The organism is Bradyrhizobium sp. 1200_D9_N1_1 (assembly GCF_052075915.1).
Taxonomy (GTDB): domain Bacteria; phylum Pseudomonadota; class Alphaproteobacteria; order Rhizobiales; family Xanthobacteraceae; genus Bradyrhizobium; species Bradyrhizobium diazoefficiens.
In genome coordinates this window covers 5,746,408-5,801,586 of record NZ_CP197226.1, presented here as the reverse complement: position 1 = coordinate 5,801,586, position 55,179 = coordinate 5,746,408, and the positions used below count along the sequence as shown (strand labels likewise).

Below are 55,179 nucleotides of genomic sequence, written 5' to 3'. Positions count from 1 at the left end.
GCCGCCAATTTCTTCACCGGCGTGCCGGCGCCGGCCGGTGCGATCACGGTTCTGCTGCCGATCTATGTGGCGTTCCTCGATCTCGGCCGCGCGCCCGCGGCGGTGACGGCGGCCTACACGCTGCTGATCGCCTTCCTGATGGTGTCGCGCCTGCCGGTGTTCTCCGGCAAGACCAAGCGCATGCGCGTGCCGCCGGAACTGGTGCTGCCGGCCTTCGTCGCGGTGATCGTCTTCATTGCTATCCTGATCGCCTATCCCTGGCACGTGCTGTCGATCGGCACGGTGCTGTATCTTCTCGCTTTGCCGCTCGGCTACAAATCCTATCGCGACCAGGCGCGCGCGATGGATGCTGCCACGCCTGCGGGAGGCGAGATCTCGTCGCCGCCGTCGGCGCCGACGCTGGCGAACCTGTCGGAGCCGCCGCACGACGACGACCGGCCCGGACGGCTGCACTAAAGCGCGATGAGATTTGGCTGAAACCTCATCGCGCTTTAGGTCGTTGTTTGAGCGTGATCTTTTCGGAAAACCGCTGCGCACTTTTCCGGATCATGCGCTGAGCGTTTTTCGCGGATATCTGCCATGAAGGCGCGCTGAGTTGGGTTGAGGCCCGATCTCGGCTATATCGCCCTGTGCCGGCGGCATCGCGTCAATCAGCCGCCAATCTGGGAGAGAACGCCGTGACTGATACCGCGACCGGGCCGCTGCCCGCTTCCGTCCTCGAAGCGCTGGGCCGCTATGACACCCCGACGATCTGCAACGCCATGGAGATCGTGGCACCCGAGCGCCGGCTGATCGGCTACACCACCAAGCAACTGGTTTGTCCGTTCCCCGACCTGCCGCCGATCGTCGGCTATGCCCGCACGGTTGCGATCCGCTCGGTGCTGAAATCCTCGCTGCCTGCCGAAGAGCAGTCGAAGCGCCGCATCGAATATTACGAGTATGTCGGCACCGGCCACGGGCCGCGCATCTCGGTGATCCAGGACATCGACGGCCCCGACGTCGGCTACGGCGCGTTCTGGGGCGAGGTGCAGAGCAACGTGCACAAGGCGCTCGGCTGCCTCGGCGTCATCACCGACGGATCGATCCGCGACATCCCGCAATGGGCCCCTGGCTTCCAGGCGCTGGCCGGCTCGATCGGCCCGTCGCATGCCTGGGTGCATGCGGAGAGTTTTGGCGGCGAAGTGCGCGTCGCCGGCATGACCGTGAAGTCCGATGATCTCATCCACGCAGATCAGCACGGCGCCATCGTGATCCCGCTCGACGTCGCCGCAAAGCTGCCCGAGGCCGCCGAACTCTGCGGCCGCCGCGAGACGCCGATCCTGGAGATCGCCCGCAGCCCCGACTTCTCGCTGGAGAAGCTGAAGGCCGCGCTGAAGCGCTCGGCGGAGATCCACTGAGCTTGCAGCTTACGGCCCCGATGCCGGCCGCGGGTCGCCCTGTTCCGTCAGAAACAGGGCGGCCTGATCCGGCTCGGCGAACATTGCGGCGGCGCACCCGATCAGGGTGAAGCCGCCGGCGAGATCCCACAGGGTGATGTCGTCCGCCTTGTCAGGACCTTGAACCAGGCGCGCTGCGATCACTGCGAAAGCGGCTTCGACAAAGAGCAGGACGCTGAACGCCGGCAGGACGAGTTCCGGTTCGAGCAGATGAAGCGCCAGAACCGCAGGAAGCGCGGTGAGAAGGCCGAACAGCGTCAACATTGCAAAACGGCTCCTGTGATGGAGCATGCCGCACCGGCCATAGAATACTGTATGATTCCTGGTCACGGATGTGGCCTAGGGCCGCAGTCGGAGGGCCTGCGATGCAGATGAATGACAAGACGGTCCTGATTACTGGCTCGACCGACGGCGTCGGCCGCTACGTCGCGCGCCGGCTGGCGGCCGAGTGCGCGAAGGTCCTGATCCACGGCCGCGATGCGGCGCGCGCAAAGACGCTGATCGACGAGATCGTGAAAGCCGGTCATGCCGCGCCGATCTTCTATCAGGCGGACCTGTCGTCGATGTCGGGCACGCGCGCACTCGCGGAAGCCGTGAAACGTGATCACCAGCGTCTCGACGTCTTCGTCAGCAACGCCGGCATCGGCTCGCAGAGTGACGGGCCGCAGCGTCAGGTCAGCGCCGACGGTCATGAGCTGCGCTTCGCCGTCAATTATCTCTCCGGCTTCCTCCTCGCCCATCTCTTGCTGCCGCTGCTGAAGGCCGCGGCGCCGTCGCGCATCGTCAACGTCGCCTCGCTCGGCCAGCATCCGATCGACTTCGACGACGTCATGATCACCAAGGGCTATAGCGGCTCGCGCGCCTATGCGCAGAGCAAGCTCGCGCAGATCATGTTCACGATCGATTTCGCCGAGGAAGTGAAGGGCGCGGGTGTCACCGTGAACTCGCTGCATCCGGCGACCTACATGAACACCACCATGGTGCGGGCCGGCGGCATCACGCCGATCTCGACGGTGGAGCAGGGCGGCGCGGCGATCCTGCGCCTCGTCGAGGGCGACGACGTCGCAGGCAAGAGCGGATTGTTCTTCAACGGCATCAATGAGGCGCGCGCCAATCCGCAAGCCTACGATGCCGACGCACGCAAGCGTCTGCGCGCGCTCAGCCTGGAACTGGTGGGCATCTCGTCTTAGCCCCGCGCAAACATGGTTAGCGAAGTGTTGAGATTCCCGTCGGAGGTCGGCAAAGCCGGCTTTCTCCCGGCGCGCTGCGCCGGTCCGGCGCGCCGGCTCAACTTAACCTTTACGCGGCTTTAAGGGCGGCCCTCTAGGGTTTCCGATGCGGTTCGGGGTTGGGCCGCGCCAGCGGCCAGGACGGCCGTTGTTGCGTACGCGTTGGAGTCTCTCATGGATATCATGACCGGCGTTGGGCTCACGGCGGGCATCATCGTCATCGCAGCGATGATCTTCATGGGCGGCGACCTCCACATGTTCATCTCCGAACATGCGATGATCATCATCTTCGGCGGCTCGATCTCCGCCACCATGATCCGCTTTCCGCTCAGCGCGCTCCTGCACGGCCTTCCGCTCGGCGCCAAGTTCGCCTTCACCATGAGCCGGCTGTCGGCGCACGACCTCGTTGACGAACTCGCCCGCATCGCCGAGATCGCCCGCAAGCAGGGTCCGGTGGGTCTCGAAAAGGTCGAGACCGACGAGCCGTTCCTCGCCAAGGGCATCCGCTATGTCGCCGACGGTTACGACCTCGACTTCATCCGCGACAATCTCGAGCGCGACCGTGACAACTTCCTGATGCACCTCGACGAGGGCAGCAAGATCTATCGTGCCATCGGCGACTGCGCCCCGGCCTTCGGCATGATCGGCACCCTGATCGGCATGGTGCAGATGTTCGCGAACATGACCGACCCTTCCAAGCTCGGCCCGTTCATGGCGACCGCGCTGCTCGCAACGCTTTACGGCGCGCTCGTCGCGAACCTGTTCTGTCTGCCGATCGCCGACAAGCTGCACGGCAAGCTGCTGGATGAAGAGACCAACCGCACCCTGATCATCGACGGCATCCTGATGATCCGCGACTCCAAGAGCCCGACGCTGGTGCGCGAAATGCTGCTGGCCTATCTGCCGGAGAAGCATCGCCACGCCGAAGGCGAGCCGGTGCCGGCGTAACGCCGCCCGCCGGGACAGACAGCCATGGCCAAGAAGAAGCGCGGCGATGCTCACGGGGGCGGTCACGGCTGGTTCGTGACCTTCGCCGATTTGATGGGCCTGATGATGAGCTTCTTCGTGATGCTCGTCGCGTTCTCGACGCAGGACGCCAACAAGCTCAAGATCGTCGCCGGTTCGATGCGCGACGCCTTCGGCGTGCAGAGCGAAGCGCGCTACGCCGGCATCGTCGAGTCCGACGGCCTGCCGACGCGCCCGCGGCTGAAGAACGTCGATCATATCCAGCCCGAGGATGCCTCCAACACGCCGACCCCGGACCAGGAGGACCGCGACCGCACGTCGGGGGCGAAGATCAAGGTCGACCGCAATTTCGCGCTCGCCGCGGCCTCGCTGCGGCAGGCCTTGCAGGACATGCCGGAACTGACCGAGATGTCCAAGCACATCATGTTCGAGGAGACCAAGCAGGGTCTCAATCTCGAAATCGTCGACCAGGACGGCCGCTCGATGTTCGCCGACGGCTCCAAGGTGCCCTATGACCGCACCCGCCGCCTGGTCGAGAAGCTGGCGATTCCGCTCAAGGCCACGCCGCTCCGCGTCTCCATCGCCGGCCACACCGCGGCCGGCTTCGTGCCGACCCGTAGCGACTACGGTGCCTTCGATCTATCCGCCGACCGCGCCAATGCCGTGCGGCAGATCCTCGAGCGCGAGGGCCTGCCGGCCTCGCACATCTTCGCCGTCTCCGGCAAGGCGGACACCCAGCCGCTGTTTCCGGACGATCCCTCGCTGGCCGCCAACCGGCGCGTGACCATCACCCTGATGCGCGAGGATCCGCCGCTGCCGCCGAATTTGAAGCCGTAGGCATGATCCGGAGAAGTGGGCACCGGTTCTCCTTCGCGACAAACGCGACACGCGTTTGCGCGGGGATCATGTCCAAACGATAAGCCCCTTGCGCTACCATCTTACCTGAGGCATCTCGTCGCGCAGGCGACGAGCGTGGCTGCGCCGTCACAGCATTCGGCCCGGCGCCTGCTAAGGTGGGGTGCCGATTGACAGGCGCGCCGGAAGCGTCAAAAGGCGCCGGATCAAATTCAGGGACGAAGCGTTTTCCATCCACATGACGGCGAGCATCACATCGACCGAGACCCAGGAAGGGCCGGTCACATCGGGCTTTTGGGCGCTCACGCTCGGGAGCATCGGTGTCGTTTTCGGCGACATCGGCACCTCGCCGCTCTACGCATTCCACGAGGCGGTGCGGGGCGCGGCCCATGGCGAGCCGGTCACGCGGGTCATGGTGCTCGGCGTGCTCTCGCTGATCCTGTGGGCGCTGCTGATCGTCGTTACCGCCAAATACGTCCTGCTGCTCTTGCGCGCCGACAACAACGGGGAGGGCGGTACGCTCTCGCTGATGGCGCTCGGCCAGCGTGCGCTCGGGCGGCGAAGCTGGTTCCTGCTCGCGCTCGGCGTGGTCGGCGCCTCCATGTTCATCGGCGATTCCATGATCACGCCGGCGATCTCGGTGCTGTCGGCGGTCGAGGGCTTGAAGCTCGCGACGCCCGCCCTGGAGCACTACGTCGTGCCGCTCACCGTCCTCATCCTGGTGCTGCTGTTCGCGGTCCAAAGCAAGGGGACCGCGCTGGTGGCCTCGGCCTTCGGGCCGGTGATGGTGGTCTGGTTCACGTGTATTGCGGTGATGGGCGCCGTCCACATCGCCGACGATCCGTCGGTACTTGCCGCGATCAATCCCTATTACGCGCTGCAATTCCTGCTGTCGCACGGCACGATCGGCCTGGTGACGCTGGGCGCCGTGTTCCTGGCGGTGACCGGCGGAGAGGCGCTCTACGCCGATCTCGGTCATTTCGGCCGCAAGCCGATCCAGGCGGCCTGGATGTTCTTCGTGCTGCCCTCGCTCTTGATCAACTATTTCGGCCAGGGCGCGCTGGTGCTGTCCGATCCCAGCGCGATCGAGCATTCCTTCTATCGCATGGTGCCCGAGCATCTGGTGCTGCCGCTGGTCGGTCTTGCGACGGCGGCGACCGTGATCGCGAGCCAGGCGGTGATCACCGGCGCCTATTCGCTGGTCTATCAAGCCGTGCAGCTCGGCCTGCTGCCGCGCTTCGAGGTGCGCTACACCTCCGAAAGCCATGCCGGCCAGATCTATCTGCCGCGCGTCAACCGGCTGCTGCTGATCGGCGTGATGCTGCTGGTGCTGTTGTTCCACACCCCCAGCAATCTGGCTTCGGCCTATGGCATCGCGGTCTCCACCACCATGGTCGCCGACGGCATCATGGGCTTCGTCGTGATCTGGAAATTGTGGAACTGGCGCGCGGCTACGGCGGCTGCCGTGATCCTGCCCTTCGTCGTCGTGGACATGAGCTTCTTCAGCGCCAATCTGCTCAAGCTGCTGGAGGGCGCCTGGGTGCCGCTGCTGTTCGGCGCAGCCATGGCGGGGACGATCTGGACCTGGCGGCGGGGCTCGGGAATCCTGATCCAGAAGACGCGCCGGATCGAGGTGCCGCTGGACGATCTGATCCGGAGCCTGGAGAAGCGGCCGCCGCATATCGTCAAGGGCACGGCGGTGTTCCTGACCAGCGATCCATCCTTCGTGCCGACCGCGCTGCTGCACAACCTCAAGCACAACAAGGTGCTGCACGAGCACAACGTGGTCCTGACCATCGAGACCGCGCATACGCCGCGGGTCGATCTGTCGGAGCGGTTCCGCATGGAGAAGATCAGCGACAAGTTCTCCAAGGTCCGCCTGCGCTTCGGCTTCATGGAGCAGCCGAACGTCCCCAAGGCTCTCGCGATCGCGCGCAAGCAGGGCTGGCAGTTCGACATCATGTCGACGTCGTTCTTCGTGTCGCGGCGGTCGCTGAAGGCCTCGGCGCAGTCAGGCATGCCGCTCTGGCAGGACCACCTGTTCATCGCGCTAAGCCGGTCCGCCAACGACGCCACCGACTATTTCCAGATTCCCACGGGGCGGGTGGTTGAAGTCGGCACCCAAGTCACCATCTGAACGCAATTGGCGGATCCATGCAAAATTTGCATGGCGAGGGCCCAAAAACGGGCTAGGCTATGCCGACAGCGCAGGACTATAAGCCCGCGCTCTTCCGCCGTTGTGCAGTGAAGCATTTTTAGAGGCCACCGGGCTCTCCCATGACAAGCGACGTAGCAGTTCCCGCCCCGGAAACGGCGGCGGCCAATGGCCATGGCGAGGCCCACACCACGGCCGGTTTCGGCGCGCTGACGCTCGGCAGCATCGGCGTGGTCTATGGCGACATCGGCACCAGTCCGCTCTACGCGTTCCGCGAGGCCGTGACGGCGGCCTCCTCGGGCACCGACGGGCTCGCCACGCCGGCGGCCGTGCTCGGCGTGCTCTCCCTGATCCTGTGGGCGCTCATCGTCGTGGTGACGCTCAAATACGTCGTGATCCTGCTCCGCGCCGACAACAACGGCGAGGGCGGTACCCTCGCGCTGATGGCGCTGGCCCAGCGCGCGGTCGGCACCGGCGGGGCGACCATCGTCCTGCTCGGCATCATCTCCGGGGCCCTGTTCTACGGCGACGCCGTCATCACCCCCGCGCTTTCGGTGCTGTCGGCGATCGAAGGCATGAAGGACGTCACGCTGCGGTTCGAGCCCTACATCGTGCCGCTGACCGTAATCATCCTGGTCGGCCTGTTCGCCGTGCAGTCGCGCGGCACCGCCCGCGTCGCCGCCTTTTTTGGCCCGATCATGTGCGTCTGGTTCGCGGTCATTGCTGTGGCGGCGATCCATCCGATCATCGCGCAGCCGCAAGTGCTGTTCGCGCTGAACCCGCTCTATGCCGTATCCTTCATGCTCCACCACGGCATCATCGGCTTCGTGACGCTGGGCGCGGTGTTCCTGGCGGTCACCGGTGCCGAGGCGCTCTATGCCGACCTCGGCCATTTCGGCAAACGGCCGATCCAGACCGCCTGGCTGTTCATCGTGCTGCCATCGCTGGCGCTGAACTATCTGGGGCAGGGGGCGCTCGTGCTCGGTGATCCCGGGGCGATCGAGAGCCCGTTCTTCCAGTTGTTTCCGCAAGGCTGGATCCGTGGCGCCATGGTCGTGCTCGCCACCGCCGCCACCGTCATCGCAAGCCAGGCCGTCATCACCGGCGCCTATTCGCTGACACGCCAGGCGATCCAGCTCGGGCTGCTGCCGCGCTTTGAAATTCGCCATACGTCTGAAGCCCATTCCGGCCAGATCTTCATCCCGCGCATCAACCAGCTCCTGCTGGTCGCGGTGGTGCTCCTGGTGCTGCTGTTCCGCTCCTCGAGCGCGCTGGCGTCCGCCTACGGCATCTCCGTCACCGGCACCATGGTGGTCACGGCGATGATGGGCTTCGTCGTGATCTGGAAGGTCTGGCGGTGGTCGCCGCTCGCGGCGGCCGCGCTCATCGCGCCCTTCCTGTTCCTCGACCTGACCTTCCTGGCCGCCAACCTGCTCAAGGTGTTCGAGGGCGGCTGGGTGCCGCTCGCCCTCGGCGCGCTCATGATCATCCTGATGTATACGTGGCGGCGCGGCAGCCGGCTGCTGTTCGAGAAATCGCGCAAGCTCGAGTTCCCGCTCGCCGACCTCGTGGCCATGCTGGAGAAGCGGCCGCCGCAACGCGTGCCCGGAACCGCCGTGTTCCTGACCTCGGACCCGCTCAGTGCCCCGACCGCGCTGATGCATAGTCTGAAGCACTACAAAGTGCTGCACGAGAAGAATGTCATTCTCACCATCGAGACCGCGCAGACCCCGCGGATCGACCCGGCCGAGCGCGTCAGGCTGGAGCAGATCAGCCCGACCTTCTCCAAGGTGACGCTGAAGTTCGGGTTCATGGAATCGCCCAACGTGCCGAAGGCGCTGGCGATCGCCCGCAAGCTCGGCTGGCAGTTCGACATCATGTCGACCTCGTTCTTCCTGTCGCGCAGGGCGCTGAAGCCCGCCGCCCATTCCGGCATGCCGCGTTGGCAGGACCGGCTGTTCATCTCGCTCAGCCGCTCCGCCAACGACGCCACCGACTATTTCCAGATCCCTAGCGGCCGCGTGGTCGAGGTCGGAACGCAGGTGACGATCTAGGGTCCGGGCTGGCGCACGTCCGTTTCCACTGCTGTCATTGACCGGGCGATCCAGTATTCCAGAGACGGCAAGGGGATACGGCGAGGCCGCGGCGTATTGGATTCCCCGCCTTCGCGGGGAATGACACCGAATGCGTGGTGAGGGCATCCTGAACGCCGGACTTCAAGTCGCTGCGATTTAGCTTTAACTTGCGCCGCGCGGCTCAAGCCTTTGGAGCGCTTGATTTTCGTCTCCCGAGAGGCGAGGTTGCCGCCCGCCGGGATCGCCCCGGCATGCGGCTCGCGACGTTGGAGGATGATGTGGCAAATCAAGTACAGGATCTGACCCCGGACGAGGTCTCCAAGGGTGTCGCGGAGGGACGCTATCTGCTCGTCGACGTCCGCGAGCCGAACGAAGTCGACGCCGAGGCCTATCCCTACGGCGTCGTGGTTCCGCTCTCGACCTTCGACCCCAAGGCGATCCCCGATCCCCAAGGCAAGCAGGTCGTGTTCGCCTGCCGCTCCGGCAAGCGCTCGGTGACGGCCTCGCTCGCGGCGCAGGCGGCGGGCCTGCCTTACGACAAGCATCTGGCCGGCGGCATGCTGGGCTGGAAGGCGGCAGGTCTTCCCAGCAAGGTCGGTGGCTGATCCGGCCGATGTCCAAGAGCTCGTCCCTGAACAAGGTCTTCGCCGACCTTCCCGTCACTATCTTTGAGGCGATGTCGCAGGCCGCGCGCGACAACGCCGCCATCAATCTCGGCCAAGGCTTTCCTGACGATCCCGGCCCCGAGGACATCCGCCGCGCCGCGGCTGACGCCTCGCTGAACGGCTACAACCAGTACCCGTCGATGATGGGCCTGCCGGAGCTGCGCCAGGCGATCGCAACCCATTACGGCCACTGGCACGGCCTCAAGCTCGATCCGATGAGCGAGGTGATGGTCACCTCCGGCGGCACCGAGGCGCTGACCTCGGCCATCCTCGCGGTGGTGCAGCCCGGCGACGAGGTGGTCTGCTTCCAGCCGGTCTATGATTCCTACCTGCCGATCATCCGCCAGGCCGGCGGTATTCCGCGCCTCGTCCGGCTCGAGCCGCCGCACTGGCGGCTGAATGAGGACATGCTGAAAAGCGTCTTCAATTCAAAGACCAAGGCGGTGCTCTTCAACAATCCCTTAAATCCCTCCGCGGTGGTCTATCCGCGCGAGGACCTCGAGCTCTTGGCGCGCTACTGCCAGGAGTTCGACGTCATCGCGATCTGCGACGAGGTCTGGGAGCACGTCACCTTCGACGAGCACAAGCACATCCCGCTGATCACCATCCCGGGCATGCGCGAGCGCACCATCAAGGTCGGCTCGGCCGGCAAGATATTCTCGCTGACGGGGTGGAAGATCGGCTTCGTCTGCGCCGCGCCGCCGCTCTTGCGCGTCGCCGCCAAGGTGCACCAGTTCCTGACCTTCACCACCGCGCCGAACCTGCAGGCCGCCGTCGCCTATGGCCTCGGCAAGTCCGACGACTACTTCCTGTCGATGCGCAAGGACCTGACCCGGAGCAGGGACCGGCTGACCAAGGGTCTCGAAAGCCTCGGCTTCCCCGTGCTGAAGTCGCAAGGGACCTACTTCCTCACCGTCGACCTGTCGCCGCTCGGGCTCAACGAGAGCGATACCGAGTTCTGCTGGCGGATCGTGAAGGACTACAAGGTCGCGGCGATCCCGGTCTCGGCGTTCTACGAGCAGGACCCCGTGACCTCGGTGGTGCGCTTCTGCTTCGCCAAGAAGGACCAGACGCTTGACACCGCCTTGGAGCGGCTGTCGGACGCCGTGCGTGGACGCAAGAGGTAGACAGAGATGACGAACGTCGGCCGCTCCGGACTTCGCTTTGGCCTTGGCTTTGGCCTCGCGATCGCCGCTGCGCTGACGTTGCTCTCCGCCCCCGCAGGCGCCGAGGAGCGGGTCGTCAACTTCTACAACTGGTCCAACTACATGGCGCCTGATGTCCTTGAGGCCTTCACCAAGGAGACCGGCATCAAGGTGGTCTACGACACGTTCGACGCCAACGAGACGCTGGAGACGCGCCTGATGGCCGGCAAGTCCGGCTACGACGTCGTGGTGCCGACTGCCTATTTCCTCCAGCGCCAGATCAAGGCCAACATCTTCCAGAAGCTCGACAAGTCGAGGCTGCCGAACCTTAGCCATGCCTGGCCTGTCGTGACGCAGCGCCTCGGCATCTACGACCCCGGCAACGTCTACGCCGCCAACTACATGTGGGGCACCACGGGCATCGGCTACAACGTCGCCAAGGTGAAGCAGATCCTCGGACCCGACGCGAAGATCGACAGCTGGGACATCGTCTTCAAGCCGGAGAACCTCGCCAAGTTCAAAGACTGCGGCGTGCACATGCTCGACTCCGCCGACGACATCTTTCCGGCGGCGCTGAGCTATCTCGGGCTCGATCCGAACTCGACCAAGCAGGCGGACCTCGAGAAGGCCGCCGATGCCGTCGCCAAGGTTCGCCCGTCCGTGCGCAAGTTCCACTCGTCCGAATATCTGAGCGCGCTTGCCACCGGCGAGATCTGTTTCGTGGTCGGCTGGTCCGGCGACATCATGCAGGCCCGCGCCCGCGCTGCGGAAGCCAAGAGCGGCGTCGAGATCGGCTACACGATCCCGAAGGAGGGCGCGCAGATGTTCTTCGACAATCTCGCGATCCCCGCGGATGCCAAGAACGTCAGCGAAGCCTATGAGCTGATCAACTATCTCTACCGCCCGGACGTCGCCGCCAAGAACTCGGACTTCCTGTCCTATGCCAACGGCAACCTCGCCAGCCAGAAGCTGGTCGATCCGAAAATCCTGGGCGACAAGAACATCTATCCGGACGAAGCGACGCTCGCAAAACTGTTCGTCATCACGGCGCGTGAGCCGGCGACCCAGCGCATCATCAACCGGCTCTGGACCAAGGTGAAGACGGGGCGCTGACGTGCGGCACCCGTCATTGCGAGCGAAGCGAAGCAATCCAGAATCGATTCGCGGAGACGCTCTGGATTGCTTCGCCGCTTCGCTCCTCGCAATGACGGCGTAGCTAGCGCCACCTGCGGTGCAGCCACAACCACTGTTCGGGATGCTCGCGCACCCAGCCTTCCACCACGTTGGTGATCGCCTGCGTCGTGCCCTGGATGTCGATCTTGCCGTCGGCATCGCGGACCGGCGGGACTTCCTCCGTCAGCTCCGCGGCGAAGCGGCCGCCGGGCTTGCGGATGACGCGGACGCCGTGGATCGGGCATTCGACCTGGCGCAAGAGGCGCGCCAGCATCGGATTGGCGCGGGTCTTGCGCCCGAAGAAGGTGACCTCGACGCCGCCGGTCAGGTACTGGTCGATCAGCATGGCGACGTGCTTGCCGTCCTTCAGCGCCTGAGCGAGGCGGAGCGGCGCATCGCGCCCCGCAGGGATCAACGTGCCCATGTTGACCTGGCGCATCTCCTGGATGATGCGATCGGCGGAGGCGATGTTCGGCCGGCGATAGAGGATCGCGGCATCCAGCCCGTGCGCGACGGCGGCGAGCGCCGGCAATTCCCAGTTCGCGAGGTGAGCGGCGAAGATCAGCGCCGGCTTGCCGTCGTCTCGGATTTGGTCGAACAGCTCGATGCTGCGCTTGGGCAATTCGATCCGGCTCACTTCCGGATGGTCGCGGTCGTAATCCCAGACGTGGTCCATATGGGCGAATTCGGCGCCGACGCGGCCGAGATTGTCCCAGACGCCCATCAGGATCTGTTCGATCTCCTCCGGCGATTTCTCCGGAAACGCAGCGGTGAGATTGGCGCGGCCGATGCGGTGCTCGCGCAGGCGCGGGCCGATCAGCTTCACGACGCGTGAGAAGAAGTCCGAGGTCTTGACCGGATCGAAATAGCGCGTGGTGCGCAGCATGCCGACCGTGGCGGCGCCGATCAGGGTGCCGCCGATCGATTTGGCAGCCTCCCGCGCGCGGGCCTTCGTGCTCGCAGGAAGCAGCGCCATACGTCCGGTCAGGCCGGTTCGCGGGTCAGGATCAGCGAGGCGTTCTGGCCGCCGAAGCCGAACGAGTTCGACATGACCGCGGTCACGCGCGCATCGCGCGCCTTGTTGCCGACGACGTCGAACAGGATCGTGGGATCCGGGGTCTCGTAGTTGATCGTCGGCGGGATGCGCTGGTGCTCGAGGGTCAGCAGCGAGAAGATCGCCTCCACGGCGCCTGCGGCCGAGATGGTGTGGCCGACCATCGACTTGTTGGAGGTGACCGGAATCTTCGAGACGAGATCGCCGAACACGGCCGATGTCGTGTTGTACTCCATCTTGTCGTTTTCGGGCGTCGCGGTGCCGTGCGCGTTGATGTGGTCGATCTGGTCCGGGGTCATGCCGGCATCGGCCAGCGTCTTGTTCATGCAGCCGATGATCGGCTTGCCGTCGGGCGAGGAGCGAGTGCGGTGGAAGGAATCCGTGAGCTCGCCGCAGCCGGCGATCACGCCGAGGATTTTTGCACCGCGCGCAGTCGCCGCTTCATAGCTTTCCAGCACCAGCGCGCCGGCGCCTTCGGCCATGACGAAGCCGTCGCGGTTCTTGGAGAAGGGGCGGGAAGCCGCCTGCGGCGGATCGTTTTGGGTCGATAGTGCCGAAAGCAGCGAGAAGCGCACCAGCGCTTCCGGATTCACCGTGCCGTCGGTCGCGACGCACAGCGCGGCATCGGTCTCGCCGCGGCGGATCGCTTCCACGCCGAGCTGGATCGAGGTCGCGCCCGAGGCGCAGGCCGTGGACAGCGAGATCGGCGAGCCCTTGGTGCCAAAAGTCTCGGCGAGATGGGCTGCGACCGAGCCGAACATGAAGCGGTGATGATAGGCGCTGTACTTGCCGCCGCCGGAGATGCGCAGCAGGTCGTCATAAGTGAAGTCGAGCTTGCCGACGGCGCGGCCGAGCTCGCGGCGCTGCGGCCATTCGACTTCGACGGGCGCGACCGCGAGGAAGAGGGGGCCCGGGAAATCGGCGTTGGCGCCGATGCCGGCCTGCTCGAGCGCTTCCTGCGTGACCATCTCGGCCATCCGCTCGGACAGGCCGGTGGAGGAGAACGGATCGACGCTGACGAAATCGACCGTGCCGGCCATCGTCGTCTTCAGGCCGTCGACCGGAAAGCGCGTGATGGTGCGGATGCCGGATTCGCCGGCGACGAGCTTCGCCCAATTGTCCGCCTTGCCGGCGCCGAGCGAGGTCATGATGCCCATGCCGGTGACGACGACGACGGGACGCCCGAATTTGTCGCGTGGTGCAGTCATGTCGATCCCCCGCTAGAGCTAGCTTACGGCCTCGACCAGCGCCATGCCTTCGCCGCGCCAGTGTCCGGCCCCCACGACCACAATCTGGGTGGGTGCCCCCTGCATTTCAATCTCGGTCCCTGTGGAATCGTTCGGCGGGAACAGTGCGCCGCGCGAGATCGACAGCGCGGCGAGCGCGATTCCGAGCGGGAATTGCGTCTCCATGGTGTGTCCGAACATCGTGCCGGTCGAGCGAACCGGGAAGTCGGCGTGGCCCTTCAGGAAGCCGCGCTCCTCGGATGTCGCGGGCTCTGCGCCGGTCGCGCCAGTGATGATCGCGCCCTTGCCCTCGCGCTTCGGCAGCTTGGCCCAAAGCTTCTCCAGCGTCGCCGCCATGTCGCCGGGCTGCTTGCGCCGGGCCAGATCGGCCACCACGCTCGACAGTTTTGCGAACGGCTTTGCGCCGCGCGCTTCCGCATGCGCCTTCGATTCCAGCACCAGGAACGCGCCGGCCGAGCCGAGCGCGAAGCCGGCGTGGTCCTTGCGCGCCCAGACGGGAGCGAACTTGTCCTTCAGGTTGAAGTCGCCGAATTCGTAGAGGACCATGAGGTCCTTGCGCTCGCCATTGTGCGAGCCGCCGATCAGGGCGATGTCGCTCTCGCCCGAGGCGATGCGCGCGAGCGCGATGCGGGCCGCATCGGCGCCCGCAACCTCTTCGCCCATGAAGGTGCGCGAGGTGCCGCCGAGCCCGTGCACGATGGCGATGTTGCCGGCGAGGAGATTGGAGAGCTGGGCCAGAAACAGCGTCGGCCTGAGATCGCTCATCAGGCGTTCGTTGAGGAAGCCGGGCGCATTCGCCCCCTTGGCCTCGGCCGTGAGCACGCCGGTGTCGACGTTGAGATCACGCTCGCCGCCGCCGGCGGCCACGACCATGTCGATCTTCGACAGGATATCCTTGTTGCCCTTGATCCCCGCAGAGTCGAGCGCGAGGCCCGCGGCATAGGTGCCGATGCGCTGCCAGGCTTCCATCTGGCGCTGGTCGCCCTTCTTCGGGATCTGGCTGTCGAAGGAGACCGGCATCAGCGGATGCACGATGTAGGGCGCAAAGCCCTTCTCGTCGACATTGATGCGCTTCTCCTGGAGCGCGGCCCAGTTGGCGTCCAGGCCCTCGCCGAGCGAGGTGGCAAGGCCAATGCCGGTGATCCAGACTTCCGTCTGGCCGGGCGTCGAAGCGGTGTCAGTCATGGCGATACGGCCTGCTGCGGAAAGCCGACGCGCTCGGCGACTTTCGCCATGTATCCGCGCATGTCCGCGTTGGGGAAGGGAATCAGCGTGAAGGTGAGCGCCGAGTTCGCGCGCAGCTTGCCGCCGACCTTGATCTTGGCTTCGGTCATGGCGTAGCCCGAGCCCTCATAGGAGAGGCTCGCCTCGATGGTCATGAGATCGCCGGGGAACACCGAGCCGCGCACCTTGGCCTCCTTCACGGCGGCCAGGATCGGCATGCGCTCGAACTTGAACACGCCGAGCTGAAGCCAGCCCGAGGCCTGCGCCATCGATTCGATCAGGAGCACGCCGGGCATCAAGGGATAGCCCGGGAAGTGTCCCTCGAAGACGGTGCTTTCCTTCGGGACCTGGGCCTCGACGACGATCGTCTTCTCGTCGACCCTGAGGTCGACGATGCGATCGATCATGTGAAAGTATTCGAGTTGCATGGCCGCCCGATTAGGCGCTCGCGCCCTTGGCTGCAACCAGCTCGTCGATGCGCGCGCACAGGTTCTTCAGCACGAAATATTGTTCGGTGGTCGCTTTCCCGTCGTTGACCTCCTGGGTCCACTTTTCCAGCGGCAGCTTGATGCCGAACTGCTTGTCGATCGCAAACGCGATATCGAGGAAATCGAGGCTGTCGATGCCGAGGTCATCGATGGCGTGGCTATCCGGCGTGATCGTGTCGCGCGGAATGTCGCAGGTTTCAGCGATGATCGTAGCGACCTGATCGAATGTGGAGGACATCACTAAGCCTTTGATATATTGCAGATATTTGTCAGATGTTCCAGAGTGGCATGGCGGGTGGGCATCGCGCCCCTGATGACGCCCTCAACCCCCCTCTGGCCGGGTCGAGAGCCCGTATATCGGAGCGCCGCCCTGAGTTCAATGGAGCCGGGCAGGCCAAGGGGACAGCAAGGGACGGAGCTGGGGATGCCTGCCGGAGCCCCTTTGCGGCGGGGGATCGGCGGCGGGCCGGGCCTAGATGTGCGGCGTCGTGATCTTGGCGCAGTCGCGGCGGCCCATCAGCACGCAATCCTGGGTCCGGCGCAGGTCGGCGATGCTCACGGCGAGCCAGATCCCGATCGCGGTCAGCGCGATGGTGAAGGCGAGCGCGGCGATGTTGGCGAGCATGCGGTGGCGGAAATCGTCCGGCTCGGTGCGAGGCTGCTCGTAGCGCGACAGGTCGAGCGGCTTGGGCGCGCCGCGCATCGGCTGCACGGTGCCGTTGCCCCGGTGGACCGTCGGGGAGGGGGAGGTGCGCGGCCTGAACTGGAGCACCCGGTGCTCCTCATCAGAGCTTATGGGCCGCTGGGATTTCATGGTGCGAGGATCACTCCGAAGCAGCGGTTTTTGATAGCATACGTGGTGAACGCGTTGCAGAAAATCTTCTCAACGCGTACGTGCATTGCGCTTTTGCACGACCTCTTCGCGAAGGCCCGCGACAGCGGTCGTCATGCCGGTGTCAGGATGCGCGGGGTTGCGCTGCAAAACAGCCATGGCACCTGCCGTGCCCGGTCCCGCGAACATCGGCTTGTGATCTCCCTTTGCGCGCCGAACGCATTTTGTCGCCGCAAGGCCCATGGCATAATCATGGAACCTGGACCACCGGTTGCAACCAACAATGTGAGGGGCTCTTCGACCATGACCACGAACGCGCGCGAGCCGAGGGTGCATCCGGTGCCGATCCTGTCGCTTCGGCCGACGCAGATGACGGTCGGCATGCGCGAGGTCAAGGAGAAGCGCAAACGCTGGCGCGAGCACGACAGCAAGAAGCAGGCCGATCTGCTCGGCAAGCACATGATCCCCGTCGTGTACGGGCCGGACAAGCGTTACTACGTGATCGACCATCATCATCTCGGCCGCGCATTGCACGACGAGGGCGTCAAGGAAGTGCTGGTGACTGTCGTCGGCGACCTCAGGATGGTCGAGCGCGAGGCCTTCTGGGGCGTGATGGACAACAAGCGCTGGGTCTATCCCTACGATTCCAAGGGCGAAAGGCGGCCGTTCCGCGACCTGCCGAAATCAGTCGCCGATCTCAGGGACGATCCCTTCCGCAGCCTCGCCGGCGAGCTCCGCCGCCTGGGGGGATTTGCCAAGGACACCACGCCGTTCTCCGAATTCCTGTGGGCCGACTATCTGCGCCGGAAATTGTCGCGCAAGGCGGTGGATGCCAATTTCGACAAGGCGCTGGAAAAGGCGCTGTCCGCGGCCAAGAGCAAGGATGCGATCTATCTGCCGGGCTGGTGCGGGCCGGCGGACGACGATTAGGCGCGGCGGCTCAGATCAATCGCGCTGGAAGATCTTGGCGCCGGGGTAGATGCGCCGGGCGTAAGTCACGACCAGCGCGCGCTCCTGGGTTTCCAGGAAGGGCGTTCGGATCCGGCTCGATCCGATGATGAGGTGCCATAGGCCATTGAGCTTCTGAATGACGACGTTCATGTGAGTGATCCTCGAAGACTTTGCACTCCTGCAAATGTTGCCTGTTGCGGCAGTCTTGCGATTTCAGGATCGTGAGCGCGTGCGTAAAATTCCTGACACGGCTCGCACCCGCTGCAAGACAGCAGCAACTACCTATTAGTGTATGGCGGCTGCGGCCCCGCGACAGGACCTCATCACAGCCTCTTGAGCGAAGCCATTTTCTGTTCGCACGAAACCGTCCTGAAACAGAGCCGTCCCATCTGTGTGGGGTAGTCGAGCTCACACAGGAGGCCAAAATGCGCCGTCTGGTTTTCGCAATTGCCTTGCTCGCGGTCGCCTCAGCGGGAATCTCGGCATCGTTTGCCGCAGTTCACCACGCCAAGACGTTGACGTTTTCCGAGCGCTTTGCCCCGGCGCTCGAGTTGATGGCGAAGCGCTAGCGGCGTAGCGCGTCGCAGATCACTTCGGGGCTTGCGGACCGGGCGGGGACAGCAGGCGCTCCATCTCCGCGGCCGCCTCGCCGTCGCGCGCCTTCTGCAACAGCGTGTGGCGCTCGGCGCCGGCCGGCAGCTTCCTGGCGGCGGCGCGGGCCTCTTGCGTGAACTTGTCCAAGCGCTCCTGGAGAGACAGGGCCGGTTTTGTACGGTTGCGTTTCTTGGTCATGGTCTGGCCTTTCCGGCGCGGAGCCAACCATGCGGACGCGAGCGGCGTCCTTAACTTTTGTTGGAACGGGGGCGCGGATCGCGGGTTTCATGACGGCGGCGCCCGGCGCGCCATGGGTCCAATTCATGCAAACGGAGCGACTTCGCGTGCCCAGCGACACGATTCGTGCTGCGCTTGTCAGGCGTTTGCGCGTCTCTTCCGGCATTTCGGAGGAGGATGTCAGAGAAATCGAAGCGCTTCCGATCGCGGTGAGACAGTATCCGGCGGAGACGCCCGTGGTGAGGGACGGCGAGCGGGCCACCGAATGCTGCCTGATCGTCGAGGGATTTTGCGCGCGCTCCAAGACGATCGCGAGCGGCAAGCGACAGATTCTCTCCCTGCACATTCCGGGCGAGATCCCGGACCTGATGAGCCTGTTCCTGCACGTGATGGACCATGAGCTCTCGACGTTGACGCCGTGCACGCTGGGCTTCATCAGCCATGATACGCTGCGAAGATTGCACCAACGCAGACCGGTCGTCGCCGAGATGTTTTGGCGGGACACGCTGATCGACGCCGCGATGTTTCGCGAATGGATCGTCAATGTCGGCCAGCGTCCGGCGCCTGCACGCCTCGCCCATGTCATGATCGAGCTGCGCGAGCGCCTCAGGGTGATCGGTCGCGTGGACGGCAACACTTTCGAGATGCCGCTGACCCAGGAGCAGATCGGCGAGGCCCTGGGGATCACGGCGGTCCACGCCAACCGGGTGATCAAGCAGTTGCGCCAGGAGGGGATCGTGGAATTTCAGCGCGGCCGCGTCACCGTACTCGACGAGCAGAAGTTCTTCGAACTCGCGGATTTCGACGGCCGTTATCTCCACCAGTCGCCGACGCTTTGAGCCGCCCGATGCCGCGGCCGGGCCGTGCGCGGCCCGTCGTCGTGGACGTCCGCTGGCAGGGCGCGCCGTTCCTGAAAGTGTCGATTACGCTGGATGTCGAGGAGGCGCAGGCGGCGGACCGGGCCGAACGTGCGGCCCAACGGCGCAGGTAAAATTGACGTATCGCAAATCGGCGTCGGCGGCGGCCGCTAAGGTCCGCCGGCATGACAGCCGAACCAGCATTGCGCTCCCGCGTCGCCAGGTGGGCTCCGGATCATGCCGACCTGGAGACGCGACGATGAGCCTGATCCTTCGCATTCTGTTTGTCCTGGCCGGAGCCATCACCGCGCTGTTCGTCGCGCGTGATGCGCTGAACTTCACAATCATCCAGACCTTCGTCGCCATACTGCTCGTGACGGCCGTCCTGCTCGCCGGAAGTCTCTGGAGCCTGCGGCGGAAGACGTGAGCGCCACGGAAGCCAAAAGACCGGCCGGGCTGAGCGAGGTCGAGGCTCGGGCGCGGTTGGAAGAGGACGGCGCCAACGAATTGCCTCGGCCCGAACGACGCAGTCCGCTCCGCATCGTCATGGAAGTGCTGCGCGAGCCGATGCTCGTGCTGCTGCTTTGCGGTGGGCTGGTCTACCTCGTGCTCGGCGATCTCAGGGAAGCGCTGATCCTCTTGGTCTTCGGTGCGATGTCGATCGTGATCACGGTGGTGCAGGAGACCCGGACCGAGCGCGTTCTGGAAGCCTTGCGCGACCTGAGCAGCCCGCGCGCGCTCGTGGTGCGGGACGGTGCGCGTCGGCGCATCCCGGGCCGCGAGGTCGTGCGCGGCGACCTGCTCGTCCTCGGCGAAGGCGACCGGATTCCGGCCGACGCCGCGTTGGTGGACGCGCGCGATCTGCAGATCGACGAGTCGCTGCTGACCGGCGAGTCGGTGCCCGTCCGCAAGCGGGCTGCCGGCAAGGCCATGTCAGCCGATCAGCGGCCGGGCGGCGAGGATCAGCCCTTCGTGTATTCAGGTTCGCTCGTCGTGCGCGGCGAGGGGCTGGCGCTGGTCGAGGCCACCGGCCCGCGCAGCGAGATCGGGAAGATCGGGCTGTCGCTGCGCGGCTTGCAAACCGAGCCGCCCCGGCTTCGGCAACAGACCGCAAGACTGGTGCGGCTCTGCTTCCTCGGCGGCGCGGTCGTCAGCGTGGCCGCCGTCGCGCTCTACGGAGTCTTGCGTGGGGACTGGCTGCAAGCGCTGCTTGCGGGCATCGCCATCGGCATGGCGATGTTGCCGGAAGAATTTGGCGTCGTGCTCACGGTCTTCATGGCGATGGGAGCCTGGCGGATTTCGCAGGCGCGCGTCCTGACGCGGCGAGCCGCAGCCATCGAGGTCCTCGGCTCTGCGACCGTGCTGTGCACCGACAAGACCGGGACACTGACGCAGAACCAGATGTCCGTCGCGGAGTTGCGGCTGCTCGACGGGGCACGCATGCGTCCGGAGAGCGCCGGGCGGGATGACGCCAGGCCTGAATTCATCGAGCTGGCGCGTTGCGGTGCCCTGGCGAGCTCTCCGGAACCGTTCGACCCGATGGAGAAGGCTCTGCATCTGTTCGCGCAGGACGCCTTGCGGGGAGGCGATGCGCCGGACGGCGACCGGACGCTGGTGCGTACCTACGGTCTGCGCCCCGAGCTGCTGGCCATGACGCAGGTCTGGCGCACGGCCGGCCGGGCGGACCTCGTCGCATGCGCCAAGGGCGCACCCGAGGCGATCGCGCGCCTGTGCAGGATGAACGCTGCTGATCAGGATTCGGTGCGAGATGCCGCCAGCGCGATGGCGAGGGACGGGCTTCGCGTGCTGGGGATGGCCGTTGCCGCCTGCGATGACGCTTCACTCCCGCCGACCCAGGAGGATTTCGCGTTTCGATTTGTCGGCTTGGTCGGGCTTGCCGATCCGCTGCGGCCCCATGTCCCGGAGGCGGTTCGCGAATGCCGCGCGGCGGGGATCCGCGTCGTCATGATCACGGGCGATTATCCGGCAACCGCCGTTGCCATCGCGAACCAGGCCGGACTCGATGTCCGTGACGTCATGACCGGCGATCAGGTCAGGCTGGCGGATGATCCGGAGCTCGCGAAACGCGTCGGGCATGTCAACGTGTTCGCCCGGGTTTTGCCGGAGCAGAAGCTGCGCATCGTCCAGGCGATGAAGCTCAACGGCGAGATCGTGGCGATGACCGGCGACGGCGTCAACGACGCGCCTTCGCTCAAGGCCGCCCACATCGGCATCGCGATGGGAGGGCGCGGGACCGACGTCGCGCGAGAGGCGTCGGCGATCGTGCTGCTCGACGACGATTTCGGTTCGATCGTGTCGGCTATTCGTCTGGGCCGCCGCATCTACGACAATCTGCGGAAGGCGATGGCCTTCATCTTCGCCGTTCATGTCCCGATCGCGGGACTTGCGCTGCTGCCCCTGGTCTTCGGGCTGCCGCTGATCTTCAGTCCGGTGCACATCGCATTTCTGGAGCTGATCATCGACCCCGTATGCTCGCTGGTGTTCGAGGCGGAGCGGGACGAGCGCGATGCGATGACGCGTCCGCCGAGGCGGCCTGATGCCGCGCTGTTCTCGTGGGCACTGGTTGGCTGGAGCGTGCTTCAGGGGGCCCTCGCATTTGCCCTGACCGCCATCATATTCGTCGGCGCGCTTCGCTCCGGCCTCGTCGCCGACGAGGCGAGGACGCTCGCTTTCGTGACGCTCGTCGTCTGCATTGTCGCTCTGGTCCTGGTCAATCGGTCCTTCAGCGCATCGTTCGCGTCCGCGTTCTTCCGTCCAAATCCCGCATTGACCTGGATCTTCGCGGGGGTGGCTCTCGTTCTCGCCACCGCGCTGCTCTGGCCGCCGGCCTCCAGCCTGTTCCGCTTTGGTCCGCTGCATGCGGACGATCTGATGATCGCGCTCGGCGCGGGGCTGCTGGTGCTGACGGTGCTCGAATTGCTGAAACCGCTGTGGGCGCGGCGGCTTCGGTTCTAGCTCTCATCCGGGGAGCGCGTCTTCGGCGACGCATCGGTTTCGTGCGTCTCGTCCCTGGCGCCGAGCATCCGGTGCAGCCAGTGCTCGGCGCGATTGCCGACGGTGAGGATCAGGAAGGCCAGTGTCAGCGCCGTTCCGACGATCGGCCACTGGCCGACGCCGCAGGCGATGCCGAGGCAGGCGGCGAGGAAGGTGCAGGCGGCACTGGTCAGGCCGCGGACGCGAAACCTGTCGCTTTCGTGGACGATGACGCCGGCACCGAGGAAGCCGATGCCGGTGAGGATGCCCTGGATGACGCGGCTTGCCGCATCGGTGATCTTGCCCGCCTCGGCGAACTGCACGGCCAGCAATACGACGGTTGCGGTCGAGAGCCCGACGATGCCGAGCGTCTTCAGCCCGATCGGCTTGCCGTGCAGGTCACGATTGAGGCCGATGGCGCAGCCTGCGAGCGTGGCGACGCCGAGGCGCAGAAGGATCTCGGGCCAGTTCAGCACGGTCATTGCTCGTCAGCCACCGCGTCATTCATTTCTTCGGCAGCCGGCCCATCAAGTAGAACTCGTCGTTCGGCCGCATGCCGGTGAAGTTCGCCAGCCGGTTCGACAGCGCGAAGAAGGCCGAGATCGCGGCGATGTCCCAGATGTCGTCGTCGCTGAAGCCGTGCGGCGCAAGCGCGGCGAAATCCTCCTCCGAGATCCGCTGCGCGTCGGCCGAGACCTTCATCGCGAAGTCGAGCATCGCCTTCTGCCGCGGCGTGATGTCGGCCTTGCGATAGTTCACCGCGACCTGGTCGGCGATCAGCGGGTTCTTGGCGCGGATGCGCAGGATAGCGCCATGGGCGATCACGCAATACTGGCACTGGTTGGCCGCCGAGGTCGCCACCACGATCATCTCCCGTTCGGCCTTGGTGAGGCCGCCGTCCTTCTCCATCAGCGCGTCGTGATAGGCGAAGAACGCGCGGAACTCGTCCGGACGATAGGCCAGCGTGAGGAAGACGTTCGGCACGAAGCCGCTCTTCTCCTGCACGGCGAGGAGGCGCGTGCGGATGTCGTCAGGCAGCGTGTCGAGGGCGGGAGCTGGGAAGCGTTGTGCGGCTGTTTTTGTCATTGGTTGTTTTTTCCGGATGGGGGCCGGCAACCATAGTCGATGCGGGCGCGGGGCTCAACGTGCCACGGGGCACCGGTTGGCGCGGCGCGACGGCGCATCTGCGGTTTGGATGCGCATTGGGGAATGGCGCTCGTTCACCTTGAACCGTCATTGCGAGCGCAGTGAAGCCATCCAGAGTGTTTCCGCGGAGGGATTCTGGATTGCTTCGCTGCGCTCGCAATGACGAAGTGGGTGGCGCGTGGCCTTACCGCAGCGGCTTCTTCAACAGCGAGAAGCGGTCGGGATCGAGGCCCATCGAGGGCTGCAGCATCGGGGCTTCGGCGGTGCCGAGCGTCTTCGCGGGTGGCGCCTGGAACACCGGGTCGTTCGGCACGTCGCGCTGCGAGGTGGCGCCGCGCCAGCGCTCGAGCACGGCGCTGACGAAATGCATGTCGTGACCGGAGGTCACCGAGGGCACGCTGCTGATGGTGGCTTCGCCGCGCGGCAATTGGTGCGGCGGCACCTCCTTGAAGCGCAAGCGCGTCGGCAGTGCGACGCCTTCGCCGAACGCCAGCACCTCGCGGGTGCCGAGCGAGGGTACGAAGGAGAGTAGGTTCGCGGCCGCATCCGACACCGCGGCGCGCAGCAGCGCCTGGTCGCGCTCGTTGGCTAGACGCATCGTGAACAGCGTGTTGCACTGGGAGATGATGGTGGCGTCGAGCTCGGCCGGACGCTGGGTGATCAGCCCGAGATAGACGCCGTATTTGCGGCCTTCCTTGGCGATGCGCGACACCGCCTTGCGGGTCGGCCCGAAGCCCACGTTGCGGTCGGCGGAGGCGTAGCGATGCGCTTCCTCGCAGACGAACAAGAGCGGCGAGACGCCGTCGCTCCACAGGCCGAAGTCGAAGGCCATGCGGCAGAGCACCGAGACGACGGAATCGATCACTTCGGCCGGGAAGCCGGCGAGTTGCATCACCGTCATCGGCTTGCCGTTGGCGGGCAGGCGGAACAGGTGGCTGATCACCTCGGCCATGGTGTCGCCGCCGACATTGGCGTTGTCGAACATGAAGGCGTAGCGCGGATCGTTGCGCACCGCCTCGATACGCGAGATCAGCTTGTGATAGATGATGCGCGAGGAGCGGTTTTCGAGCTTGCCCATGCGCTCGTCGATCAGCGACATCAGATCGACGAGACGATAAGGCACCGGTGTGTCGACCGTGTAGCCGATCTGCTTGGGGTCGATGCGCTTGAGGCCGATGCGGTCGGCGTTCTGGTATTGGGTGTAGACGCCCTTGGCGAGCGGGATCACCTCGGCGAGGATGTCGAGCTCCTCCGGAACGCCCGCGCGGCCGCCGAACAGCACGTCGACGATTTCCTCGAAGTTGAACAGCCAGAACGGCAGCTTCAGGTTCCGCGGGTTCAGCACCAGCGCGCGGTCGCCGAAGCAGCGGCCATATTCGTTGTGCACGTCGAGCAGGAAGATGCGCAGGTTCGGGCGCGCCTTCAGGATCTCGTTGAGCAGCAGCGAGACGCCGGTCGATTTGCCGACGCCGGTCGATCCCAGCACGGCAAAATGCTTGGACAGCATTTCCTCGACGTCGACATAGGCGATCACCGAGCGGTCCTGCTGGAGGAAGCCGACGTTGATCTGGTCCGATCCGGTCGGCGCGTAGATCGTGCGCAGCTCCTGGCTCGTGATCAGGTCGACCGCGTCGCCGATGGTCGGATAATTGGTGACGCCGCGCTGGAATTTGGCCTTGTCGGCGGCGTTGAGGATCTCGCCGAGCAGGTCGACCGAGGCGATGGCGATGTAATTGTCGGCGCTCGACAGATTCTCGCAGGAGACCTCGGTGATCATCGCGACGATGACCGAGCTGGCGCAGCGAATGCTGACGAAACGGCCGACGGTCGCCCGAACCTCCGAGATCGGCATCTGGTTTGCTGCCAGAAGCCCGACCCGGGCGAGCGATCCACGTACCGAAATCACGCGTCCAAAGGATGTCACGATGAATGAACCTGGCAAGAGCACGGGGGTTGCACCGGACTATGCGCGGCCGCGGCTGCACAAACGGTTAAACGGCAGCCGCGGCCGCTTCGTTAAATCCGCGACAATTCGGCCGATAGATTCGTTCCTGATGCATATCTGTGGGCGGAAACGGCCGGAAAGTGCTGCTTTTTGGGGCGAGCAGGCTTTCGATCGAATTAGGGAAGATTTTACCATTCGGGCAGTCCGTCCGCCGTTCGGGGATGGTTCTGCTCAAGCGCGGGGCGCCATTCGGTCCGAGATGCAAGGGTTGGTTTGTTGACGGGACCTAATCATTTGTACATTAGTACAAATGAACCCGCGGCCTCGGTGCCGCCCCCCGGGCGCGTGAGCCAATTGCGGCGCTGTGCCCGAATGCGCGATCCGGTTCCTGCGGATCGCAGCCACGCCAGGAGGAAAGCATGCAGCCCGAACCGATCCTCGATCTTGCCCATCTCGGCCATATGGAGCTGCTGACGCCCAAGCCCGACGAGAGCCTGAAATTCTTCGTCGACGTGATGGGCATGACAATCAGCGGTCGGAAGGGCGAGTCGGTCTACCTGCGGGGCTGGGACGATTACGAGCGCTATTCGCTCAAGCTCACGGCGTCGAAGACCTCAGGCATGGAGCACATGGCGCTGCGCGCGCGCAGCCAGCAGGCGCTGGAGCGCCGCGTCGCCGCGCTCAAGGGCTCCGGGTTCGACATCGGCTGGATCGACGGCGACATGGGGCAGGGGCCGACCTTCCGCTGCCGCGACCCCGACGGCCACATCGTCGAGCTCTATTACGAGACCGAATGGTATCAGGCGCCGCCGGAGCTGAAGCCGGCGCTCAAGAACCAGGCGCAGCGTTTTCCCGCCCGCGGCGTCAATGTCCGCCGCCTCGACCACCTCAACTGCCTCGCCGTCGACATCAAGGCCAACCGCGAGTTCTTCGAGAACTATCTCGGCTGCCGGCTCACCGAGCAGATCGTGCTCAACGACGGTCGGGAAGCGGCGATGTGGCTGACGATGTCGAACAAGAGCTACGACTTCGCCTATTCTCTCGACCATTCCGGCACGCCAGGCCGCTTCCACCACGTCACCTACGCGCTCGACAGCCGCGAGGAGATTCTTCGCGCGGCGGATATCTTCCTGGAGAACGGCATCCACATCGAGACCGGTCCGCACAAGCACGCGATCCAGCAGACCTTCTTCCTCTATGTCTACGAGCCCGGCGGCAACCGCGTCGAAGTCGCCAACGCCGGTGCGCGCCTCATCCTCGCCCCCGACTGGAAGCCGATCGTGTGGACCGAGGAGGAGCGCAAGAAAGGGCAGGCGTGGGGCCTGAAGACCATCGAGTCCTTCCACACCCACGGCACGCCGCCGGTGGAAGTGAAGAAGCACGCATAATATTCAGTGGGCAGCCGATCGCACGCGTGCGATCGTTTCGCGCACGCCTGTCCAGGCCGGCTTGTCGGGGGCGAACTGCCTGCGCAGGAACGTGACGAGCTCCTCGATCTGCGCGTCGCTCATGCTGTTCCTGAACGCAGGCATGTAGCCGAGATCGCTCGATGCTGGCTCGGCGATGCCGTGCAGGATCACCTGCACGAGATTGTCCGGTGATGCGCTGTGCAGATTGCTGTTGAGCGCGAGCGAGGGCCGGCTGCCGAACAGCGGCAGGCCGCCGACCTCGTGGCAGACGGCGCAGGCGCCCTGATAGAGCCGCGCGCCGGTGGAGGCGGCGGTGGTGACTTGCGTTGCGCTCTCGAGCCTGGCGGCAAGTGCCTCCGGCGCCTCGGTGGCGGCGTTGTTGAACGAGTTGAGATAGACGGCCATCGCGCGAATGTCCTGGTCGGGCAGGGCTGTGAGATCCCTGACAACAGGCGCCATCGGGCCGGCGGCGACGCCGTGATAGCGCGACTGGCCGGTGCGCAAATAGGCGTAGAGCTCGTCCTCGCTCCAGGGGATCGGTGCCTGCGACAGCGACGTCAGCGGCGGCGCCTCCCAACCCTCGGCAAAGCCGCCGGCGAGATAGGCATCGCGCTGCTCGGCGCCGAGCGCGTTGCGCGGCGAATGGCAGGCGCTGCAATGGCCGAGACTTTCGACCAGATAGGCGCCGCGATTCCACTGCGCGGACTGCGCGGGATCGGGCTTGAAGTCCTTCGTCTGATGAAACAGCGCATTCCAGCCCGCGAGCAGCGGGCGAATGTTCAACGGGAAGGCGAGCGTGTTCGCGGGCGCCGTCGCGCGCGCCGCGGGCTGCGCCATCAGGTAGGCGTAGAGCGCCTGGAGGTCGGCCTCGCTGGTCTTCGAAAAATGCGTGTAGGGGAAGGCGGGATAGAGCTGCCGTCCGTCGCGATGCTGCCCGTCGCGCATCGCGCGCTCGAAGGCGGGATAGGACCAGGCGCCGATGCCGGTCTCGACGTCGGGCGTGATGTTGGTCGCGTAGATCGTGCCGAACGGCGTCGCAAGCGCGCGGCCGCCGGCGTTGGGCGCACCGCCGATCGTGGTGTGGCACTCCGCGCAATTGCCGAGCGCGGCAAGCTGCGCGCCGCGGGCGATGGTTGCCGCGGAATAGACCGATGCATCGGGCCGCGCGATCGGCGCGATGGCGCGGCCGGGCAAGAGGGCAGCGCCAACGCCGATCGCGGCGGTGCAGACGGCGGCAATGGTCGCAAAGATGCCGGCGCGCCTGGCGAACGGATTCTGCCAGATGCGCGATGGCTGTGGCGCTGCGGGAGCGGGCAGGGCCTGCGGCGCGGGCCGCGCGTCACCGTGCAGGCCCCGGAGGATGCGCTCGGGCGTGAACGGGGGCTCGCGAAAGCGCACGCCGGTGGCATCGAAGATGGCATTGGCGATCGCCGCCGCGCTCGGGACCGAGGCGGACTCGCCGACGCCGAGCGGCGGCTGGTCCGGCCGCGGCAACATCAAGACGTCGATCTTGGGCACGTCGGGGAAGGGGATGATCGGATAGGCGCCCCATTCGCGCGCCGCCACCGCACCGCGCTCGAACGAGACCTCCTCCATCAGCGCGCGGCTGGTGGACTGGATGACGTTGCCGTGGATCTGGTGGCGCACGCCGTCCGGATTGATCATCAGACCGGAGTCCTGCCCGGCGACGACGCGCGTCACGCTGACGTCGCCGGTCGTCTTGTTCACGGCGACGTCGGCGACCCAGGCCGACCACGCCGCGCCATAGCCCGGAAACTTGCTGTGGACATAGAGCGCATAGGCAAAGCCGCGCCCGTGCACGACCTCGCCGTCCTTCTCTTCGCGGACCGGCCGCGGCGTCCAGCCCGCGCGCTCGGCCACCGCATTGACGAGATCGACGGCGCGCTGGTCTTTCAGGTAGCGCAGCCGGTATTCGATCGGGTCGACGCCGGCTTCCGTTGCGGCCTCGTCGATGTAGGATTCATGCGCAAACGTGTTCGGCAGCGCCGAGACGCCGCGAAGCCAGGACGCGCGCACGATCGGCGCCATGTCATGGGCGACGACGCGCATGTGGTCGTAGTCGTAGGGCGGGATCGCGGTGCGGTCGCCCATCTGGAGCACGGCCGGATCGGGCGAGACGCGACCGGTCAGCAGCAGCGCCAGCGTCGGCGCGGCGTTCGAGGGATAGCGCGTGGCGAGGTCGTAAGCCGCGACGCCGCCGTCGGCGTTCAGGCCGCCATTGACGTCGATGAGCTGCGCGGTGCCCTTGGGCTCCCAGGCGTGCTCCTGCTCGCGCGTCAGTTGCACGCGCACCGGACGGCCGACCGCGCGCGACAGCAGCAGCGCATCCGCGGTGACGTCGTCGGCGCAGTTGCGGCCGTAGCAGCCGGCGGCCTCCAGCCGGATGACTTCGATCTCGCTCTCGGGGCGCTCGATCAGCAGCGCCAGATCGCCGCGCAGCAGATGCGGATTCTGCGTGCCCGACCAGACGCGGATGTCGCCGCTCTGGAAGTCGGCGACCGCGCAGGACGGGCCGATCGAGGCATGCATCTGGTACGGCCACACATAGGTGCGCTGCATCGGCTTGGCGGCGCCTGATATCGCCGCATTGACGTCGCCCTTGTCGATCAACGTCCGCGGCGTCGACGGATTGGCGCGCAACGCGGTCTCGACATCGGCGAGGTCGGTGAGGGTGGGCGTCGGCTTCCAGCTCACCTTGAGCTGCTCCGCGGCGCGAATCGCATTCTCCTCGCGCTCGGCGACGATTCCGACGAAATCGCCGATGTGCACGACGGCTATGATGCCGGGAACGTCGCGCACCGAGGATTCGTCGACCGCGAGCAGGCTGGTGCCGACGAACGGCCCGGCATCGACGCCGGCATAGGGCGGACGCACGACGCGGCCGTGCAGCATGCCAGGCAGGCGGACGTCGTGCACGAAGGTCAGCTCGCCCGTGGCCTTCGCCGGCAGGTCGACCCGCGGCATCGACTGGCCGACGATGGCGTAGTCGCCGACGGGCTTGACGGCGACGTCGTCGGCAAGCTCGAGCCGGATCGTCTCGCCGCCGATCAATTCGCCATAGCTGACGCTGCGGTTGTCGTGCCCGCGCACGAGGCCGTCTTCGATCTTGAGGTCGGCCTCCGGCAACTCCAGCCGCTCGGCTGCGCGCGCGATCAGGAAGTGGCGCGCCTGCGCCGCGGCCTTGCGCAGGGGCACGGCAGTGATCTGGATGGTTTCACTGGCGATCGTGGCGCCCTGGTTCGGCACGACAGCGGTATCGCCGAGCACGACGACGACGCGCGCAAAGGACACGTCGAGCTCCTCGGCGACGATCTGGCCGAGCGCGGTGCGGATGCCGGTGCCGAGATCGACATGACCATTGTAAGCGGTGACCGAGCCGTCTGCGGTGATGCGGACGAAGGTCTCGGATGTGATCTCGTCCACGGTGCGGACGACGACGAGCGAGCCTGATTGCCGCTCAGCTCCGTTCGAGGCAGGGGAGGCCATCAGTCCGCGGCCTCGGTGAGCTGCCCCGATGCGCGCATCACGGCGCGCAGGATTTCGACATGCGTGCCGCAGCGGCAGAGATTGTAGCGCAGCGCCGCCAGCGCTTCCTGTTCTGTCGGCTGCGGGTTGATCGCGAGCAACGCCTTGGTGGTCATGATCATGCCGTTGAGGCAGTAGCCGCATTGCGCGGCCTGCTCGTCGATGAAGGCCTGCTGCACCGGATCAGGCTTGTCGCTTGTGCCGAGCCCTTCGAGCGTCACGATGTCGCGTCCCACGCAGCCGCCGACCGGTATGACGCAGGAGCGCGCGGCGGCGCCGTCGATCAGGACAGTACAGGTGCCGCATTCGCCGAGGCCGCAGCCATATTTCGGACCGTTGAGCGCGAGGTCGTTGCGCAGCACATAGAGTAATGGCGTTGCGCGCTCTGCAGTGATCTCGTGGATCCTGCCGTTCACGGTGAGGCGGATCGGTGTCTGCGTCATCCTGTTCCCAAGCCCCGCGACGATCGGGTCGCAAAAATTGTACGTTGCGACGATACCGTTTGTACACAAACGTGCAAGCGGCCATGCCGCAGTGCAGCGCGACTGCCCGCTTTGTGGACAAAGGCGGCAGGCAAATGAGGTTTTATTCGGCAGTGCATCTTTTCGCGCGCGCCGCCGCTTGACAGCTATCGGGACCGCGCGCAACATCGTTCGTATACGAATGATAACCGCAGTGTCCGCTGGCTTGCACATGGTGACTGAAACGACGAGCGCCGCCACCGACAAGATCCGCTGCGATGCCTGTCCGGTGATGTGCTACATCAAGCCGGGCGCGGCGGGCGCCTGCGATCGCTATGCCAATCACGACGGCAAGCTCGTTCGCGTCGATCCGCACGTGATCCTGGAGCGCACCGTTTCGCATGGCGGCAAGCTTGTGCCGTTCAGCCGCACGGAAGACTGGGACGGCAAGATCGTCCACGAACCCTCGACCTTCGTCACCGCGATCGGTGCGGGCACGACCTATCCGGACTACAAGCCGGCACCGTTCATCGTCTCTGCGGAAGTCGACGGGGTCGACATGGTGACCGTCGTCACCGAGGGAATCTTCTCCTATTGCGGCATCAAGGTGAAGATCGACACCGACCGCTATCTCGGCCCGGAGACCGCGACCGTGCGCGCGCAGGGCGAGGCGGTCGGCCACGTCACCACCAGCGAATACGGCTCGCAGATGCTGTCGCTCGGCGGGGTGCATCATCTCACCGGCGGCTCCAAGAAGGAGGGCCGCGTCACCTGCGATACGCTGATGGACCTCGCCAATTGCAAGGCGGTCGAGCTCACCATCGACGGCGGCGCCACGGTGGTGGTGCAGGCCGGCCAACCGCCGATCGTCAACGGCGCGAAAGAAGAGCGCATGCGCGTCGGCTGTGGCTCGGCGACGATCGGCATGTTCGCCAAGCAATGGCATGGCAAGGTCGACGAGGTCGTGGTCGTCGACGACCACATCACCGGCGTGCTCTCAGAGCACCAGGCCGGCAAGCTGCTCGACATCGCCGACACCGGCATCAAGATGAAGGGCCGGCGCTCGACGCCCGGCCGCTATTTCCAGGTCGCCGATCCCGGCACGGGGTGGGGCGGCACCAACATTTCCGATCCGCTCGCGATCCTCGGACCGTTCGATGCGAAGGAGGCCAAGCCTGGCCTCTCCATGCTGATGGTTTCCACGACGGGCGAGCATTCGTCCTATTACGTGCTCGACGAGGCCTTGAAGCCGGTCGAGACCGAGATGCCGGCCGATTTGAAGTTCTCGGTCGAGCGCATCCAGGAGAATTGCGAGCCGGCGCTGTGCACCGTGCTGTTCATGGCCGGTGCGGGCGGCTCGCTGCGTGCGGGCGTCACCGACAATCCGGTGCGGCTGACGCGCTCGGTGAAGGACGCGCTGACACGTGTCACCAGCGGCGGCGCACCAGTCTATGTCTGGCCCGGCGGCGGCATCACTTACATGGTCGACGTGACGCAGATGCCTTCAGGCGCGTTCGGCTATGTGCCGACGCCGGCGCTGGTCGCGCCGATCGAGTTCACGATGAAGCTGTCCGACTACGCCGCGCTCGGTGGACACATGGATTACGTCAAGCCGCTCTCGGAAGTACAGAACGGCGAGGATGTCCGCCAGTTGCCCTGGCAGAACCCGATTCCAGGGCCCCGGGCATGACACGGCTCCCGCAAATCGCATTGCTGTCTGATGGTCGGCGGCTGCATTTGCAGGATGGGCCGATTGATCTGATCGTCGAAGCGAGGGGGGGGCCGGGCGAGGTGCGTGCGGCCTATGACGCCGCAGCGCGCCGCTTCACCGGGCTGCTCGATGAGCTCTGCGTGGAGCTGACGGAGCTGCGCAAGGCAGCGGAACCCGGAGCGTGCCCACTGAAGGGCGCCGTTGCGCGCCGCATGTATGCCGCCGTTGCGCCCTATGCCCCCGATTGCTTCATCACGCCGATGGCCGCGGTGGCGGGCAGCGTGGCCGAGGAGATTCTGGGCGCAATGCTGAACGCGGCGTCGCTCGACCAGGCCTATGTCAACAATGGCGGCGACATCGCGCTGCATCTTGCGCGAGGCGAACATTTTTCGGTCGGCCTGATGGACCGGCCCGATCGCGACGGCGTGATGCGGAGAATGAAGGTCGATGCTGATGATCCCGTGCGGGGGATCGCGACCAGCGGGCGCCACGGCCGCAGCTTTTCGCTCGGCATTGCCGACGCCGTGACGGTGCTGGCGGCAATGGCCGCGCAGGCCGATGCGGCGGCCACGATCATCGCCAACGCTGTCGATCTGCCCGGGCATCCCGCCATCGTCCGGCAGCCCGCGAACGAGCTTCAGCCCGACAGCGATCTCGGCGCGCGTCTTGTCACCCGCAACGTCGGCGAATTGTCACCGACCGAGATTTCGGCCGCGCTGGAATCTGGCGCGGAATGTGCACGGCAATTGTTCGATCGCGGATTGATCGAGGGTGCCGTGTTGCAGCTCAGTGGTGATATGCTCGTCATCGGAACAAAAGATATTGAACGGCAACGATCGCGCCCGTCTGTGCTGGAGAACGCGGTTCATGCCTGAGCAGGGAAGAGCGCAAGGGAAACAATCATGAGCGCGATCATCCGCAAGATCGTCACGGTCGTCGAAGAGACGCAAATGGAGATGGGCCGCCAGGTCTCGCCGCCGACCCGGCGCGCCGCGGCCATCGCCGTGATCGAAAATCCCTTTGCCGGACAATATGTCGAGGATCTCGCGCCGCTGATCGCGATCGGCGAGGAGCTCGGCGAACTGCTGTCGAAGCGCGCAGTCGCGGCGCTCGGGATCGACGGGGCGAAGGTGCAGAGCTACGGCAAGGCGGCGGCCGTCGGTGAGAATGGCGAGCTGGAGCATGCGGCCGCGATCCTTCATCCGAAGATGGGCGCGCCGGTGCGGAAGGTTCTGAGCAAGGGCGCAGCGCTGATCCCTTCGTCGAAGAAGCGCAGCGGCCCCGGCACGACGCTCGATATCCCCCTGGGTCACAAGGATGCGGCCTTCGTGCGCAGCCACTTCGACGGCATGGAAGTGCAGATCAACGACGCGCCGCGCGCCAACGAGATCATGGTCGCGGTCGCCGTTACCGACAGCGGCCGTCCGCTGCCGCGTGTCGGCGGGCTGACGGTTGCGGAGATCAAGGGCGAGGACGGTCTGAGATAGAGTTTGAACCGGGGAGGCGGGCACTGCTTCCCCGACAAGATCACGCTGAAGACGTAGAGAGTTCAAAACTGGAGGTTGGGATGCGAGCGAGAAACTATTTTGTGGGCGCGGCCTTCGCGCTTCTGGCCGGCGGCATGGCTCATTCGGCCATGGCACAGGACATCAAGATCGGCGAGATCAACAGCTACTCGCTGCTGCCGGCCTTCACCGAGCCCTATCGCAAGGGCTGGCAGCTCGCCGTGGAAGAGATCAACGCGGCCGGCGGCATCAACGGCAAGAAGCTGGTCGTCGTCTCCAAGGACGACGGCGGCAAGCCGGCGGATGCGCAGACTGCGGCCAACGAGCTGGTGTCGAGCGAGGGCGTCGCGATGCTGACGGGGACGTTCCTGTCGAACATCGGTCTGGCCGTCAGCGACTTCGCCAACCAGAAGAAAGTGTTTTTCCTTGCGGCCGAGCCGCTAACGGACGCCGTGACCTGGTCGAAGGGCAACAAGTACACCTTCCGCCTGCGGCCCTCGAACTACATGCAGGCCGCGATGCTGGTGGAAGCAGCCAGCAAGCTGCCGGCAAAGCGCTGGGCGACGATCGCGCCGAACTATGAGTACGGCCAGTCGGCAGTTGCCGTGTTCAAGAAGCTGATGTCGGAGAAGCGCCCCGACATCCAGTGGGTGGACGAGCAGTGGCCGCCGCAGGGCAAGATCGATGCGGGTCCGGTGGTGCAGGCGGTTGCCGCGGCCAATCCCGAGGCGATCCTCAACGTCGCCTTCGGCGCCGACCTCGTGAAGCTCGTGCGCGAAGGCAACACCCGCGGCCTGTTCAAGGGGCGCGAGGTCGTGTCCTTCCTGACCGGCGAGCCCGAATATCTCGATCCGCTCAAGGACGAGACGCCGGAGGGCTGGATCGTCACTGGCTATCCCTGGTACTCGATCAAGACGCCCGAGCATGATGCGTTCCTGAAGGCCTACCAGGCCAAGTACAACGACTATCCGCGTCTCGGCTCGATCGTCGGCTACCAGACCATCAAGTCGGCGGCCGCGATCCTGGCAAAGGCCGGCTCGACCGATCCGGAGAAGCTGATTGCCGCGGCGGAGGGCCTGTCCATGCCGTCGCCGTTCGGTGAGATCACCTTCCGCAAGATCGACCACCAGTCGACCCTCGGCGCTTACGTTGGCAAGACCGCGCTGAAGGACGGCAAGGGCGTGATGGTGGACTCTTCTTACAAGAAGGGCGCGGACTATCTGCCCAGCGATGCCGAAGTCGAGAAGCTGCGTCCGAAGGACTGATCTCTTTCTTCTCCCTCGCCCCGCTTGCGGGGAGAGGGTCGGGGTGAGGGGGAGCCTCCGCGAGGGAGGTAACCATCGAGCTCGCGGAGACTCCCCCTCACCCGAATTGCTCCGCAATTCGACCTCTCCCCGCAAGCGGGGAGAGGTGAAGCAACACCTGAACCCGGACCGCCTATGGCCTTTTATGTCGTACAGTTTCTGACCGGTCTCGCCAGCGCAGCGTCGCTGTTCCTGGTGGCCTCGGGCCTGTCGATCATCTTTGGCGTGACGCGGATCGTGAATTTCGCGCATGGCGCCTTCTACATGATCGGCGCATACATCGCCTTCACGCTGACCGAGCGGCTTTCGGGCGCGTTCGGTTTCTGGGGCAGTATCGTCGCGGCCGCGCTGGCCGTGGCGCTGATCGGCGTCATCGTCGAGATGGTGCTGCTCCGCCGCATCTATCATGCGCCCGAATTGTTCCAGCTGCTCGCGACCTTCGGTCTGACCCTGATGGTCGAGGACCTCGTCGTGCTGATCTGGGGGCCCGACGATCTCGTCGGCCGCCGCGCGCCGGGCTTCAAGGGCGCGATCGATTTCTTCGGCCAGAACATCCCGAGCTATGACCTGTTCCTGATCGGGCTCGGCCCGGTCGTGCTCGGCATTCTCTGGCTGCTGTTCCAGCGCACGCGCTGGGGCGTGCTGGTGCGCGCGGCAACGCAGGACCGCGACATGGTCGCGGCTCTCGGCGTCAATCAGAAATGGTTGTTCACGTCGGTGTTCGCGGTCGGCGTCTTCCTCGCAGCGCTCGGCGGCGCGCTCCAGATCCCGCGCGATGCCGTGCATCACGCGATGGATCTGCGCATCATCGTCGAGGTCTTCGTCGTGGTCGTGATCGGCGGTCTCGGCAGCATCGTCGGCGCCTTCGTCGCGGCGGTGCTGGTCTCCGAGCTCAACGCCTTCGGCATCCTGATCTTCCCGAAGATCTCCATCATCCTGGTCTTCCTGGTGATGGCGGTGGTGCTGATCGTCCGCCCCTGGGGCCTGTTCGGCAAGCCGGAGGCGGCCGCGCGCAAGACGCCGGGTCTCACCGTCAATCCCTGGCGCCCGCTGTCGTCGAACGAGCGGCTGGCCGCGCTGGCAACGCTCGTCATTGCCGCAACGCTGCCGCTGTTCGCCGGCAACTACGCGCTGACCGTCGGCTCGGAGATCGCGATCTTCGTGATCTTCGCCGTCAGCCTGCACTTCCTGATGTCGGTCGGGGGACTCGCGTCTTTCGGCCACGCCGCCTATTTCGGCCTCGGCGCCTACGGCATCGCCTTCCTCGCCAAGATGGCCGGACTGCCGATGATCGTCTGCCTGTTGCTCGGGCCGCTGCTCGGCTGCATGGGCGCCGCGGTGTTCGGCTTCTTCGCCGTGCAGCTCTCCGGCGTCTACTTTGCGATGCTGACGCTCGCCTTTGCCCAGATCGTCTGGTCGATCGCGTTCCAATGGGTGAGCGTCACCGGCGGCGACAACGGCATTCTGGGCGTCTGGCCGGAAAAATGGGCGGCGAGCCCGTCGCACTTCTATTGGCTGGCGCTCGGCGTCGCGGCGCTCGTCACGGTCGCGCTGCGGGCCATGGTGTTCTCGCCGTTCGGCTACGCGCTGCGGGCCACGCGCGACTCGCTCCTGCGCAGCGAAGCGATCGGTATCAACGCCAAGCGCATCCAGTGGACCGCCTTCGTGATCGCGGGCACGACCGCCGGCATCGGCGGCGCGCTGTTCGCCTATCTCAAGGGCAGCGTCTTCCCGGACAATCTCGGCATCTCGCTTTCGGTCGACGCGCTGGTCATGGTGCTGCTCGGCGGCGTCGAGACGGTGTCGGGCGCGGTGATCGGCGCCATCGTCTACAAGGCGCTCAACATCTGGCTGGTCAGCCAGACCGACCTGTCGAAGCTCGTGCTCGGCGGCTTCATCGTGCTGATCGTCGTCGTCTTTCCCAAGGGCATCGTCGGCATGCTGGAGATGCTGGCGCAGCGTCGCAGGAAGACATCGCCGCCGGGATCTCCCTTGCTTGCCAAGCCGATCGAGTCCGCCGAATGAGCGTCGCACCCCCACTTCTCGCGGTCGAAGGCCTGACCAAATCCTATGGCGGCATCCATGCCGTGCGCGGCGTCTCGTTCTCGCTGCGTGCCGGCGAGATCCTGGCGCTGATCGGCCCGAACGGCGCCGGCAAGAGCACCTGCTTCGACATGCTCAACGGCCAGAACAAGCCGGATTCCGGCCAGGTCCGCCTGCTTGGCGAAGAAACCACCGGCAAGAAGCCGCGCGAGATCTGGCGGCTCGGGGTGGGGCGTACCTTCCAGATCACCGCGACGTTCGCGACCATGACGGTGCGCGAGAACGTGCAGGTTGCGCTGATCTCGCACGGGAAGCAGCTGTTCAATCTCTGGGGCTCGGCGCCGAGGTTCGATCGTGGCGAAGCCGGCCGCTTGCTCGAGCTCGTCGGCATGAGCGGCTATGCGGATCGTCCCTGCGGCGAGCTCGCCTATGGCGACCTCAAGCGGCTCGAGCTTGCGGTCGCGCTCGCCAACCAGCCGAAACTCTTGCTGATGGACGAGCCGACCGCCGGCATGGCGCCGCGCGAGCGAGTCGATCTGATGCGACTGACGGCTCAAATCGCGCGGGAGAAGTCGATCGGCGTGCTCTTCACCGAGCACGACATGGACGTGGTGTTCGAGCACGCCGACCGCATCATCGTGCTCAACCGCGGCACGCTGATCGCCGAGGGCTCGCCCGCCGAGGTGCGTGGCAACCCGCAGGTGCAGGCGGTCTATCTCGGCGAGGGGCTCGTCTACGATGCCCGCCATCGCGACGGAGCCTCGGCATGAAACTCACGGTGCAGGACCTCAACAGCCATTACGGCCCGGCGCATATCCTGTTCGACATCGGTTTCGAGGTCGGCGAGGGCGAGGTGGTGGCGCTGCTGGGCCGCAACGGCGCCGGCAAGTCGACGACGTTCCGCTCGATCGTCGGCCTCGTGGCGCAGCGCTCGGGCCGCATCATGTTCGAGGGCAAGGACGTGTCGGTGCGGCCGACGCACGAGATCGTGCGCGAGGGGCTCGGCTACGTGCCGGAGGAGCGGCGAATCTTCACCGATCTGACGGTGGAGGAGAATCTCGAAGTCGGCCGGCAGCCGAAGCGCCCGAACGCGCCCTACTGGACGCGCGACAAGTTGTTCACGCTGTTTCCGAACCTCGGCGAGATGAAGAACCGCCCGGGCGGCCGCATGAGCGGCGGCGAACAGCAGATGCTCACCATCGCGCGCACGCTGATGGGCAACCCGTCGCTGGTGCTGCTCGACGAGCCGTCGGAAGGCCTGTCGCCGAAGATCGTGGAACAGATGGTCGATGCCATCCTGACCATGAAGAAGGAGGGCGTCAGCATCGTCGTCTCCGAGCAGAATCTGCACTTCGCGCGGTTGATCTCCGATCGCGCCTATATCATCGAGCGCGGCCGCATCTGCTTCGGCGGCACCATGGCCGAGCTCGACGCGCGTCCGGACATCCGCGACGCGCATCTGTCGTTGTGACGGCAAAGGGAAGGTCGGGGAGCGGATGGCGAGAAGCGTTGCGGCGAAGAAGAGCGTCAAACCGGCAAAACCGCCTTACGTGCTCGACGAGCAAGTCGGCTTCATCCTGCGCCAGGTCTGGCAGCGCCACAGCTCGATCTTCTCCCGCGATATCGGCACCAATCTGACGCCGACGCAATGGGCGGCGCTGTCAAAGCTCGCCGAGACCGGGCCGTGCTCGCAGAACCAGCTGGGACGGCTGACTGCGATGGATGTCGCGACCATCAAGGGCGTGATCGACCGCCTGACGGCGCGCGGCCTGACTGAAACCAGCCAGGATCCCGAGGACGGGCGACGCCTGCTGGTGAGCCTGACGCGTGCCGGTCAGCAGCTAGCCGAGAAACTGGCGCCGAATGCGCTCGCCATCACCCGCGAGACGCTGGCGCCGCTCGACGCCAAGGAGCGCGAGATGCTGATGGCGCTGTTGAGCAAGTTGCGGTGAAATTGACTGTCATTCCGGGGCACGCGCGCCGCGCGTAAACCCGGAATCCGGAGATTGTTGCTCGAGATTCCTGGTTCGCGCTCTCGCGCGCCCCGGAATGACGGCAAGTGCCGTCACTTCGCCACCACTTCCGGCACCCGGCCGGCCGGCGGTGTGTTGCGGCTGCGCTGGGTGCGGACGATGCCGTCGATGATGGTCATGCCGATGCCGGGGAGGTCGCCGAGCTGGACGCTCTCCAGGATGTTCTTGCCCGGCGAGTGCTGCGCCTTGTCCATGATGACGAAATCCGCGGCGCGGCCGACCTCGATCAGGCCGCAATCGAGCTGCCGCATCCGCGCGGTGTTGCCGGTGGCGAGGCAGAAGGCGATCTCGGCCGGCAGCTCGCCGATCGAGGACAGCATCGAGACCATGCGCAAGATGCCGAGCGGCTGCACGCCGGAGCCGGCCGGCCCGTCGGTGCCGAGGATGACGCGGTGCAGGTCGCCCATTTCGCGCGCGATGCGCAGCGTATAGAGCGCCGAGCGCTCGTTGCCGTTATGAACGATCTCGAGCCCGCGCTTGCAGCCCTCGCAGATGCAGCGGATCTGGTCGTCGGGAAGGGCGGTGTGGCCGCCATTGATGTGGCCGACCACGTCGGTGTCGGCCTCCAGCACCACGTCCTTGTCGATCAGGCCGGAGCCGGGGATCGAGGGGCCTCCGGTGTGGATCGTGCTCTGGATGCCGTATTTGCGCGCCCAACCCACCATCTTGCGCGCAGTGGGTCCGTCCTTGACGCCACCGAGGCCGACTTCGCCGAGCAGCTTGACGCCGGCGGCGGCCAATTCCTTGAAGTCTTCTTCGACCATCTCGCATTCGATCACCGGCGCACCGGCATGAACCTTCACGCCGCCCGGACGCAACGTCCAGAACGCGCGCTGGGCGAAGATCGCCATCGCCTTCAGCCCCACCACGTCGCGGGGGCGACCCGGCATGTGCACTTCGCCTGCCGAGATCATGGTGGTGATGCCGCCATGGAGGGAGCTGTCGATCCAGTTGATCTGGTTCTGGCGCGGCGTCCAGTCGCCGGCGACGGGGTGGACATGGCTGTCGATCAGGCCGGGGGTCACCGTGGTGCCGTTGGCATCGACGATGGTGGTCGCACCTTCCGTGTCGAGATCCTTGTGGCGGCCGATCGCGGTGATCTTGCCGTTCTCGGCGACGATGGTGTCGCCGTCCAGGATCGGCTTTTCCAGCGCGCCGGACAGGATCAGGCCGATATTGCGGATCACGAGCTTCGAGGGCCCGGCGGCCTGGGGTGCGTCATGCGCCATGGAAGGGGTCCTTTTCCTTAACTGCAACGCTGCCGATCTTGGGCAGCCTTGACCACGGGATCAAGCCGGATTATTCATTAGTACACGAATGATCGTGTACAAACGACGCATAGCTGACCGCCTCGGAACCGCAACGTAGCGACACGGAAGGGTGAGATGAGCAATTTCAACCAGGAAAGCGTTTTGAGCGTCCACCATTGGACCGACACGCTGTTCTCCTTCAAGACCACCCGCAGCCCGACCTTCCGCTTCCGCAACGGTGAATTCACCATGATCGGGCTCAAGGTCGGCGAGAAGCCGCTGCTGCGGGCCTACAGCGTCGCCAGCGCCAATTACGAGGACACGCTGGAGTTCTTCTCGATCAAGGTGCCGGACGGCCCGCTGACCTCGCGGCTCCAGCACCTGAAGGAAGGCGACGAGATCATCGTCAGCCGCAAGGCCACCGGCACGCTGGTGATCGACAATCTGGAAGAGGGCCGCAACCTCTATTTGATCGGCACCGGCACGGGCCTCGCTCCGTTCCTGAGCGTGATCAAGGACCCCGAGACCTACGAGCGCTTCGAGAAGGTGGTGCTGCTGCACGGTTGCCGCCACGTCAAGGAACTCGCCTATGGCGAGATGATCACCGAGCATCTGCCGAAAGATGAGCTGCTCGGCGAGTACATCCAGAGCCAGCTTATCTACTACCCGACGGTGACCCGCGATCCCTTCCGCAACCGCGGCCGCATCACCGACCTCATCACCTCGGGCAAGCTGTTCAGCGATATCGGCCTGCCGGCGCTGGAGGCCGCGCACGACCGCGTCATGATCTGCGGCAGCCCGGCGCTGGTCGCGGACACCCGCGTGCTCCTGGGCGAGCGCGGCTTCATCGAGGGCAATCACGGCGAACCGGCCCAGTTCGTGGTCGAAAAGGCTTTCGCCGAGCGCTAGACGCGGAATTCTTGCGCAATAAGACCGTATTTTCGCCGCGCGGCGCCCGTTGCGGCGCCGATTCGGCGCGCGATACACTGTGGGAACGAATCAGCGGAGTTTCCACATGGTTGCGGACAGCGACAGCAACATCGCCTGGCACCGGGTTCAGTTGAAGAAGAACCGCGCCGAGTTGAAGGCGCTCGAGACGGCGCGCTTCACGATGGGCGAGATCGCCTCGTCGAAGCGGAACGGCCAGACCCAGAAGGCGGTTGCAGAACTGAAGCGCAAGATCGCGCAGTCGGAACGCGCGATCGCCGATTACGACAAGCGCACGCGCCGTCCGCTTACCACCGACCTGCAAAGCCTCAGCAGCGGCAGCTGGAGCCATTGGGACGCCTACACCAACCAGCAGCAACGCAAGACCGGGCCGCGCTCGCCGGGCCGCGGATAGGCTCTGGTCGCGAGCATCGCGCTGGCGCAGCCAGCACCGGTTCCGGCCCTTGCACGTGGGTCCGCGCGCACCATCTGGTTGAGACGCCACCAACCAATCCGGTGATCCCATGGCACCGCGCCTCGATTTCACCAGCGAGGCCTTCTTTCGCGATCCGCCCGCGGCGATCGCGGCGCTGCGCGCCTCGGGCCCCGTGGTTGCGACGCGATTTCCTCTCGTCGGCGATGTCTGGATCACCACGACCCATGACGCCACCGCTGAGGTCCTGAAGGACGGCACCACCTTCACGCTGCGCAAGGAGGACGGCAAAGTTGCCGGCCTGCGCTGGTGGATGCCGAAGCTCGTCACCACCATCGCCAACAACATGCTGACCATGGACGAGCCCGATCACACGCGGCTGCGCAGCATCGTGGACGAGGCATTTCGCCGCCGCGCGATCGTGGCGATGGAGCCACGCATTCGCGCCATCGCCGACGGTTTGGCGAACGACCTGTTTGCCGATGGCAGCCCGGCCGACCTCGTCCAGTGTTACGCCCGCATCCTGCCGGTGTCGGTGATCTGCGAGCTGCTGGGCCTGCCCGCGGCCGATCGCCCGAGATTCATCGCCTGGGCCAACAAGATGTCGTCGCTGACGAATGTCGTCAGCTTCTTCCGCCTGCTGTTCGCGTTCCGCAAGATGCGCGCCTACCTCGAACGGCAGTTGCAGATCGCGCGCGTGCGGGGCGGCGAGGGCCTGATCGCCGAGCTGGTCCAGGTCGAGCTCGAGGGCGGCCAGATCACGCCGGACGAAATGGTGTCGATGGTGTTCCTGCTGCTCGCGGCAGGCTCGGAGACCACCACGCATCTGATCAGCGGTTCGGTCTACGAGCTGCTCAGGAATCCGGCCTTGCGCGACTGGCTGGAGGAGGATTGGAGCCGCATCTCGCTCGCCGTCGAGGAATTCCTGCGCTTCGTCTCGCCCGTGCAGTTTTCCAAACCGCGCTATCTGCGGCGGGATGTCGAGCTTGCGGGCGTACGGCTGAAGAAGGGCGACCGTGTCATGGTCATGCTTGCCGCCGCCAATATGGACCCGGCGGTGCACGATCGCCCGGAGCGGCTCGACCTTACGCGCAAGCCGAACCGCCACATGTCGTTCGGAACGGGAATTCATTTCTGTCTCGGCCACCAGCTTGCGCGGATCGAGGCGACTTGCGCGTTGCAGGCGCTGCTTGCGCGATGGCCGAAACTCGAGCTCGCCGTGGACCCCGCGCAAATCCACTGGCGCAAGCGGCCGGGTATGCGTGCGATCGCGCGATTGCCTGTCGTTGCCGGCGGGAACCGCAGGCCGAGCCGTGGTGCCGCCGCCGAGCCGTTGCTCGCGGACTGACGCAGCGCACGCCGTGCCGGGAACAATGGCGCGCATCATCTTGCGTGGAGTGCGAAACAATCTCCGTCGCGCAGGCGTTGCACCAATGCACGCAGCAGCAAGGGAGCAGTCCATGCCCAACGGCGGCAAGACGCATATCGGATCAGGCGCGCGCGGCAAGGGCGCGGGGACTGGCGCACTCACGGACATCGCAAAGGACAAGGTCGGCGACAACATGATCCTGTCGAACCGCGACAAGGCGCAACATTCCGACATTCGCGGCATGGACGGAAAGTTCATCCAGACGGAGCAGTACCAGGATCATTCGGCCAACCGGCTGCTCGACGACGAGGAGGCTGAAGACTAGGCGAGAGCCCCGAGCGGCAGCTTCAGGAGCCGGCCGATTTCTTCGAAGCGACGAGATCGCGCTCCCAGCCGAAGACGGAGCGGCCGTCGAGCTCGGGAGAGGCCGCGCGCTCGCCGGCGATGTAAGCCTCGACCGACGGTCCACGCGCGGTCCGCTCCAGCCGTCGCGCCTGGTCGTCGAGACGCCTGAGCGCCTGCATCTCTTCCTCGCGTCCGAGTTTTGCGTTCTGGATCGCGCCTTTCAGCACGCGGATGGTCTCGTCATAGACCTTGATCGGGACGGGGTAGGGGTGCCGGTCCTTGCCGCCATGAGCGAGCGAGAAACGGGCGGGATCGTTGAAGCGATAGGGGGCGCCGTGCACGACCTCGGCCACCATCGCCAGCGAACGCACCGTGCGGGCGCCGACGCCGGGCGTCAGCAACAGCTCCGGGAAGTCGACGGGGCCACGCTCGGCGGCCGCAGCCAGCGTGCCGTGCAGCCGCCGCGCGAACACGTCCTTGGGCCTGACATCGTGATGCGCGGGCATGATCAGGTGCGGCAGCATCGCCTGCGCCGGTTCGGGTGCGGCTCCGGTGAGCCGCTCGAATTCGGCGACGATGCGATCGGGACCGAGATCGCCGAGGAGTTCGAGCTGCGCGCTGCGCGAGATATCGGCGCGGTGGTCGGTGAGATTGACGATTTCGCCTTGCTGCGGCCCGTCGATCGCGCTGTGCGGCGCGTCGACGAAACTCTTCAAGGCCTCGGAATGCCAGTGATAGCGGCGGGCCTGCCGCTTGTCGCCGTTCATGCCCTGCTGCACCACCGTCCACTTGGCGTCGGCCGTGACGAAGAAGCCGTGGAGATAGAGGTCGAAGCCGTCCTGCACGGCCGCGCTGTCCACCTTCGCGACCAGCCGGCTGGCGCGGGTGAGCTTTACGCCGTCGAAGCCGACGCGCTCGCCGAGCTGCAACAGCTCGTCCGGCGTCTTGCGCGAATGCTGGCCCCGGCCACCGCAAACATAGATCCCGAGTTCGTCCTGCAGCGGGCCGAGCCCGCGCTTCAGCGCGCCGATCACGGAGGTGGTGATCCCCGAGGAGTGCCAGTCCATCCCCATTACGGCACCGAACGACTGGAACCAGAACGGATGCGACAGCCGCTGGAGAAATGCATCGCGGCCGTAATGATGCACGATCGCCTGCGTGACGATCGCGCCAAGCGAGGCCATGCGGCTCGCGAGCCACGGCGGAACCCGTCCGGTGTGGAGAGGAAGATCGGCGCTGCCGGTACGTCTGGTCATGGGTGCGGCAGACTAGCGCGATCCGGCGACCGTTGCACGAGGGGAATGCTGCATTGTGCTGCGCGACGAGGGAAAGGCCGGTGACCATCCCTCTCGATAGGATGCGGGACGCTCAGCCGGGCCGGCGCGCGCAGTTGAACGCGTACGCGTTCTCCGATCAGGCGGCCTTGGCAACGGTTGCGCCAGGTTGCTTGTTCGATCGCGCTCGCGGCTTGCGCAGCTTCCGTCGCGCCCAGATCAGGAGGCCCGTCGACAGCAGCGTTAGCAGTGCGATCGACGTCACGACGTTCAGAGGCGAAGCGATCAGGGCCGACCAGTTTCCCTCATGGATCAGGCGCGGCCAGTTGCGCGGCAGCGGTGTGACGCCCGATGAATTGACGGCATAGGCGCGCAGCTCCCCGTCCTCATAGATCCGCGCCATCATGCGACCGCCGCGCGCGCCGATCGAGATCACATGCGACAGCTCGTGCGAATCTGCGACCATGCGAACAGCGTCGGGCAAGGCAACGGGACGTCCGCCGCCGCCTGGAGCGGCGCCGCTCTGGAACGTCAGGCCGAACGCCATGCACAGGCCGGTCAGCGGGCTCAGCAGGATCAGGGGCAACGCAAACCATGCGGTGCCCTTGTGCCATCCGGACAGCGAATTGCGCAGGCGCGGCAGTCCCATGACGAGGCCGAGCACCATCAGGGACACCATGGCGATGGTCGAGCTTGTCACCAGCCACGCCTGGCCGAGCAGCCGTTCATGCGTGACGCGGGCCCACAGGAAGAGATCGGGGAGGCTGGAGCCCGCGGCAGCGGGCTCGCCCGTTGCGAGATCGATCGCCGAGGTGCCGGCGCCTTGCAGCGTCATGCGCTGGCTCGCGGCATTGACCGAAAGCCCGCGCGCCTTGCTATCCGGATCATACCGTTTCACCAGCTCGACGATGCGCCCGGCGTCGATCGCCGGACCACTGATGCCACTGACTTGCACCAGCGGCTCGAAGGACAGAATCAGTCCGGTGGCGATGATCGCGAGCAGGGGCAGCGCGAAGACCAGCGTGATCCATCGATGCAGTGTCAACAATAGAGGTTTGTTCATTCTCGGTCTCCGGCGATCTCACGCTTTCGTCGCCCAGCGCAGCCAAGAAGACCAATGACGCTTTGTCCATGTTGCTGCGTTGATTTGCAGCAAACGGAGTAAGCGATGTTGGCGAATGCCAATCGCTTGCACCTGGGCGGAGAGAGTCTGGCGGTCCGCGGAGCGGGCGGAGAATTGAGTCTACTTGCGCGTCGCCTTGGTCGCGCCGCGCAGGCCGGCCTGCTGCTGGATCGTGTCCAGCGCGCCGGAGGACTGCTCTTCCGTCACGAAGCGATTGAGCATGGGAAGCGCGTCCTCGCGTCCCCGGGGGATCGCGATGGCCATGTGCTCCAGCCCCCAATTGCCGTCGAGGATTTTCGCGCCCGGCATCTGGTCGGACATCTCGAACAGCGTCGGCTTGTTGGTGGCGTAAAGGTCGATCTCGCCGCGCCCGAACATGCCGATGGCGGCCTTGACGCTTTCGGCGGGAACGATGGTCGCGTTCTTGAACTTCGCCGGCAGCGTTCGCTCGGAGGTCGAGCCTTTGGTGACGCCGATCTTCACGCCGGGCTTGTCGATATCCTCGACCTTGCCGACCGGCGAGTTCGCCGGAACGAGATAGCCGAGCTCGATCGCCAGCACGGGCTGGCTGAAGCTGACCTCGCTGGCACGGGCCGGCGTGGCATTGGTCACGGTGAAATCGACCCGGCCGTCGTGAATCGCGGTGACGATGTCGGCGACGCGCTCGAACCTGACATAGTCGACGCCGACGCCGAGCCGTTTTGCAAGCTCGCCGCCGAGATCGTAGGCGAGGCCGTGCGGCTTGCCGGCCGCATCTGTTACCATCGAGGTCGGGCTGCCCGGATAGATGCCGACCCGCAAGGTGCCGCTCGGCGCCAGGAGCTTTGCTTCGCCGTCGGCCTTCGCGAACGAGCCGGAGAGGCCGACGGTTGCAAACGCGAGCAGGGCGGCGAGCGCACCGTGCCTCCAGGAAGATATCCTCATCAGACGATCCCGCCTTACTGCGCGCGGATGTTGGCGGCCTTCAGCACCGGCTCCCATTTGGTCGCCTCGGCGTGCATGTAGGCATCAAAGTCCTTGGCGGAGGAGCCGACCGGAGCTGCGCCGATCTTGCCGAGCGTCGACAGCACGCTGGGGTCTTGCAGCGCGGCCTTGAGGTCGGTCTCGAGCTTGGACACGATCTCCGGCGGCATTTTTGCCGGGCCCAGCACGCCCCACCAGACCGAGACGTCGTAGCCTGGCACGCCAGCCTCGGCGATGGTCGGAACATCCGGCAGCGCCTTGGAGCGTTCGGCTGATGTCACCGCGAGAGCGCGCACCGGGCCGCCTTCGAGCTGGCCGATCGCCTCTGCAAGCGGATTGATGCTGAGCGGGATCTCGCCGGCGATGACGGCGGTCAGTGCCGGCGCGCCGCCCTTGTAGGGGATCGCGACGATCTTGGTGCCGGACATGTATTTGAGCAGCTCGCCGGCAAGATGCGCGGACGTGCCGTTGCCGGACATGCCGTAGGAGAGCTTGTCCGGCTCCTTCTTGGCAGCGGCCAGGAGATCGCCGAGCGTCTTGTAGGGGCTGTCCTTCGCCACCACGATTGCGAGTGGAGAAGAGGCCACTTCGGCGATCGCAGTGAAATCCTTGAACGTGTCATAGGGCACGCTCGGGTAGATGAACTGGTTGAGCGGATGGCCGCTCGCGACCAGGATCAGCGTGTAGCCGTCCGGCGCGGCCTGCGTCAGCGCCTGCGAGGCGACGATGCCGCCGGCGCCGGGACGGTTGTCGATCACCGGCTGCTGGCCCCAGGTCTTGGCCAGCGCCTGGCCGAGCGTGCGCGCGAGCACATCGACCGCGCCCCCGGCCGCGTAGGGCACCAGGATGTGGACCGGCTTGCTCGGATAATTCTCAGCCTGCGCGGCGTTCGCCGCCAGCAGCAAGCCCGCACCGACCACGAGCCGACCAATTGTTGTGTTCAAACCCAGCATTTTCCCAGCACTCCATTCGCCCCTGCTGCGGTCTTCCGAACCGCCCGGGGACGTCTCGCATCGTTGTTGTTGACGAGACCTGATCTTTTGTACGATAGTACAAATAACATGGTACGCAAGCCCACCAGCAAGGAAACGGCCCGCAAGCCGAACATGCGCGAGGCGATCCTCGCCGCGGCCGAGGAGCTGTTCGCCACCAACGGCTTCAATGCTGTGTCCGTGCGCGACATCGCACAGGCCGCCGGCGCCAATCCCGGCAGCGTGACCTATCATTTCAAGACCAAGGACGGCCTGCTGCTGGAGATCTACCGGCGCCATTGCGGGCCGATGAATCTCCGCCGCTCCGAGCTGCTCGCCGCCGCCAGGCGCGTGCGCGATCTCCAGGACCGGCTGGAGGCGATCGTGCGGGCCTATGTGGTGCCGGCCTTCACCTCGGGCAGTGATCTTGCCGGTGGCGGGGCGCGCTTTACGCGGCTGCGTGCCGTGATGTCGGCGGAAGGCAACGAGGTTGCGCGAAAAATCATCGCGCAGACCTTCGACGACACCAGCCACGCCTTCATCGACGCGGTCCACGAGAGCCTGCCGCACATTCCGCGCACCGACATCGTATGGCGCAGCCATTTCCTGCTCGGTGCACTCTATTATTCGCTGGTGACGCCGGACCGCGTCTCACGCCTGTCGCGTGGCGAGGCCGACGGCAGCGACGCGGCCAGCGCCATCGAGCAATTGGTGCAAGCCACCGTCGCCGCGTTCCAGGCACCGCCGCTCGACCAGCCGGCGCGCCGGCGGGCTGTGGCCAGCAGCAAGACTTGAAGAAGCGGTCACGCTCGGCGGTTCGACTGATGACGATGATGTACACGCCGACCATTCCGCCGCCCGATCCGAACACGCGCACGCCAAAGTTCAAGCTGCCGAAACTGTCGTGCGACGCGCATTGCCACATCTTCGGGCCCGGCGCGAAATATCCCTATGCGCGCGATCGTTCCTACACGCCGCCGGACGCACCGCTGGAGGATTTCCGTGCGCTGCACGCCAAGCTCGGGGTGGAGCGGGCGGTCATCGTCAATGCGAGCGTGCACGGGACCGACAACACGGTCGCGCTCGATGCGATCGCAGAGGGCAATGGCGCCTACCGTGCGGTTGCCAATATCGACGACACCATCACCGAACGCGGACTTCGCGTGCTGCACGACGGCGGCTTCCGCGGCTGCCGCTTCAATTTCGTCCGCCATCTCGGCGGCGTTCCCGACAAGCGCGTGTTCGACCGCATCGTTGCGATGGTCGCGCCGCTCGGCTGGCACATCGACCTGCATTTCGACGCGATCGACCTGCCTGAATATGCCGACATGCTGACCAAGCTGCCGCTGAGCTACACCATCGACCACATGGGGCGGGTGAAGGCGTCGGACGGGCTCGACCAGCTTCCGTTCAGGATTTTGATCGAGCTGATGCAGCGCGACGAGAAATGCTGGGTCAAGATCTGCGGCTCCGAGCGTGTGTCCTCGGCCGGCCCGCCCTTCACTGACGCCGTGCCGTTTGCGCGCAAGATCGTCGAGACTGCGGTTGACCGTGTCATCTGGGGCACGGACTGGCCGCATCCCAACGTCAAGGTGATGCCGAATGACGGCGACCTCGTCGATTTGATCCCGCTGTTCGCGCCGGAGCCGGAGGTCCAGCAGAAGATCCTCGTCGACAACCCCGCGCGCCTGTTCGAGTTCGACCAATGACGTCATTCGCGATCGACAAGCCGCGCGGCCGCGCCTGGTGGAAGGAGCTCTGGATCCAGGTGCTCATCGCCATGGCGGCCGGCATCGCGCTTGGGATCGTAAGCCCCGAGGCGGGTGCCAAGATGCAGCCGCTTGGGGATGCCTTCATCAAGGCGATCCGGATGCTGATCGCGCCGATCATCTTCTGCACCGTCGTGCACGGCATCGCCCATATGGCCGACATGGCGCGCGTCGGGCGCGTCGCGGTGAAGGCGATCGTCTATTTCGAGATCATGACCACGATCGCGCTGATCATCGGTCTTGTTGCGGTGAACCTGCTCAGGCCTGGCGTCGGCATGAACATCGATCCCGCCAGCATCAATGCCAGCGCGATCGAGCCTTATGTCAAGCAGACGAGCGTCATCGGCTTCGTGCCGTTCCTGATGAACATCGTTCCCGCCACGTTCATTGGCGCGTTTGCCGAGGGCAACATCCTCCAGGTGCTGTTCATCTCCGTTCTGTGCGGCTTTGCATTGGTGCAGCTCGGCGAGCGCGCCGCGCCGCTGGTGCATCTGATCGACCTCGCCGCCAAGATGGTGTTCGCCGTCGTCGGCTTCGTGATGTGGGCGGCGCCGATCGGGGCATTCGGCGCCATTGCCTTCACGGTCGGCAAGTTCGGCGTCGGCTCGCTGGCCTCGCTCGGTAAGCTGCTGGGCGGCTTCTATCTCACTTGCGTCATCTTCATCATCGTGGCGCTCGGTCCCGTGGCGCGGCTGTGCGGCTTCTCGCTGCTCAAGCTGATCCGTTACATCTGGGAAGAGCTGCTGATCTGCATCGCCACGACCTCGTCCGAGACCGTGCTGCCGCGGATGCTGACCAAGCTGGAGAAGGCGGGCTGCGAGAAGAGCGTGGTTGGCCTCGTCATCCCGACCGGCTATTCCTTCAATCTCGACGGCACTTGTCTTTACCTCGCCGCGGCCTCGGTGTTCCTGGCGCAGGCGACCAACACGCCGTTCGGGCTCGCCGAGCAGGTCGAGCTGCTGCTGATCCTGCTCGTGACCTCCAAGGGCGCGGCGGGCATTGCAGGCGCGGCCTTCGTCGTGCTGGCGGCGACGCTGTCGGCGACCGGCACCATTCCGGTGACGAGCGTCGCGCTGGTGCTCGGCATCCACCGCCTGATGTCGCAGGGGCTGACGCCGACCAATTTGATCGGGAACGCGGTTGCGACCATCGCGATTGCCAAATGGGAAGGCGCGCTCGACGGCGAGCGCCTGCGGCGCGTGCTCGACGGCGAGGAACAAGCGGCCATCACGGCCTGATGAATTGGCTGCCTGCACGAGGCGGGCGGCCTATGATGCCTACGAACGAAAGAGGGGAGTTTGTCCCATGAAAACAGGTCTCGTCGTCACCGCCCATCCGGGCGATTTCGTCTGGCGCGCCGGCGGCGCCATCGCGCTGCATGCGAAAAAGGGCTATCGCATGAAGATCGTCTGCATGTCCTTCGGCGAGCGCGGCGAAAGCCAGTTCGCGTGGAAAGAAAAGGGCGCGACGCTGGAATCGGTCAAGGCCGGCCGCAAGGACGAGGCGGAGCGGGCGGCCAAGCTGCTCGGTGCCGAGATCGAGTTCTTCGACTGCGGCGACTATCCGCTGAAGCTGACGGAAGCGCATTTCGACCGCATGGTCGACATCTACCGCGAACTCAATCCGAGCTTCGTGCTGACGCATGCGCTGGAAGACCCCTATAATTTTGACCATCCGAACGCCGCGCATTTCGCGCAGGAGACCCGCGTGGTCGCGCAGGCCATGGGCCACAAGCCCGGCGCGCAGTACAAATATTCGGCTCCGCCGGTGTTCCTGTTCGAGCCGCACCAGCCGGAGCAGTGCAACTACAAGCCGGACCTGCTCCTCAAGATCGATGAGGTCTGGAAGGAGAAGTACGAGGCGTTCCAGATCCTGGCCGCACAGAAGCATCTCTGGGGCTATTACGAGCGCGTTGCGCTCAACCGCGGCATCCAGGGCAGCCGCAACACCGGCGTGCCGATGACCTATGGCGAGGCCTATCAGCGTCTGTTCCCGACGGTTGCGGAGGAGCTCGCATGAAGTCCGTCGTCGTTCGCAGCATCAAGCGTGCCGATCCCGCCGGAATGGCAGAGTACGGCGTCTCGACCGTGCACGAGGCCTATGGCCGCATCGGCCTGATGAAGCCGTATCTGCGGCCGGTCTGGGCAGGTGCGTCGATTGCCGGCCCGGCCGTCACCGTGCTAGCGCAGCCCGGCGACAACTGGATGATCCATGTCGCGGTCGAGCAGTGCAGGAAAGGCGACATCCTCGTCGTCGGCTGCACCACCGACAACACCGATGGCATGTTCGGCGAGCTGCTCGCGACCTCGCTCCAGGCGCGTGGCGTGCAGGGGCTGATCATCGATGCCGGCTGCCGCGACGTCAAAGCGCTGCACGAGATGAAGTTTCCGGTGTGGTCGCGCGCGGTCTCGGCCAAGGGCACGGTCAAGGCTACGCTCGGCTCGGTCAACGTCCCCGTGGTCTGCGCCGGCGTCAACGTCGATCCCGGCGACATCATCGTCGCCGATGACGACGGCGTGGTGGTGGTGCCGAAGCGCTATGCGGCCGAGGTCGCCGAAAAGGCGAACAAGCGCAACGCGGACGAAGGCGGCAAGCGCAAGCGGCTGGCCTCGGGCGAACTCGGTCTCGACATGTACAGCATGCGCGAGGCGCTGGCGAAGGCCGGTCTTGTCTATGTCGACAATCCCGAGGACGTCTGAGCGAAATAAGGGAAGCGGAGCGGGCGGATGGATCGTCTCAAGCTGAAGGCCGTGCTCGGCAGTCACCCCCATGTGCAGGCGGTGAAGGGCGGCGAGCTGCGCTCCGACCTGTTCGACCTCGACTTCATCGAGTACACGCCGACCAACACCGCGTTCAAGCCGATGGTGCGCGAGCAGGCGTTCGATGTCTGCGAGATGGCGATCGTCACCTATCTGATGGCGAAGGCCCACGGCAAGCCGCTGGTGCTGCTGCCGGCGACCATGCTCGGGCGTTTCCAGCATTCCTATGCGCTGTATAACCCCTCGCATGGGACGCTTGGGCCCTCCGATCTCGAAGGCAAGCGCGTCGGCATCCGCTCCTTCACGACGACGACGGGCGCCTGGATCAGGGGCATCCTCGCCAACGATTACGGCGTCGATCTCGACAACATTCGCTGGGTGACGTTCGAGGATCCGCATGTCGCCGAATATGTCGACACCACCGAGCGCGCGCCGAAGGACAAGAAGCCCCTGCAGATGCTGATCGACGGCGAACTGGATGCCGTCCTCGGCGAGACCTCCAACGATCCCAGGCTGAAGCCGCTGTTCCCGGATCCGGCGACGGAGGCCGCGAAATGGTATGCCCGGCGCGGCGTCGTGCCGATCAATCATCTCGTGGTCGTGACCGAGCGGCTTGCGACATCGCGGCCCGACGTGGTCGCGGGCGTCTATGATCTGCTCAAGCGGAACAAGGCGCAGGTGGGACCCGCCGCAACGCCGGACCTCGCCCCGTTCGGGATCGAAGCCAACAGGAAGCCGCTCGAATTGATCGTCGACTATGCATTCCAGCAGGCGTTGATCCCGCGCCGCTATGCGGTCGAGGAGCTGTTCGACGAGACGGCACGAGGATTGAACTGATGTCGGATCCGAGACGATGGCAGATCGGGCTGGTCGGCTATGGCGAGGTCGGCCGGATATTGGCCGAGGATTTGCGCCAGCAGGACATCAAGGTTGCCGCCTATGACATCAAGCTCGGGGGCGAGCAGGATACTGCGCTGAAACAGCATGCAGCGAAATTCGGCGTTGGCCTTGCCTCCTCTCACGCCGAGTTGACCGCGAAATCCGATTTCATCATCTCTGCGGTCACAGCAAGCCAGGCCGTTCCGGTCGCAAAGGCCTGCGCCGCCGCGATCAATCAGGGCACCTGGTTCCTCGATTTCAACTCGGCCTCGCCCGGCGCCAAGCAGCGCGCCGCCGCGCTGATCGACGGTGCTGCCGGGCGCTATGTCGAGGGTGCGGTGATGACTTCGGTGCCGCCGTATCGCATCAAGGTGCCGCTGCTGCTCGGCGGCCCCGGTGCCAGGGAGCTGGAGCCGCTGCTGAACGCGATCGGCTTTGCGGCGAAGGTCGCGAGCGACAAGCTCGGCGTGTCCTCCGCGGTGAAGATGTGCCGCAGCATCATGATCAAGGGCCTCGAGGCCATGGTCATCGAAAGCTTCACCACCGCGCGCGCCTATGGCGTGGAGGATGCCGTGCTTGCCTCGCTCGCAGAAACGTTTCCCGCCATCAATTGGGAGACGCAGGGCGCCTATTTCTTCCAGCGCGTGATCGAGCATGGCCGCCGGCGTGCCGAGGAGGTGCGCGAAGTTGCCGAGACGGTGCGCGAAGCGGGACTGACGCCGTGGTCGGCGCAGGGCACGGCCGAGCGGCAGGCCTGGGTCGCCGATCTCGCCGATGAAGGGCTGTTCGGCACCAGGGGCACCGGGGAGTTTGCCCGCAGCGCCGATTGGCGCATCGAGGCCGACCGGATCCTCGCGAAGATCAATCGCGCGAAGTAGGGCGACGCCGGCTCAGGACTATGCCGCGCGAACGCCCATGAGCTCGTCGCGGGTGCGTTCGATCAATGCCATCAGGCTTTCGGCCTTGCGGACCAGCCGATCGCTCGCGGCTTCGGTCCGGAATTCCGCGCGGATCGCCCGAATGCACTTGTCAGCCGTGTCGAGCGCCATAAGCGCACGTGTCAGGTCATCCTGAGTCTGGACATCAGCGAGATCTAGGTCCGACAGGACGTGCCCGATGCCGTCGAGCCGCTTCACGGCGACCTCGCTCGGTGTTCTTGCTCGAACGGAATGAATGTCGATGCTGCTGAATGCGCTGAACATGTCCATGCTTCCCCGTTGAATGCAGACTTCAGTGCAGGCCCTACTATGACCGGCACCGCGGGACTTGCAATGCGCGCACCTATCGGGAATCAGAGAGAATCTACTATCCGGGATTCTACCGTATTCGGAATTCTGGAAAGCTTGGCGGTAACATCGAACGGAAAGCGGCCGGTCGTCAGCCGGATTTCCCTACAATCCTGCCGTTCGCGGCGACGAGCCTGCCGTCCTTGTAGACGGAGCGCCCTTGCGGCACCGCGACGACGGCCTCGGGAACGTGTTCCGCATTCAGCGCCACGAAATCGGCCTTCGCGCCGATTCGCAGGCCATAGCCTTCGAGCCGGAGCGCCTTTGCGCCTGATGCGGTGACGACGTCGAATGCGGCGCGCAGTTCCTCATCGATGTTGAAGCCGGAACGGTAGCCGAGCGTCGTGGCCCGGCGCAGCATGTCGCCGTCGCCATAAGGCCACCAGGAATCGCGGATGTTGTCGTTGCCGCTGAAGACGGTCACGCCGGCATTGCGCAGGGCGAGGATCGGCGGAAACGGCCGCGCGCCCGGCGCGTTGGTCATGATCGCGACGCCGGAGCGGGCGAGGATCTCGGCGACCTTCTTGAGGTAATCCGCGGGGATGTCGCCG

General features: G+C 65.5%; 57 protein-coding genes (2 of these 57 cut by a window edge). 36 read left to right on the top strand and 21 right to left on the bottom strand.

Annotated features, from left to right (window positions below; genetic code table 11):
• A protein-coding gene (locus AB5K84_RS28175; RefSeq protein ID WP_011086578.1) for a CDP-alcohol phosphatidyltransferase family protein crosses the window boundary here: on the top strand, positions 1-456 show its 3' portion. 426 nt of this gene lie to the left of the window's left edge; only the last 456 of its 882 coding nucleotides appear in the window; its start codon lies beyond the left edge, outside the window; the stop codon is at positions 454-456.
• A 221-nt stretch (positions 457-677) separates the two neighbouring features.
• Positions 678-1,397, top strand: a complete 720-nt coding sequence (locus AB5K84_RS28170; RefSeq protein ID WP_038966252.1) for an RraA family protein — start codon at positions 678-680, stop codon at positions 1,395-1,397.
• A gap of 9 nt (positions 1,398-1,406) precedes the next feature.
• On the opposite strand, the gene AB5K84_RS28165 is transcribed toward AB5K84_RS28170, so the two are convergent.
• Positions 1,407-1,700 (bottom strand): hypothetical protein, encoded by a 294-nt coding sequence (locus AB5K84_RS28165; RefSeq protein ID WP_038966246.1) that lies wholly within the window; start codon positions 1,698-1,700, stop codon positions 1,407-1,409.
• 101 nt (positions 1,701-1,801) lie between these two features.
• Here AB5K84_RS28165 and AB5K84_RS28160 point away from each other — a divergent pair, with 101 nt between their 5' ends.
• The 8 genes from AB5K84_RS28160 to AB5K84_RS28125 all read left to right on the top strand — a co-directional run bounded on the left by AB5K84_RS28160 (position 1,802) and on the right by AB5K84_RS28125 (position 11,639).
• Positions 1,802-2,626, top strand: coding sequence for an SDR family NAD(P)-dependent oxidoreductase (locus tag AB5K84_RS28160; protein WP_063921445.1), 825 nt, complete (start codon positions 1,802-1,804; stop codon positions 2,624-2,626).
• A gap of 213 nt (positions 2,627-2,839) precedes the next feature.
• Complete coding sequence (locus tag AB5K84_RS28155; protein ID WP_011086581.1) at positions 2,840-3,613, top strand: motility protein A; 774 nt, start codon at positions 2,840-2,842, stop codon at positions 3,611-3,613.
• Between the two features lie 24 nt (positions 3,614-3,637).
• A complete protein-coding gene (locus AB5K84_RS28150) occupies positions 3,638-4,468 on the top strand; it encodes an OmpA/MotB family protein (protein WP_011086582.1) in 831 nt (276 codons plus the stop codon).
• 256 nt (positions 4,469-4,724) lie between these two features.
• Positions 4,725-6,623: a potassium transporter Kup gene (locus AB5K84_RS28145; protein WP_063921615.1), complete on the top strand. Its 1,899-nt coding sequence runs from the start codon at positions 4,725-4,727 to the stop codon at positions 6,621-6,623.
• A gap of 140 nt (positions 6,624-6,763) precedes the next feature.
• Positions 6,764-8,695: a potassium transporter Kup gene (locus tag AB5K84_RS28140; RefSeq protein WP_011086584.1), complete on the top strand. Its 1,932-nt coding sequence runs from the start codon at positions 6,764-6,766 to the stop codon at positions 8,693-8,695.
• 299 nt (positions 8,696-8,994) lie between these two features.
• Positions 8,995-9,321: a rhodanese-like domain-containing protein gene (locus AB5K84_RS28135; protein WP_038966259.1), complete on the top strand. Its 327-nt coding sequence runs from the start codon at positions 8,995-8,997 to the stop codon at positions 9,319-9,321.
• A gap of 8 nt (positions 9,322-9,329) precedes the next feature.
• The gene (locus AB5K84_RS28130) at positions 9,330-10,508 is read left to right on the top strand and encodes an aminotransferase (protein WP_011086586.1); all 1,179 of its coding nucleotides are present in this window, start codon (positions 9,330-9,332) and stop codon (positions 10,506-10,508) included.
• 6 nt (positions 10,509-10,514) lie between these two features.
• Positions 10,515-11,639 (top strand): polyamine ABC transporter substrate-binding protein, encoded by a 1,125-nt coding sequence (locus AB5K84_RS28125; RefSeq protein WP_011086587.1) that lies wholly within the window; start codon positions 10,515-10,517, stop codon positions 11,637-11,639.
• Between the two features lie 103 nt (positions 11,640-11,742).
• On the opposite strand, the gene AB5K84_RS28120 is transcribed toward AB5K84_RS28125, so the two are convergent.
• From AB5K84_RS28120 to AB5K84_RS28095, 6 genes are all read right to left on the bottom strand, one after another.
• A complete protein-coding gene (locus AB5K84_RS28120) occupies positions 11,743-12,675 on the bottom strand; it encodes a lipid A biosynthesis lauroyl acyltransferase (RefSeq protein ID WP_011086588.1) in 933 nt (310 codons plus the stop codon).
• 8 nt (positions 12,676-12,683) lie between these two features.
• On the bottom strand, positions 12,684-13,961 hold the full coding sequence (locus AB5K84_RS28115; RefSeq protein ID WP_011086589.1) for a beta-ketoacyl-ACP synthase: 1,278 nt from the start codon (positions 13,959-13,961) through the stop codon (positions 12,684-12,686).
• Positions 13,962-13,979: 18 nt separating this feature from the next.
• Positions 13,980-15,185 carry a beta-ketoacyl-ACP synthase gene (locus AB5K84_RS28110; protein WP_011086590.1) on the bottom strand — a complete coding sequence of 402 codons (1,206 nt, stop codon included), beginning with the start codon at positions 15,183-15,185 and terminating at the stop codon, positions 13,980-13,982.
• Positions 15,182-15,652, bottom strand: a complete 471-nt coding sequence (locus AB5K84_RS28105; protein WP_011086591.1) for a 3-hydroxyacyl-ACP dehydratase FabZ family protein — start codon at positions 15,650-15,652, stop codon at positions 15,182-15,184. The genes AB5K84_RS28110 and AB5K84_RS28105 overlap by 4 nt, the downstream gene beginning before the upstream one ends.
• 10 nt (positions 15,653-15,662) lie before the next feature.
• Positions 15,663-15,950, bottom strand: coding sequence for an acyl carrier protein (locus tag AB5K84_RS28100; protein WP_007592476.1), 288 nt, complete (start codon positions 15,948-15,950; stop codon positions 15,663-15,665).
• Between the two features lie 234 nt (positions 15,951-16,184).
• On the bottom strand, positions 16,185-16,526 hold the full coding sequence (locus AB5K84_RS28095) for a hypothetical protein (RefSeq protein ID WP_028170878.1): 342 nt from the start codon (positions 16,524-16,526) through the stop codon (positions 16,185-16,187).
• A 321-nt stretch (positions 16,527-16,847) separates the two neighbouring features.
• On the opposite strand from AB5K84_RS28095, the gene AB5K84_RS28090 reads away from it, so the two are divergent.
• Entirely contained in the window at positions 16,848-17,474 is a 627-nt protein-coding gene (locus AB5K84_RS28090) for a ParB-like protein (protein WP_028170879.1), read from the top strand.
• 15 nt (positions 17,475-17,489) lie between these two features.
• Here AB5K84_RS28090 and AB5K84_RS28085 read toward each other — a convergent pair whose 3' ends face one another.
• Positions 17,490-17,645 (bottom strand): hypothetical protein, encoded by a 156-nt coding sequence (locus AB5K84_RS28085; RefSeq protein WP_165448149.1) that lies wholly within the window; start codon positions 17,643-17,645, stop codon positions 17,490-17,492.
• A gap of 275 nt (positions 17,646-17,920) precedes the next feature.
• On the opposite strand from AB5K84_RS28085, the gene AB5K84_RS28080 reads away from it, so the two are divergent.
• Positions 17,921-18,064 (top strand): hypothetical protein, encoded by a 144-nt coding sequence (locus tag AB5K84_RS28080; protein ID WP_165448150.1) that lies wholly within the window; start codon positions 17,921-17,923, stop codon positions 18,062-18,064.
• A gap of 19 nt (positions 18,065-18,083) precedes the next feature.
• Here AB5K84_RS28080 and AB5K84_RS28075 read toward each other — a convergent pair whose 3' ends face one another.
• Positions 18,084-18,287 (bottom strand): hypothetical protein, encoded by a 204-nt coding sequence (locus AB5K84_RS28075; protein ID WP_011086594.1) that lies wholly within the window; start codon positions 18,285-18,287, stop codon positions 18,084-18,086.
• A 146-nt stretch (positions 18,288-18,433) separates the two neighbouring features.
• On the opposite strand from AB5K84_RS28075, the gene AB5K84_RS28070 reads away from it, so the two are divergent.
• From AB5K84_RS28070 to AB5K84_RS28060, 3 genes are all read left to right on the top strand, one after another.
• The gene (locus tag AB5K84_RS28070) at positions 18,434-19,165 is read left to right on the top strand and encodes a Crp/Fnr family transcriptional regulator (RefSeq protein WP_038966262.1); all 732 of its coding nucleotides are present in this window, start codon (positions 18,434-18,436) and stop codon (positions 19,163-19,165) included.
• A 277-nt stretch (positions 19,166-19,442) separates the two neighbouring features.
• On the top strand, positions 19,443-19,610 hold the full coding sequence (locus AB5K84_RS28065) for a hypothetical protein (RefSeq protein ID WP_165405372.1): 168 nt from the start codon (positions 19,443-19,445) through the stop codon (positions 19,608-19,610).
• Positions 19,607-22,159 carry an HAD-IC family P-type ATPase gene (locus tag AB5K84_RS28060; protein WP_011086596.1) on the top strand — a complete coding sequence of 851 codons (2,553 nt, stop codon included), beginning with the start codon at positions 19,607-19,609 and terminating at the stop codon, positions 22,157-22,159. Before AB5K84_RS28065 ends, AB5K84_RS28060 begins: the two co-directional genes overlap by 4 nt.
• Here AB5K84_RS28060 and AB5K84_RS28055 read toward each other — a convergent pair.
• From AB5K84_RS28055 to AB5K84_RS28045, 3 genes are all read right to left on the bottom strand, one after another.
• On the bottom strand, positions 22,156-22,659 hold the full coding sequence (locus AB5K84_RS28055) for an MgtC/SapB family protein (RefSeq protein ID WP_011086597.1): 504 nt from the start codon (positions 22,657-22,659) through the stop codon (positions 22,156-22,158). The genes AB5K84_RS28060 and AB5K84_RS28055 overlap by 4 nt on opposite strands.
• Positions 22,660-22,681: 22 nt before the next feature.
• Positions 22,682-23,263, bottom strand: coding sequence for a peroxidase-related enzyme (locus AB5K84_RS28050; RefSeq protein WP_011086598.1), 582 nt, complete (start codon positions 23,261-23,263; stop codon positions 22,682-22,684).
• 244 nt (positions 23,264-23,507) lie between these two features.
• Positions 23,508-25,100 carry an ATP-binding protein gene (locus tag AB5K84_RS28045; RefSeq protein ID WP_236842234.1) on the bottom strand — a complete coding sequence of 531 codons (1,593 nt, stop codon included), beginning with the start codon at positions 25,098-25,100 and terminating at the stop codon, positions 23,508-23,510.
• Between AB5K84_RS28045 and AB5K84_RS28040 the strand changes: the two genes are divergently transcribed.
• Complete coding sequence (locus AB5K84_RS28040; RefSeq protein ID WP_236842235.1) at positions 25,093-25,548, top strand: hypothetical protein; 456 nt, start codon at positions 25,093-25,095, stop codon at positions 25,546-25,548. The genes AB5K84_RS28045 and AB5K84_RS28040 overlap by 8 nt on opposite strands.
• Positions 25,549-25,687: 139 nt before the next feature.
• A complete protein-coding gene (locus AB5K84_RS28035; protein ID WP_011086600.1) occupies positions 25,688-26,656 on the top strand; it encodes a catechol 2,3-dioxygenase in 969 nt (322 codons plus the stop codon).
• A 3-nt stretch (positions 26,657-26,659) separates the two neighbouring features.
• On the opposite strand, the gene AB5K84_RS28030 is transcribed toward AB5K84_RS28035, so the two are convergent.
• Positions 26,660-30,184, bottom strand: a complete 3,525-nt coding sequence (locus AB5K84_RS28030) for a molybdopterin cofactor-binding domain-containing protein (RefSeq protein WP_011086601.1) — start codon at positions 30,182-30,184, stop codon at positions 26,660-26,662.
• Entirely contained in the window at positions 30,184-30,666 is a 483-nt protein-coding gene (locus tag AB5K84_RS28025) for a (2Fe-2S)-binding protein (protein WP_011086602.1), read from the bottom strand. Before AB5K84_RS28025 ends, AB5K84_RS28030 begins: the two co-directional genes overlap by 1 nt.
• A gap of 250 nt (positions 30,667-30,916) precedes the next feature.
• Here AB5K84_RS28025 and AB5K84_RS28020 point away from each other — a divergent pair, with 250 nt between their 5' ends.
• From AB5K84_RS28020 to AB5K84_RS27985, 8 genes are all read left to right on the top strand, one after another.
• Complete coding sequence (locus AB5K84_RS28020) at positions 30,917-32,374, top strand: hypothetical protein (protein ID WP_038966263.1); 1,458 nt, start codon at positions 30,917-30,919, stop codon at positions 32,372-32,374.
• On the top strand, positions 32,371-33,270 hold the full coding sequence (locus AB5K84_RS28015) for a UPF0280 family protein (RefSeq protein WP_011086604.1): 900 nt from the start codon (positions 32,371-32,373) through the stop codon (positions 33,268-33,270). The genes AB5K84_RS28020 and AB5K84_RS28015 overlap by 4 nt, the downstream gene beginning before the upstream one ends.
• A gap of 27 nt (positions 33,271-33,297) precedes the next feature.
• Positions 33,298-33,882, top strand: a complete 585-nt coding sequence (locus AB5K84_RS28010) for an amino acid synthesis family protein (protein WP_011086605.1) — start codon at positions 33,298-33,300, stop codon at positions 33,880-33,882.
• 80 nt (positions 33,883-33,962) lie between these two features.
• Entirely contained in the window at positions 33,963-35,165 is a 1,203-nt protein-coding gene (locus AB5K84_RS28005) for an ABC transporter substrate-binding protein (RefSeq protein WP_011086606.1), read from the top strand.
• Between the two features lie 174 nt (positions 35,166-35,339).
• The gene (locus AB5K84_RS28000) at positions 35,340-37,229 is read left to right on the top strand and encodes an ABC transporter permease (protein WP_011086607.1); all 1,890 of its coding nucleotides are present in this window, start codon (positions 35,340-35,342) and stop codon (positions 37,227-37,229) included.
• Positions 37,226-38,017, top strand: coding sequence for an ABC transporter ATP-binding protein (locus AB5K84_RS27995; RefSeq protein ID WP_011086608.1), 792 nt, complete (start codon positions 37,226-37,228; stop codon positions 38,015-38,017). Before AB5K84_RS28000 ends, AB5K84_RS27995 begins: the two co-directional genes overlap by 4 nt.
• Positions 38,014-38,718: an ABC transporter ATP-binding protein gene (locus AB5K84_RS27990; RefSeq protein ID WP_011086609.1), complete on the top strand. Its 705-nt coding sequence runs from the start codon at positions 38,014-38,016 to the stop codon at positions 38,716-38,718. The genes AB5K84_RS27995 and AB5K84_RS27990 overlap by 4 nt, the downstream gene beginning before the upstream one ends.
• Before the next feature lie 25 nt (positions 38,719-38,743).
• On the top strand, positions 38,744-39,199 hold the full coding sequence (locus tag AB5K84_RS27985; RefSeq protein ID WP_011086610.1) for a MarR family winged helix-turn-helix transcriptional regulator: 456 nt from the start codon (positions 38,744-38,746) through the stop codon (positions 39,197-39,199).
• Positions 39,200-39,312: 113 nt separating this feature from the next.
• On the opposite strand, the gene AB5K84_RS27980 is transcribed toward AB5K84_RS27985, so the two are convergent.
• Positions 39,313-40,509, bottom strand: coding sequence for an amidohydrolase family protein (locus AB5K84_RS27980; protein ID WP_011086611.1), 1,197 nt, complete (start codon positions 40,507-40,509; stop codon positions 39,313-39,315).
• A gap of 156 nt (positions 40,510-40,665) precedes the next feature.
• Between AB5K84_RS27980 and AB5K84_RS27975 the strand changes: the two genes are divergently transcribed.
• The 4 genes from AB5K84_RS27975 to AB5K84_RS27960 all read left to right on the top strand — a co-directional run bounded on the left by AB5K84_RS27975 (position 40,666) and on the right by AB5K84_RS27960 (position 43,584).
• Complete coding sequence (locus AB5K84_RS27975) at positions 40,666-41,439, top strand: ferredoxin--NADP reductase (RefSeq protein WP_011086612.1); 774 nt, start codon at positions 40,666-40,668, stop codon at positions 41,437-41,439.
• Between the two features lie 106 nt (positions 41,440-41,545).
• Positions 41,546-41,872, top strand: a complete 327-nt coding sequence (locus tag AB5K84_RS27970; RefSeq protein ID WP_028170891.1) for a hypothetical protein — start codon at positions 41,546-41,548, stop codon at positions 41,870-41,872.
• 109 nt (positions 41,873-41,981) lie between these two features.
• A complete protein-coding gene (locus AB5K84_RS27965; RefSeq protein WP_011086613.1) occupies positions 41,982-43,238 on the top strand; it encodes a cytochrome P450 family protein in 1,257 nt (418 codons plus the stop codon).
• Positions 43,239-43,350: 112 nt separating this feature from the next.
• Positions 43,351-43,584 carry a hypothetical protein gene (locus AB5K84_RS27960; RefSeq protein ID WP_028170893.1) on the top strand — a complete coding sequence of 78 codons (234 nt, stop codon included), beginning with the start codon at positions 43,351-43,353 and terminating at the stop codon, positions 43,582-43,584.
• A 22-nt stretch (positions 43,585-43,606) separates the two neighbouring features.
• Here AB5K84_RS27960 and AB5K84_RS27955 read toward each other — a convergent pair whose 3' ends face one another.
• From AB5K84_RS27955 to AB5K84_RS27940, 4 genes are all read right to left on the bottom strand, one after another.
• Positions 43,607-44,860, bottom strand: a complete 1,254-nt coding sequence (locus tag AB5K84_RS27955) for a DUF763 domain-containing protein (RefSeq protein ID WP_011086615.1) — start codon at positions 44,858-44,860, stop codon at positions 43,607-43,609.
• Between the two features lie 157 nt (positions 44,861-45,017).
• A complete protein-coding gene (locus AB5K84_RS27950; RefSeq protein ID WP_011086616.1) occupies positions 45,018-45,941 on the bottom strand; it encodes a PepSY-associated TM helix domain-containing protein in 924 nt (307 codons plus the stop codon).
• Positions 45,942-46,121: 180 nt separating this feature from the next.
• Entirely contained in the window at positions 46,122-46,925 is an 804-nt protein-coding gene (locus AB5K84_RS27945; protein WP_038966265.1) for an ABC transporter substrate-binding protein, read from the bottom strand.
• Positions 46,926-46,939: 14 nt separating this feature from the next.
• On the bottom strand, positions 46,940-47,917 hold the full coding sequence (locus AB5K84_RS27940) for a tripartite tricarboxylate transporter substrate binding protein (RefSeq protein ID WP_011086618.1): 978 nt from the start codon (positions 47,915-47,917) through the stop codon (positions 46,940-46,942).
• A 108-nt stretch (positions 47,918-48,025) separates the two neighbouring features.
• Here AB5K84_RS27940 and AB5K84_RS27935 point away from each other — a divergent pair, with 108 nt between their 5' ends.
• From AB5K84_RS27935 to AB5K84_RS27905, 7 genes are all read left to right on the top strand, one after another.
• On the top strand, positions 48,026-48,730 hold the full coding sequence (locus tag AB5K84_RS27935) for a TetR/AcrR family transcriptional regulator (RefSeq protein WP_028170897.1): 705 nt from the start codon (positions 48,026-48,028) through the stop codon (positions 48,728-48,730).
• A 29-nt stretch (positions 48,731-48,759) separates the two neighbouring features.
• Positions 48,760-49,644 carry an amidohydrolase family protein gene (locus AB5K84_RS27930; protein ID WP_011086620.1) on the top strand — a complete coding sequence of 295 codons (885 nt, stop codon included), beginning with the start codon at positions 48,760-48,762 and terminating at the stop codon, positions 49,642-49,644.
• Entirely contained in the window at positions 49,641-50,942 is a 1,302-nt protein-coding gene (dctA, locus tag AB5K84_RS27925; RefSeq protein WP_011086621.1) for a C4-dicarboxylate transporter DctA, read from the top strand. The genes AB5K84_RS27930 and dctA overlap by 4 nt, the downstream gene beginning before the upstream one ends.
• Before the next feature lie 67 nt (positions 50,943-51,009).
• Positions 51,010-51,723, top strand: coding sequence for a PIG-L deacetylase family protein (locus AB5K84_RS27920; protein ID WP_011086622.1), 714 nt, complete (start codon positions 51,010-51,012; stop codon positions 51,721-51,723).
• Positions 51,720-52,403, top strand: coding sequence for a 4-carboxy-4-hydroxy-2-oxoadipate aldolase/oxaloacetate decarboxylase (locus AB5K84_RS27915; protein WP_011086623.1), 684 nt, complete (start codon positions 51,720-51,722; stop codon positions 52,401-52,403). The genes AB5K84_RS27920 and AB5K84_RS27915 overlap by 4 nt, the downstream gene beginning before the upstream one ends.
• Positions 52,404-52,430: 27 nt before the next feature.
• The gene (locus tag AB5K84_RS27910; RefSeq protein WP_011086624.1) at positions 52,431-53,300 is read left to right on the top strand and encodes an ABC transporter substrate-binding protein; all 870 of its coding nucleotides are present in this window, start codon (positions 52,431-52,433) and stop codon (positions 53,298-53,300) included.
• Positions 53,297-54,220, top strand: coding sequence for a DUF1932 domain-containing protein (locus AB5K84_RS27905; protein WP_162494215.1), 924 nt, complete (start codon positions 53,297-53,299; stop codon positions 54,218-54,220). Before AB5K84_RS27910 ends, AB5K84_RS27905 begins: the two co-directional genes overlap by 4 nt.
• Before the next feature lie 18 nt (positions 54,221-54,238).
• Here AB5K84_RS27905 and AB5K84_RS27900 read toward each other — a convergent pair whose 3' ends face one another.
• Entirely contained in the window at positions 54,239-54,544 is a 306-nt protein-coding gene (locus AB5K84_RS27900; RefSeq protein ID WP_038966273.1) for a hypothetical protein, read from the bottom strand.
• Between the two features lie 175 nt (positions 54,545-54,719).
• Positions 54,720-55,179: the 3' end of an amidohydrolase family protein gene (locus tag AB5K84_RS27895; protein ID WP_011086627.1), read on the bottom strand. 746 nt of this gene lie beyond the right edge of the window; 460 of the gene's 1,206 nt are visible here — the last part of the coding sequence; the start codon falls outside the window, past its right edge — the gene reads right to left on this strand; its stop codon occupies positions 54,720-54,722.

What these genes read in the sequence shown, in the direction of transcription:
- AB5K84_RS28165 (WP_038966246.1), bottom strand. Translation starts at nt 1,700, where the DNA reads ATGTTGACGCTGTTCGGCCTTCTCACCGCGCTTCCTGCGGTTCTGGCG.
- AB5K84_RS28160 (WP_063921445.1), top strand. Translation starts at nt 1,802, where the DNA reads ATGCAGATGAATGACAAGACGGTCCTGATTACTGGCTCGACCGACGGC.
- AB5K84_RS28155 (WP_011086581.1), top strand. Translation starts at nt 2,840, where the DNA reads ATGGATATCATGACCGGCGTTGGGCTCACGGCGGGCATCATCGTCATC.
- AB5K84_RS28150 (WP_011086582.1), top strand. Translation starts at nt 3,638, where the DNA reads ATGGCCAAGAAGAAGCGCGGCGATGCTCACGGGGGCGGTCACGGCTGG.
- AB5K84_RS28145 (WP_063921615.1), top strand. Translation starts at nt 4,725, where the DNA reads ATGACGGCGAGCATCACATCGACCGAGACCCAGGAAGGGCCGGTCACA.
- AB5K84_RS28140 (WP_011086584.1), top strand. Translation starts at nt 6,764, where the DNA reads ATGACAAGCGACGTAGCAGTTCCCGCCCCGGAAACGGCGGCGGCCAAT.
- AB5K84_RS28130 (WP_011086586.1), top strand. Translation starts at nt 9,330, where the DNA reads ATGTCCAAGAGCTCGTCCCTGAACAAGGTCTTCGCCGACCTTCCCGTC.
- AB5K84_RS28125 (WP_011086587.1), top strand. Translation starts at nt 10,515, where the DNA reads ATGACGAACGTCGGCCGCTCCGGACTTCGCTTTGGCCTTGGCTTTGGC.
- AB5K84_RS28120 (WP_011086588.1), bottom strand. Translation starts at nt 12,675, where the DNA reads ATGGCGCTGCTTCCTGCGAGCACGAAGGCCCGCGCGCGGGAGGCTGCC.
- AB5K84_RS28115 (WP_011086589.1), bottom strand. Translation starts at nt 13,961, where the DNA reads ATGACTGCACCACGCGACAAATTCGGGCGTCCCGTCGTCGTCGTCACC.
- AB5K84_RS28110 (WP_011086590.1), bottom strand. Translation starts at nt 15,185, where the DNA reads ATGACTGACACCGCTTCGACGCCCGGCCAGACGGAAGTCTGGATCACC.
- AB5K84_RS28105 (WP_011086591.1), bottom strand. Translation starts at nt 15,652, where the DNA reads ATGCAACTCGAATACTTTCACATGATCGATCGCATCGTCGACCTCAGG.
- AB5K84_RS28100 (WP_007592476.1), bottom strand. Translation starts at nt 15,950, where the DNA reads ATGTCCTCCACATTCGATCAGGTCGCTACGATCATCGCTGAAACCTGC.
- AB5K84_RS28095 (WP_028170878.1), bottom strand. Translation starts at nt 16,526, where the DNA reads ATGAAATCCCAGCGGCCCATAAGCTCTGATGAGGAGCACCGGGTGCTC.
- AB5K84_RS28090 (WP_028170879.1), top strand. Translation starts at nt 16,848, where the DNA reads ATGACCACGAACGCGCGCGAGCCGAGGGTGCATCCGGTGCCGATCCTG.
- AB5K84_RS28085 (WP_165448149.1), bottom strand. Translation starts at nt 17,645, where the DNA reads ATGAACGTCGTCATTCAGAAGCTCAATGGCCTATGGCACCTCATCATC.
- AB5K84_RS28080 (WP_165448150.1), top strand. Translation starts at nt 17,921, where the DNA reads ATGCGCCGTCTGGTTTTCGCAATTGCCTTGCTCGCGGTCGCCTCAGCG.
- AB5K84_RS28075 (WP_011086594.1), bottom strand. Translation starts at nt 18,287, where the DNA reads ATGACCAAGAAACGCAACCGTACAAAACCGGCCCTGTCTCTCCAGGAG.
- AB5K84_RS28065 (WP_165405372.1), top strand. Translation starts at nt 19,443, where the DNA reads ATGAGCCTGATCCTTCGCATTCTGTTTGTCCTGGCCGGAGCCATCACC.
- AB5K84_RS28055 (WP_011086597.1), bottom strand. Translation starts at nt 22,659, where the DNA reads ATGACCGTGCTGAACTGGCCCGAGATCCTTCTGCGCCTCGGCGTCGCC.
- AB5K84_RS28050 (WP_011086598.1), bottom strand. Translation starts at nt 23,263, where the DNA reads ATGACAAAAACAGCCGCACAACGCTTCCCAGCTCCCGCCCTCGACACG.
- AB5K84_RS28045 (WP_236842234.1), bottom strand. Translation starts at nt 25,100, where the DNA reads ATGATCACCGAGGTCTCCTGCGAGAATCTGTCGAGCGCCGACAATTAC.
- AB5K84_RS28035 (WP_011086600.1), top strand. Translation starts at nt 25,688, where the DNA reads ATGCAGCCCGAACCGATCCTCGATCTTGCCCATCTCGGCCATATGGAG.
- AB5K84_RS28030 (WP_011086601.1), bottom strand. Translation starts at nt 30,184, where the DNA reads ATGGCCTCCCCTGCCTCGAACGGAGCTGAGCGGCAATCAGGCTCGCTC.
- AB5K84_RS28025 (WP_011086602.1), bottom strand. Translation starts at nt 30,666, where the DNA reads ATGACGCAGACACCGATCCGCCTCACCGTGAACGGCAGGATCCACGAG.
- AB5K84_RS28020 (WP_038966263.1), top strand. Translation starts at nt 30,917, where the DNA reads ATGGTGACTGAAACGACGAGCGCCGCCACCGACAAGATCCGCTGCGAT.
- AB5K84_RS28015 (WP_011086604.1), top strand. Translation starts at nt 32,371, where the DNA reads ATGACACGGCTCCCGCAAATCGCATTGCTGTCTGATGGTCGGCGGCTG.
- AB5K84_RS28010 (WP_011086605.1), top strand. Translation starts at nt 33,298, where the DNA reads ATGAGCGCGATCATCCGCAAGATCGTCACGGTCGTCGAAGAGACGCAA.
- AB5K84_RS28005 (WP_011086606.1), top strand. Translation starts at nt 33,963, where the DNA reads ATGCGAGCGAGAAACTATTTTGTGGGCGCGGCCTTCGCGCTTCTGGCC.
- AB5K84_RS28000 (WP_011086607.1), top strand. Translation starts at nt 35,340, where the DNA reads ATGGCCTTTTATGTCGTACAGTTTCTGACCGGTCTCGCCAGCGCAGCG.
- AB5K84_RS27995 (WP_011086608.1), top strand. Translation starts at nt 37,226, where the DNA reads ATGAGCGTCGCACCCCCACTTCTCGCGGTCGAAGGCCTGACCAAATCC.
- AB5K84_RS27990 (WP_011086609.1), top strand. Translation starts at nt 38,014, where the DNA reads ATGAAACTCACGGTGCAGGACCTCAACAGCCATTACGGCCCGGCGCAT.
- AB5K84_RS27985 (WP_011086610.1), top strand. Translation starts at nt 38,744, where the DNA reads ATGGCGAGAAGCGTTGCGGCGAAGAAGAGCGTCAAACCGGCAAAACCG.
- AB5K84_RS27980 (WP_011086611.1), bottom strand. Translation starts at nt 40,509, where the DNA reads ATGGCGCATGACGCACCCCAGGCCGCCGGGCCCTCGAAGCTCGTGATC.
- AB5K84_RS27975 (WP_011086612.1), top strand. Translation starts at nt 40,666, where the DNA reads ATGAGCAATTTCAACCAGGAAAGCGTTTTGAGCGTCCACCATTGGACC.
- AB5K84_RS27970 (WP_028170891.1), top strand. Translation starts at nt 41,546, where the DNA reads ATGGTTGCGGACAGCGACAGCAACATCGCCTGGCACCGGGTTCAGTTG.
- AB5K84_RS27965 (WP_011086613.1), top strand. Translation starts at nt 41,982, where the DNA reads ATGGCACCGCGCCTCGATTTCACCAGCGAGGCCTTCTTTCGCGATCCG.
- AB5K84_RS27960 (WP_028170893.1), top strand. Translation starts at nt 43,351, where the DNA reads ATGCCCAACGGCGGCAAGACGCATATCGGATCAGGCGCGCGCGGCAAG.
- AB5K84_RS27955 (WP_011086615.1), bottom strand. Translation starts at nt 44,860, where the DNA reads ATGACCAGACGTACCGGCAGCGCCGATCTTCCTCTCCACACCGGACGG.
- AB5K84_RS27950 (WP_011086616.1), bottom strand. Translation starts at nt 45,941, where the DNA reads ATGAACAAACCTCTATTGTTGACACTGCATCGATGGATCACGCTGGTC.
- AB5K84_RS27945 (WP_038966265.1), bottom strand. Translation starts at nt 46,925, where the DNA reads ATGAGGATATCTTCCTGGAGGCACGGTGCGCTCGCCGCCCTGCTCGCG.
- AB5K84_RS27940 (WP_011086618.1), bottom strand. Translation starts at nt 47,917, where the DNA reads ATGCTGGGTTTGAACACAACAATTGGTCGGCTCGTGGTCGGTGCGGGC.
- AB5K84_RS27935 (WP_028170897.1), top strand. Translation starts at nt 48,026, where the DNA reads ATGGTACGCAAGCCCACCAGCAAGGAAACGGCCCGCAAGCCGAACATG.
- AB5K84_RS27930 (WP_011086620.1), top strand. Translation starts at nt 48,760, where the DNA reads ATGACGATGATGTACACGCCGACCATTCCGCCGCCCGATCCGAACACG.
- dctA (WP_011086621.1), top strand. Translation starts at nt 49,641, where the DNA reads ATGACGTCATTCGCGATCGACAAGCCGCGCGGCCGCGCCTGGTGGAAG.
- AB5K84_RS27920 (WP_011086622.1), top strand. Translation starts at nt 51,010, where the DNA reads ATGAAAACAGGTCTCGTCGTCACCGCCCATCCGGGCGATTTCGTCTGG.
- AB5K84_RS27915 (WP_011086623.1), top strand. Translation starts at nt 51,720, where the DNA reads ATGAAGTCCGTCGTCGTTCGCAGCATCAAGCGTGCCGATCCCGCCGGA.
- AB5K84_RS27910 (WP_011086624.1), top strand. Translation starts at nt 52,431, where the DNA reads ATGGATCGTCTCAAGCTGAAGGCCGTGCTCGGCAGTCACCCCCATGTG.
- AB5K84_RS27900 (WP_038966273.1), bottom strand. Translation starts at nt 54,544, where the DNA reads ATGTTCAGCGCATTCAGCAGCATCGACATTCATTCCGTTCGAGCAAGA.